Source organism: Streptomyces profundus (assembly GCF_020740535.1).
GTDB lineage: Bacteria > Actinomycetota > Actinomycetes > Streptomycetales > Streptomycetaceae > Streptomyces > Streptomyces profundus.
This window is the reverse complement of the sequence record NZ_CP082362.1, coordinates 2,862,247-2,907,500: the sequence shown is the minus strand read 5'-3', so window position 1 is coordinate 2,907,500 and position 45,254 is coordinate 2,862,247. Positions and strand designations below refer to the sequence as shown.

The 45,254-nt window shown below is 71.2% G+C and carries 43 protein-coding genes and 2 rRNA genes (2 of these 45 only partly in view); 32 read left to right on the top strand and 13 right to left on the bottom strand.

Annotated features, from left to right (window positions below; genetic code table 11):
• The 7 genes from K4G22_RS12765 to K4G22_RS12735 form a co-directional block, all read left to right on the top strand.
• Positions 1-1,045 (top strand): 23S ribosomal RNA (locus K4G22_RS12765) (it extends 2,068 nt beyond the left edge of the window).
• A gap of 55 nt (positions 1,046-1,100) precedes the next feature.
• Positions 1,101-1,217, top strand: a 5S ribosomal RNA gene (gene rrf / locus K4G22_RS12760).
• An 86-nt stretch (positions 1,218-1,303) separates the two neighbouring features.
• Positions 1,304-2,473: an acetoin utilization protein AcuC gene (locus K4G22_RS12755; RefSeq protein WP_228080258.1), complete on the top strand. Its 1,170-nt coding sequence runs from the start codon at positions 1,304-1,306 to the stop codon at positions 2,471-2,473.
• A gap of 599 nt (positions 2,474-3,072) precedes the next feature.
• Complete coding sequence (locus tag K4G22_RS12750) at positions 3,073-3,282, top strand: helix-turn-helix domain-containing protein (RefSeq protein ID WP_019431885.1); 210 nt, start codon at positions 3,073-3,075, stop codon at positions 3,280-3,282.
• A gap of 127 nt (positions 3,283-3,409) precedes the next feature.
• Positions 3,410-3,508 carry a 30S ribosomal protein bS22 gene (locus K4G22_RS12745; protein ID WP_003948845.1) on the top strand — a complete coding sequence of 33 codons (99 nt, stop codon included), beginning with the start codon at positions 3,410-3,412 and terminating at the stop codon, positions 3,506-3,508.
• 68 nt (positions 3,509-3,576) lie between these two features.
• Entirely contained in the window at positions 3,577-4,608 is a 1,032-nt protein-coding gene (locus K4G22_RS12740) for an NAD-dependent epimerase/dehydratase family protein (RefSeq protein ID WP_228080256.1), read from the top strand.
• A complete protein-coding gene (locus K4G22_RS12735; RefSeq protein ID WP_228080253.1) occupies positions 4,601-5,575 on the top strand; it encodes a lysophospholipid acyltransferase family protein in 975 nt (324 codons plus the stop codon). Before K4G22_RS12740 ends, K4G22_RS12735 begins: the two co-directional genes overlap by 8 nt.
• A 41-nt stretch (positions 5,576-5,616) precedes the next feature.
• Here K4G22_RS12735 and K4G22_RS12730 read toward each other — a convergent pair whose 3' ends face one another.
• From K4G22_RS12730 to K4G22_RS12720, 3 genes are all read right to left on the bottom strand, one after another.
• Positions 5,617-6,909 (bottom strand): DUF5667 domain-containing protein, encoded by a 1,293-nt coding sequence (locus K4G22_RS12730; RefSeq protein WP_228080251.1) that lies wholly within the window; start codon positions 6,907-6,909, stop codon positions 5,617-5,619.
• A gap of 305 nt (positions 6,910-7,214) precedes the next feature.
• Positions 7,215-8,003, bottom strand: a complete 789-nt coding sequence (locus K4G22_RS12725; protein WP_228080249.1) for an ECF subfamily RNA polymerase sigma factor, BldN family — start codon at positions 8,001-8,003, stop codon at positions 7,215-7,217.
• Positions 8,004-8,448: 445 nt separating this feature from the next.
• The gene (locus K4G22_RS12720; RefSeq protein ID WP_228080247.1) at positions 8,449-9,417 is read right to left on the bottom strand and encodes an HAD family hydrolase; all 969 of its coding nucleotides are present in this window, start codon (positions 9,415-9,417) and stop codon (positions 8,449-8,451) included.
• Positions 9,418-9,566: 149 nt separating this feature from the next.
• On the opposite strand from K4G22_RS12720, the gene K4G22_RS12715 reads away from it, so the two are divergent.
• The 8 genes from K4G22_RS12715 (at position 9,567) to K4G22_RS12680 (ending at position 18,055) form a co-directional block, all read left to right on the top strand.
• Entirely contained in the window at positions 9,567-9,845 is a 279-nt protein-coding gene (locus K4G22_RS12715; RefSeq protein ID WP_228080245.1) for a glutaredoxin family protein, read from the top strand.
• A 230-nt stretch (positions 9,846-10,075) separates the two neighbouring features.
• Entirely contained in the window at positions 10,076-10,846 is a 771-nt protein-coding gene (locus K4G22_RS12710) for a redox-sensing transcriptional repressor Rex (RefSeq protein ID WP_228080243.1), read from the top strand.
• Positions 10,843-12,168, top strand: a complete 1,326-nt coding sequence (locus tag K4G22_RS12705) for a glutamyl-tRNA reductase (RefSeq protein WP_228080241.1) — start codon at positions 10,843-10,845, stop codon at positions 12,166-12,168. Before K4G22_RS12710 ends, K4G22_RS12705 begins: the two co-directional genes overlap by 4 nt.
• Positions 12,165-13,136 carry a hydroxymethylbilane synthase gene (gene hemC, locus K4G22_RS12700; protein WP_228080239.1) on the top strand — a complete coding sequence of 324 codons (972 nt, stop codon included), beginning with the start codon at positions 12,165-12,167 and terminating at the stop codon, positions 13,134-13,136. The genes K4G22_RS12705 and hemC overlap by 4 nt, the downstream gene beginning before the upstream one ends.
• Positions 13,133-14,794 carry a bifunctional uroporphyrinogen-III C-methyltransferase/uroporphyrinogen-III synthase gene (locus tag K4G22_RS12695; protein WP_228080236.1) on the top strand — a complete coding sequence of 554 codons (1,662 nt, stop codon included), beginning with the start codon at positions 13,133-13,135 and terminating at the stop codon, positions 14,792-14,794. Before hemC ends, K4G22_RS12695 begins: the two co-directional genes overlap by 4 nt.
• A gap of 141 nt (positions 14,795-14,935) precedes the next feature.
• Entirely contained in the window at positions 14,936-15,940 is a 1,005-nt protein-coding gene (gene hemB, locus K4G22_RS12690) for a porphobilinogen synthase (protein WP_228080234.1), read from the top strand.
• A 175-nt stretch (positions 15,941-16,115) separates the two neighbouring features.
• On the top strand, positions 16,116-16,889 hold the full coding sequence (locus K4G22_RS12685; RefSeq protein ID WP_228080233.1) for an SDR family NAD(P)-dependent oxidoreductase: 774 nt from the start codon (positions 16,116-16,118) through the stop codon (positions 16,887-16,889).
• Positions 16,886-18,055, top strand: a complete 1,170-nt coding sequence (locus K4G22_RS12680; protein ID WP_228080232.1) for a serine hydrolase domain-containing protein — start codon at positions 16,886-16,888, stop codon at positions 18,053-18,055. The genes K4G22_RS12685 and K4G22_RS12680 overlap by 4 nt, the downstream gene beginning before the upstream one ends.
• Before the next feature lie 46 nt (positions 18,056-18,101).
• Here the strand turns inward: K4G22_RS12680 and K4G22_RS12675 are convergent, their stop codons facing one another.
• The gene (locus tag K4G22_RS12675) at positions 18,102-19,310 is read right to left on the bottom strand and encodes a S8 family peptidase (RefSeq protein ID WP_322785089.1); all 1,209 of its coding nucleotides are present in this window, start codon (positions 19,308-19,310) and stop codon (positions 18,102-18,104) included.
• A gap of 429 nt (positions 19,311-19,739) precedes the next feature.
• Between K4G22_RS12675 and lysS the strand changes: the two genes are divergently transcribed.
• On the top strand, positions 19,740-21,452 hold the full coding sequence (lysS, locus tag K4G22_RS12670; RefSeq protein ID WP_228084067.1) for a lysine--tRNA ligase: 1,713 nt from the start codon (positions 19,740-19,742) through the stop codon (positions 21,450-21,452).
• A gap of 386 nt (positions 21,453-21,838) precedes the next feature.
• Here lysS and K4G22_RS12665 read toward each other — a convergent pair whose 3' ends face one another.
• The 4 genes from K4G22_RS12665 to K4G22_RS12650 all read right to left on the bottom strand — a co-directional run bounded on the left by K4G22_RS12665 (position 21,839) and on the right by K4G22_RS12650 (position 25,767).
• Positions 21,839-23,188 carry a DUF2637 domain-containing protein gene (locus tag K4G22_RS12665; protein ID WP_228080231.1) on the bottom strand — a complete coding sequence of 450 codons (1,350 nt, stop codon included), beginning with the start codon at positions 23,186-23,188 and terminating at the stop codon, positions 21,839-21,841.
• Positions 23,189-23,309: 121 nt separating this feature from the next.
• Positions 23,310-24,104 (bottom strand): DUF3558 domain-containing protein, encoded by a 795-nt coding sequence (locus K4G22_RS12660; protein ID WP_228080230.1) that lies wholly within the window; start codon positions 24,102-24,104, stop codon positions 23,310-23,312.
• 152 nt (positions 24,105-24,256) lie between these two features.
• Entirely contained in the window at positions 24,257-24,991 is a 735-nt protein-coding gene (locus K4G22_RS12655) for a DUF3558 domain-containing protein (protein ID WP_228080229.1), read from the bottom strand.
• Between the two features lie 203 nt (positions 24,992-25,194).
• Complete coding sequence (locus K4G22_RS12650; protein WP_228080228.1) at positions 25,195-25,767, bottom strand: hypothetical protein; 573 nt, start codon at positions 25,765-25,767, stop codon at positions 25,195-25,197.
• Between the two features lie 118 nt (positions 25,768-25,885).
• On the opposite strand from K4G22_RS12650, the gene hemL reads away from it, so the two are divergent.
• The 9 genes from hemL to K4G22_RS12605 all read left to right on the top strand — a co-directional run bounded on the left by hemL (position 25,886) and on the right by K4G22_RS12605 (position 35,335).
• On the top strand, positions 25,886-27,208 hold the full coding sequence (gene hemL / locus K4G22_RS12645) for a glutamate-1-semialdehyde 2,1-aminomutase (RefSeq protein WP_228080226.1): 1,323 nt from the start codon (positions 25,886-25,888) through the stop codon (positions 27,206-27,208).
• 79 nt (positions 27,209-27,287) lie between these two features.
• Positions 27,288-27,965, top strand: a complete 678-nt coding sequence (locus K4G22_RS12640; protein WP_228080224.1) for a histidine phosphatase family protein — start codon at positions 27,288-27,290, stop codon at positions 27,963-27,965.
• A gap of 113 nt (positions 27,966-28,078) precedes the next feature.
• Positions 28,079-28,663, top strand: a complete 585-nt coding sequence (locus tag K4G22_RS12635; RefSeq protein WP_228080223.1) for a TlpA family protein disulfide reductase — start codon at positions 28,079-28,081, stop codon at positions 28,661-28,663.
• A gap of 7 nt (positions 28,664-28,670) precedes the next feature.
• Positions 28,671-29,414, top strand: coding sequence for a cytochrome c biogenesis CcdA family protein (locus tag K4G22_RS12630; protein WP_228080221.1), 744 nt, complete (start codon positions 28,671-28,673; stop codon positions 29,412-29,414).
• Positions 29,415-29,418: 4 nt separating this feature from the next.
• Entirely contained in the window at positions 29,419-31,419 is a 2,001-nt protein-coding gene (resB, locus tag K4G22_RS12625; RefSeq protein ID WP_228080219.1) for a cytochrome c biogenesis protein ResB, read from the top strand.
• Complete coding sequence (ccsB, locus tag K4G22_RS12620; protein ID WP_228080217.1) at positions 31,416-32,501, top strand: c-type cytochrome biogenesis protein CcsB; 1,086 nt, start codon at positions 31,416-31,418, stop codon at positions 32,499-32,501. The genes resB and ccsB overlap by 4 nt, the downstream gene beginning before the upstream one ends.
• A gap of 457 nt (positions 32,502-32,958) precedes the next feature.
• Positions 32,959-33,654, top strand: a complete 696-nt coding sequence (locus K4G22_RS12615; RefSeq protein ID WP_228080216.1) for a M23 family metallopeptidase — start codon at positions 32,959-32,961, stop codon at positions 33,652-33,654.
• 180 nt (positions 33,655-33,834) lie between these two features.
• Positions 33,835-34,341 carry an ArsR/SmtB family transcription factor gene (locus K4G22_RS12610; RefSeq protein ID WP_228080215.1) on the top strand — a complete coding sequence of 169 codons (507 nt, stop codon included), beginning with the start codon at positions 33,835-33,837 and terminating at the stop codon, positions 34,339-34,341.
• A 145-nt stretch (positions 34,342-34,486) separates the two neighbouring features.
• A complete protein-coding gene (locus K4G22_RS12605) occupies positions 34,487-35,335 on the top strand; it encodes a M23 family metallopeptidase (RefSeq protein WP_228080213.1) in 849 nt (282 codons plus the stop codon).
• Between the two features lie 23 nt (positions 35,336-35,358).
• Here the strand turns inward: K4G22_RS12605 and K4G22_RS12600 are convergent, their stop codons facing one another.
• Entirely contained in the window at positions 35,359-35,778 is a 420-nt protein-coding gene (locus tag K4G22_RS12600) for a PLD nuclease N-terminal domain-containing protein (protein ID WP_228084066.1), read from the bottom strand.
• 85 nt (positions 35,779-35,863) lie between these two features.
• Here K4G22_RS12600 and K4G22_RS12595 point away from each other — a divergent pair, with 85 nt between their 5' ends.
• Together K4G22_RS12595 and mqnP are read left to right on the top strand one after the other, a co-directional pair.
• A complete protein-coding gene (locus tag K4G22_RS12595) occupies positions 35,864-37,315 on the top strand; it encodes a menaquinone biosynthesis decarboxylase (RefSeq protein WP_228080211.1) in 1,452 nt (483 codons plus the stop codon).
• Positions 37,312-38,217, top strand: coding sequence for a menaquinone biosynthesis prenyltransferase MqnP (gene mqnP / locus K4G22_RS12590; RefSeq protein WP_228080209.1), 906 nt, complete (start codon positions 37,312-37,314; stop codon positions 38,215-38,217). The genes K4G22_RS12595 and mqnP overlap by 4 nt, the downstream gene beginning before the upstream one ends.
• A gap of 76 nt (positions 38,218-38,293) precedes the next feature.
• On the opposite strand, the gene K4G22_RS12585 is transcribed toward mqnP, so the two are convergent.
• Both K4G22_RS12585 and K4G22_RS12580 read right to left on the bottom strand, forming a co-directional pair.
• Positions 38,294-39,490, bottom strand: coding sequence for a PQQ-dependent sugar dehydrogenase (locus K4G22_RS12585; protein ID WP_228080207.1), 1,197 nt, complete (start codon positions 39,488-39,490; stop codon positions 38,294-38,296).
• Positions 39,491-39,574: 84 nt separating this feature from the next.
• Entirely contained in the window at positions 39,575-39,883 is a 309-nt protein-coding gene (locus tag K4G22_RS12580) for a hypothetical protein (RefSeq protein ID WP_062208380.1), read from the bottom strand.
• A 339-nt stretch (positions 39,884-40,222) separates the two neighbouring features.
• Here K4G22_RS12580 and K4G22_RS12575 point away from each other — a divergent pair, with 339 nt between their 5' ends.
• The 3 genes from K4G22_RS12575 (at position 40,223) to K4G22_RS12565 (ending at position 42,921) form a co-directional block, all read left to right on the top strand.
• A complete protein-coding gene (locus K4G22_RS12575; RefSeq protein WP_228080205.1) occupies positions 40,223-41,212 on the top strand; it encodes a C40 family peptidase in 990 nt (329 codons plus the stop codon).
• Positions 41,213-41,319: 107 nt separating this feature from the next.
• Positions 41,320-41,790: a DIP1984 family protein gene (locus tag K4G22_RS12570; protein ID WP_228080203.1), complete on the top strand. Its 471-nt coding sequence runs from the start codon at positions 41,320-41,322 to the stop codon at positions 41,788-41,790.
• A gap of 471 nt (positions 41,791-42,261) precedes the next feature.
• On the top strand, positions 42,262-42,921 hold the full coding sequence (locus K4G22_RS12565) for a phosphatase PAP2 family protein (protein WP_265590224.1): 660 nt from the start codon (positions 42,262-42,264) through the stop codon (positions 42,919-42,921).
• A gap of 142 nt (positions 42,922-43,063) precedes the next feature.
• On the opposite strand, the gene K4G22_RS12555 is transcribed toward K4G22_RS12565, so the two are convergent.
• Positions 43,064-43,264 carry a hypothetical protein gene (locus K4G22_RS12555; protein ID WP_425336661.1) on the bottom strand — a complete coding sequence of 67 codons (201 nt, stop codon included), beginning with the start codon at positions 43,262-43,264 and terminating at the stop codon, positions 43,064-43,066.
• Between the two features lie 115 nt (positions 43,265-43,379).
• On the opposite strand from K4G22_RS12555, the gene K4G22_RS12550 reads away from it, so the two are divergent.
• Positions 43,380-44,201 carry an SCO4651 family lipoprotein gene (locus K4G22_RS12550; protein ID WP_483414796.1) on the top strand — a complete coding sequence of 274 codons (822 nt, stop codon included), beginning with the start codon at positions 43,380-43,382 and terminating at the stop codon, positions 44,199-44,201.
• A gap of 19 nt (positions 44,202-44,220) precedes the next feature.
• On the opposite strand, the gene K4G22_RS12545 is transcribed toward K4G22_RS12550, so the two are convergent.
• Positions 44,221-44,640 (bottom strand): metal-sensitive transcriptional regulator, encoded by a 420-nt coding sequence (locus tag K4G22_RS12545; protein ID WP_425336660.1) that lies wholly within the window; start codon positions 44,638-44,640, stop codon positions 44,221-44,223.
• A gap of 194 nt (positions 44,641-44,834) precedes the next feature.
• Here K4G22_RS12545 and pstS point away from each other — a divergent pair, with 194 nt between their 5' ends.
• Positions 44,835-45,254, top strand: the 5' portion of a protein-coding gene (gene pstS, locus K4G22_RS12540; protein ID WP_228080201.1) for a phosphate ABC transporter substrate-binding protein PstS. The gene runs 711 nt beyond the window's last position; only the first 420 of its 1,131 coding nucleotides appear in the window; the start codon lies at positions 44,835-44,837; its stop codon lies beyond the right edge, outside the window.

Genomic DNA, 45,254 nt, shown 5'->3' with positions numbered 1-45,254 from the left:
TAGTCACATTTCGGTGTGGCGAAGCTGGGAACTTAAGCGCCAGTAAACGGCGGTGGTAACTATAACCATCCTAAGGTAGCGAAATTCCTTGTCGGGTAAGTTCCGACCTGCACGAATGGCGTAACGACTTCTCGGCTGTCTCAACCATAGGCCCGGTGAAATTGCATTACGAGTAAAGATGCTCGTTTCGCGCAGCAGGACGGAAAGACCCCGGGACCTTTACTATAGCTTGATATTGGTGTTCGGTTCGGTTTGTGTAGGATAGGTGGGAGACTGTGAAGCTCAAGCGCCAGCTTGGGTGGAGTCATTGTTGAAATACCACTCTGATCGTGCTGGATGTCTAACCTGGGTCCGTGATCCGGATCGGGGACAGTGTCTGGTGGGTAGTTTAACTGGGGCGGTTGCCTCCTAAAGAGTAACGGAGGCGCCCAAAGGTTCCCTCAGCCTGGTTGGTTATCAGGTGGTGAGTGTAAGTGCACAAGGGAGCTTGACTGTGAGACTGGCGGGTCGAGCAGGTGCGAAAGCAGGGACTAGTGATCCGGCGGTGGCTTGTGGGAGCGCCGTCGCTCAACGGATAAAAGGTACCCCGGGGATAACAGGCTGATCTTCCCCAAGAGTCCGTATCGACGGGATGGTTTGGCACCTCGATGTCGGCTCGTCGCATCCTGGGGCTGGAGTTGGTCCCAAGGGTTGGGCTGTTCGCCCATTAAAGCGGTACGCGAGCTGGGTTTAGAACGTCGTGAGACAGTTCGGTCCCTATCCGCTGCGCGCGTTGGAGTCTTGAGAAGGGCTGTCCCTAGTACGAGAGGACCGGGACGGACGAACCTCTGGTGTGCCAGTTGTTCTGCCAAGGGCATGGCTGGTTGGCTACGTTCGGGAGGGATAACCGCTGAAAGCATCTAAGCGGGAAGCCTGCTTCGAGATGAGGACTCCCACCCACTTGATGGGGTAAGGCTCCCTGTAGACCACAGGGTTGATAGGCCGGAGATGGAAGCCTAGTGATAGGTGGAGTTGACCGGTACTAATAGGCCGAGGGCTTGTCCATAGATGCTCGCGTCCACTGTGAATTTTCGTTGTTTGGCCACGCCTTTTTATAGGGTTCCGGTGGTCATGGCGGAGAGGAAACGCCCGGTTACATTCCGAACCCGGAAGCTAAGCTCTTCAGCGCCGATGGTACTGCATGGGGGACCGTGTGGGAGAGTAGGTCGCCGCCGGACAATTTTTGAATAAAGCAGGAGGGTCTTGTCGGAATTATCGATTCCGGCGAGGCCCTCCTGCTTTTGCTTTCCGCTACGGTGTGCCCATGAGCGGAGAAGCGCGTCTGCTGTGGGACGAGAAGGTCACACACTACAACTTCGGCCCTGGCCACCCCATGGATCCGGTGCGGTTGACCCTGACCATGGCCCTGGTCGAGGCGCTCGGCCTCGACCGGCGGATCGCCGTCAGTGGCGCGTCCCCGGCGGACGAGGCCACGCTGCGCACGGTCCATCAACCGGACTACGTGTCCGCCGTGCAACGCGCATCCCGCCAACCCGAGGACGCCGACGAGAAGTTCGGGCTCGGCACGAGTGACAACTGGGCCTTCGCCGGGATGCACGAGGCATCAGCGCTGATCGCCGGCCAGTCCGTCGCCGGGGCCGAGACGGTGTGGCACGGCCAGGCCGCGCACGCCGTGAACTTCGCCGGCGGGCTCCACCACGCGATGCCAGGCTCCGCCTCCGGCTTCTGCGTCTACAACGACGCCGCCCTCGCCGTCGCGCGCCTGCTTGAGCTGGGCGCCGAACGCGTCGCCTACCTCGACCTGGACGTGCACCACGGGGACGGGGTGCAGAGCGTCTTCTGGTCCGACCCCAGGGTGCTCACCATCTCCGTGCACGAGCACCCCCGCACCCTCTTCCCGCACACCGGCCGCCCCGAGGAGACCGGAGCTGAGCAGGCCCCCGGTAGCGCGGTCAACGTCGCCCTGCCGGCGGGGAGTTCCGACGAGGAGTGGCTCCGGGCCCTGCACGCGGTCGTGCCCGAGCTGCTGGCCGAGTTCCGCCCCCAGGCGCTGGTCTCCCAACACGGGGCCGACACCCACTTCGAGGATCCACTCGCCCATCTCACGCTCAGCCTTGACGCTCAGCGGCTGGGCGCCGAGGCTGTTCACGCCTGGGCGCACAGCTATGCGGACGGTCGGTGGCTGGCCCTCGGCGGCGGTGGATACGCGGTGGTGGACGTGGTGCCGCGGATCTGGAGCCACCTGGTGGGCATCGCGGCACATGCCCCCGTGGCCCCTGAGACGCTGGTCCCCGAGGAGTGGCAACAGCGCGTCTACGCGCTGACCCGGGGGATCGGGCCGCAGCGGATGACGGACGGCCGGTCGCCTCGTTGGACGGAGTGGGGTGCGGGATACGACCCGGCGGATCGGGTGGACCAGGCGATCCTCGCCACCCGGCGCGCGGTCTTCCCCCTGCACGGTCTACTCGCCTGAGCGGACCCGCCCCTACGACGTCCGGTCCTCCCGGGGTAGTTGGGGCTGCCGAGGTTCCGCTGCGTTCACCGCAGGGGGATCTATCGACAAAACGACCTGATTGGTTCTACGTTCGTTGTGCCCGTCCCGGGTGGCCTCGGGGGTGGGATGTCCCGGTCGCCGGGCTCGTCACAGCTTGGTCATGTCTTCTCCTTCACTCGTTCAAGGGCTGTTCTCCGGCGCCGGATTGACGGTGTGGCGGTTCGGGTCCACGGGCCGGGGGAAGTGTCTTCCGCGCAGGTCAGGGCGGAGTCGGCGAAGGTGGGGCGGCGGGGGCCCTTGGTCCCGGAGTCATGGGTCGAGAGCCGGGTGGCAGCCGTTGCGGCGCGTTCCGTCCGTGGCCGGGGCGGGCTGCGAGCCGGTCGCTACGCACCGCGTACGTACTATGTGACAAAGGGTGTTCTCTGTCATGGTAAGGACCGGCTCGTTGGATAAGGCCGGTTGAGGCACCTCTTCCCCACTCGCATCACCCGCCCCTAATCTGGGGAGGAGCGCACATGCGAGAGGGAGTCACCGGAGGGGAAGCCGGTGTCCGACATGTGCGGAAGGTCAGGTGTGACATGGCTGCTGGTGAAAGGCTTCTTAGCGAGGCCAAGTTCCTGACCGTGGCGGAGGTCGCCGCGGTGATGCGAGTCTCCAAGATGACCGTGTACCGCTTGGTGCACGCCGGTCATCTGCCTGCGATTCGAGTGGGAAGGTCCTTCCGAGTTCCCGAGCAAGCCGTTCATGAGTACCTCCGAGAGTCCTTTGTGGGCGTGGAAAGCGCCTGACAACGGACGGAGCCCCCCGATGCCCCTCGATTAACCCGCATCACCCGGTGACCGGTAGGCTGAGCCCATGTAGGTCGTGTGGGCTCGGACGCCCCGCACCGAGTAATCGAAGTGAGCGAGGGTAGTCGTGGGCTCTGTTATCAAAAAGCGGCGTAAGCGGATGGCGAAGAAGAAGCACCGCAAGTTGCTGAAGCGCACTCGTGTGCAGCGTCGCAACAAGAAGTGAGCGAACGCTGCTGACCGGCCCTCCCGCCCCTGTGGCGGGAGGGCCGACGTGCGTCCTGAGGGGGTTCGATGGGGAGGAACGTGCTGGTCACCGGGGCCGCTGGCCAGCTGGGCGGCCGGCTGCTCCGCTTTCTGCGGCGGGACGCGGGGGTGGCGCGGCTGATCGGTGTGGACAGCCGGGCCCCGGTGAGCCCCGTGCCGGACACGGAGTTCGTGCGGATCGACCTCAACGGGCCGACGGTCGTCTCGGTGCTGGTGGAGCGCGCCGTGGACACGGTGGTGCACCTCGACCTCCGGGAGGAGGCGGGAGCGCCAGGGGGGCGGACGTCGGCGCGGGAGGCGAACGTCCTGGGCACGATGCGGCTCCTCGGCGCCTGCCAGCGGGTCCCCGGGGTGCGACGGCTGGTCGTCCGCTCCAGCACGCGGATCTATGGCGGCTCGGCGCGCGAGCCGGCCGTGTTCGACGAGGACAGCCCGCCGAGGGCGCCGGGCGGCGAGGGCTTCGCGAGGGATGTGGCCGAGGTCGAGGAGTATGTGCGGGGCTTCGCCCGGCGGCGCCCCGATGTGTCCGTCACGGTGCTGCGGTTCGCGCATCTGTTGGGCCCGGGGTCGGACGCCCCGCTGGCGGCCTACTTCCGGCTGCCGGTGCTGCCCACGGTGTGGGGCTATGACCCGCGCCTCCAACTGCTGCACGAGGACGACGCGCTGGAGGTGTTGGGCCGTGCGTCGGGCGAACCGGGTCTGGACGAGGGGGCGTTCACGGTGTTCAACGTGGCCGGTGACGGGGTGGTGACGCTCTCCCAGGCCGCGCGCCGGCTGGGGCGGCCCACGGTGCCCCTGATGTCGCCGCTCGCCCCCTGGTTCGGTTCGACGCTGCGGGCGATGGGGGTCGCCGGCGTCTCGGCGGAGCGGTTCCGTTCCCTGCTGGCCGGCCGGGTGGTGCGGACCGCGCGGCTGCGGGCGGCGATGGGGGGCCCGCTGCCGCACAGCACGGCGTTGACCATCGCGGACTTCGGGGCCGTCCACGGGCCCGGGCTGCTGCCGCCCGACACCCTCTCGCAGGCGTTCGACCGGTTCCAGGAGGCGTTGCGTCGTGGCTGATGCCAAGGTGATCCCGTTCGACGAGGGCGAGCGACGCTCCCTGCGGGCCACGGATCCCGGTGAACGGCCCGACGGGCCGGGCGAGTCCACGGGGGCCGGGGAGTCCGCGGCGCCTCCGGAGACGGGCCCGGGCTGGGACGCGGCGCTGGCCCGTGGACTTGCCTTTGTCCGCCGGAGGTTGGCCGGGGACTACGAGGTGGACGACTTCGGCTACGACGAGGACCTCACCGACGAGGTTCTGATGACGCTGCTGCGGCCGGTGTTCGAGCGGTACTTCCGGGTCGAGGTGCGCGGGATCGAGAACGTGCCGGACGAGGGGGGCGCGCTGATCGTCGCCAACCACTCGGGCACGCTGCCATGGGACGGGCTGATGGCCCAGGTGGCGGTGCGCGACCGGCATCCGGCGGGGCGCCGCCTTCGGTTGCTGGCCGCTGACCTGGTGTTCCAGCTGCCGGTGGTCAACGAGCTGGCGCGCAAGGCGGGACACACGTTGGCCTGTGCGGAGGACGCCCAGGAGCTGCTGGAGCGCGGCGAGTTGGTCGGCGTGATGCCCGAGGGCTTCAAAGGCATAGGCAAGCCCTTCGCCGAGCGGTACAAGCTCCAGCGGTTCGGCCGGGGCGGGTTCGTGAGTACGGCGCTGCGGGCGCGGGCGCCGATCGTGCCGTGCTCGATCGTGGGGGCCGAGGAGATCTACCCGATGGTGGGCAACGCGCGGACGGTCGCTCGGCTGTTGGGCCTGCCGTACTTCCCCGTGACGCCGACGTTCCCCTGGCTGGGCCCGTTGGGCGCGATACCCCTGCCGACCAAGTGGACCATCGAGTTCGGCGAGCCGATCGAGACGGGGGATCTGCCGCCGGAGGCGGCGGACGACCCGATGCTGATGTTCCAACTGACCGACCAGGTCAGGGAGACCATCCAGCACACCCTCTACAAGCTGCTGGTGGCTCGCCGTTCGGTGTTCTTCTGAGCCCCTTCCCGCCGCCCTGCCGCCGTGGCCCGCGCGGGTGCTCAGTCTCCGGTGTCGTCGGGTCTGACCTCCAGGCCGAGATCGGGCAGCAGATCGTCCAACAGGGGCGGGATGGTGATGTCGTCGCCCTCCTGCGGCTTGGTGGACTCCGGGGTGTTGGACGGGCCCTGTGTTCTGGGCTGCTCCTCGGGGACGATGGTGTCGAGCAGGCCGGTGCCGCCGAGCAGGCCGCCGCTCTCGGCCGGCGGCTCGGGGCTGGCCGAACCCGCCTCGGCATCGGGGGCGGCCTCGTCGGCCGCGCTGCCAGGGCCGGACAGGGCGCGGCTGGGCGAGGCCATGGGCTCGGCGTCGGCCGTCGCCGAAGGGCGCAGCGAGCCGTTGCTCCGCTCGTCGGCCAGGGCGGTGCCCTCCGGCTCGGGCGGAAGCAGCGAGCGGAGCGGCGCGATGTCCTCCTGCATGGCGTCCAGGACGTCGGTGACCTCGGCCTTCACATCGCCCAGTTGGGGCGGGAGGAGCCGGCGGACCTCGTCCCAGGTGGTGCTCTGGCCCTCGAAGAAGCTGGAGAGGGACTGGATGGAGCCGATGGTGCCGTCGGTCTCGTAGGCGCGGGTGAGCAGCCGGTGGCCCTCGGCGGCGTCGTCGCGCATGTTGGAGAGCGCGCGGCGGACCTCGCCGAGCCGCTCGTGGTCCGGTGTGCCGTCGGGTGGCTCCTGGGTGAGCAGCTGTTGGGCCTCGTGGAGTCGGGTGGCGGCGTGGTCGAGGTAGAGCTGGCCGCGGTCGGCGTCGCCGCTGGCGAAGTCCAGGCGGAGATCCTCCATGCCGCGTTTCAGGCCGTACAGGGTGTCGCCCGGCAGGGCGTCGCCCGAGGCGGCGGCGACGCCGCCGAAGGCGCCGGCCGCCACGCCGGCGGCGAGCCCGCCGGCGGCCAGCCCCTTGGAGAGCCGGGAGCGCGGGCGCAGCCGGCCGAACGGCCCGACGGCGAGGCCACCGGCATGCTCCCTGCGCTGTTGCTGGGGGACCAGGGCCGGCCTCTGGGCGGCTTCGGCGCCGCCCTCGGCTCGGGTGTCGTTCATCGCGGTGAGCAGCGCGGCGCGCTGGTCCGCGCGTGTCTCGGCGGACAGCTCGGGCCTGGGCAGGGCGGTCAGCCGGTCCACCACGGACAACAGGGCGGACTGCTCGACCCCTTGGGCGGAGCCGGCATGGGGCCTGGCCGCCGGGGTCACTTCGTTATGCCGGGGCTCTTCGCCGCAACGGGGCTCCTCTGGTGGGTGGGCCTCTTCGAGCAGCTGGGCGAAGGCAAGGGCGCGGCGGTTTGCCGACACGGAACCGATCACGGACGGCACCTCCTCTCGTCACACGAAGGACTCCCTAACGGGTATGGAAGTTTCGGGCTTCTGCCAGGAGCATCCGGATGAGTGAAACCCCTGGCGGAATGTGGCCGTAGGGAGTCCGCGAACCCGACAACGAGTGGACCGGCAGTCGGGTTACGGCTGACAGATTATGTGACTGATTGACTGCCCATGCCTACACCCTGTCATGCTCCGGAGGAGGGTGTGTGTGCGGGGAGTGCGGCGCCGCGCGCCGTGGTTCACCGGGTGTGGTGCCGCACCGTGCGCGGCGGTTCAGCGGGCGTGGCGGTTCAGCGTGCGTCGTCGGGGAGGAGCCGGGCGAGGGTGCGTACGGCGCGGTACTGGAGTGTCTTGATCGCGCCCTCGTTCTTGCCCATGACCCGGGCCGTCTCGGCGACCGAGAGCCCTTGCAGGAACCGCAGCGTGACGCACTCCTGCTGTTGGGGGTTGAGCTTGTGCACCGCGTCCAACAGGGCGGAGTTGGCCAGCGACTCCAGCACCGACTCCTCGGGGCTGCGCTCCACCTCGTTGGCGTCCAGCATTTCGCCCGTGGTCACTTCGAGGCGGAATCGGCTCGACTTGAAGTGGTCGGCGACCAGGTTGCGCGCGATGGTGACCAGCCAGGCGCCGAAGTCGCGCCCCTGCCAGGTGAAGGTGCCGATGCGGCGCAGGGCGCGCAGGAAGGTCTCACTGGTGAGGTCCTCGGCGGTGGCCCGGCCGCCGACGCGGTAGTAGATATAGCGGTAGACCGTGTCCGAGTAGTGGTCGTAGAGGCTGCCGAACGCCTCCGACTCGCCGTTCTGGGCGCGCTCGACCAGATCCATCATGCGGCGGCTGTCGCTGTCGGCGGCGGGCCGCCTGGCGGTGGAGGCGCCGGCGGAGCCGGCGCGGGCGCGTCTGCCGACGGTGGTGGGGCCGGCGGTGCTTTCGGCCAGGGCGTAGGCGAACGGGCCCGCGGGGACGGGTGTGGCGAAGGCAGGGGTGGCGAACGCGGGGGGGACAAGGTCGCGCAGCCGGTCGAGGACCGTCGTGCGCAGCGTAGCCAGGCCCGAGGCGACAACCCCGACGTGTGGGTACACGGGACTCCCAGAGGCAGAGCTTCCAAGACGAGCGGTACTTGGTCCGGTGCCGTCACCTGGCTGGGGACGGGTGGGGACCGGAACGCGTCTGAGGAGAATAACGCTTCGTGAAGACAGCGCTACGCCCAGTTGCGGAAATCGCCGATTCGGTTTGAAGAGTTACGCGTTGTGTTCGCCGCGCCACGGTAACGCCAGGGGGAAGTTGACCGTAAAGGCCGTGTTCTTGATAAGGCGGTGACCGATATTGATCGATGTGGGTGCGGCCCCCCTGTTCCGCCTGTGCCTGCGGCGAATATGGGGACGGCGCCGGATGAGCGCCGCGATGAGCGCCGCATGTCAGTGGCGGACCGGCCGGAGCTCGGGAGCACGGGTCAGCCAACCCAACGACCTGACCAGGGGATAGTCACACCCGACGCGTCATTCGCCCCGGGATGCCCGAGTCGCCTCAGCGGCGGCGGCGATGGACCGCGACCGCGGCGGCGGCCCCGCCGACCACCGCGCCCGCGCCGGCCGCGGCCGGCACCCCGATGCGGACGGCCTTGCGGCCCCTGCGGTAGTCCCGCAGCCGCCAGCCCATCTCCTTCGCGTGGGCGCGCAGTTGGCTGTCCGGGTTGATCGCGTAGGGGTGGCCGACCAGTGACAGCAACGGGATGTCGTTGGCCGAGTCGCTGTAGGCGGCGCAGCGGGCCAGGTCCAGGCCCTCGGCCTCGGCCAGCGCCCTGACCGCCACGGCCTTGGCCGGGCCGTGCAGGGGCTCGCCCACCAGGCGGCCCGTGTAGACGCCGCCGACGGACTCGGCGACCGTGCCGAGCGCGCCGGTCAGGCCGAGCCTGCGGGCGATGATCGCCGCCGTCTCGACGGGGGCCGCCGTCACCAGCCACACGCGCTGGCCGGCGTCCAGGTGCGCCTGGGCGAGGGCCCTGGTGCCCGGCCAGATGCGGCCGGCCATGTACTCGTCGTAGATCTCCTCGCCGATGGCCATCAGATCGGCGACCCGGTGGCCCTGGACGATGGAGAGGGCGCTGTCCTTGGCGTCCGCCATGTGCCCCGAGTGCTCGGAGCCGGCCAGCCGGAAGTACGCCTGCTGCCAGGCGAAGCGGACCAGTTCGCGCTTGGTGAAGAACTTCCGCTTGTAGAGGCCGCGTCCGAGGTGGAAGATCGCCGCGCCCTGCATGACCGTGTTGTCCAGGTCGAAGAAGGCGGCGGCCCTGGGGTCGCCAGGGGTGGGGAAGGCGGGCGCGTCCTCGTCTTCTCGCGCGGGGGCGTGCGCTGCCTGGCGCGCGGCCTCGGCCGCCGCCTCACCCGCCAGCACGCTGCGCTCGGTCGCCGTGCGTCGGCGTGCGGCGAGCCAGCCCTTGGGACGGGCGGCCCACGAGGTCAGCGCGGGAAAGCCGGAATAGCGGGGCCTGGCCATATGTCGAGCATAGCCATCCCGTCCGGTCCACCGGATGGGGCCCGGGTGGCCCTTCGGTGGCCTGTCGGTGGCTCGTCGACGGCTTGTCGAGGGTGCCGGAAGGTGCCGGGTGGCGTCCGGGGCGTCCGTTCGGCGGCAGAATGGGCGGCATGAGTCTGCTGCGCCGTGCCTCCCGTAAGCGTCCGGTCGCCGAGCGTGTGGTGACGTTGATCGGCCGGTCCGGGTGTCATCTCTGCGATGACGCGCGGCAGGTGGTCAGCGAGGTGTGCGACGAGTTGGGAGCTCGTTGGGAGGAGCGGGACATCGACCAGGACGCCGAGTTGCGCCGCAGGTACTGGGAGCAGATCCCGGTGGTGTTGGTGGACGGGGAGCAGCACGATTTCTGGCGGGTCGACGAGCGGCGGCTGCGGCGGGCTTTGGGGGCTTGACCCGATTTGGATTAGCATTCGGGGTCGATTTTTCCCTTCAGGGGCGTATAGGTGAGGAGTGTGGCTCGGTGTCCGTGTTGGTCCGTGTGGCACCGGTCACTTTGCAGGGACAAAACGGACACAATCTTTGTGCACGCGTTCACAAAGGCATAGCCTGGGCACGGTTGAGCGGTTGTGGCGCACGTGCCGCAGGTATCCGCCTTCCGGATGGCCCGACCGGCAGGAGCACCGTGGCAACTGGCCGAAATCACCGACCGGCGACCCGAAGCCGAGGAATTCCCGAGGCGACCGTCGCGCGGCTCCCCCTGTATCTGCGGGCCTTGACGGCGCTGTCCGAGCGCTCGGTGCCCACGGTGTCGTCCGAGGAGCTGGCGAGCGCCGCCGGAGTCAACTCGGCGAAGCTCCGCAAGGACTTCTCCTACCTGGGCAGTTACGGCACCAGGGGCGTCGGCTACGACGTCGAGTACCTCGTCTACCAGATCTCGCGTGAGCTGGGTCTCACCCAGGACTGGCCCGTGGTGATCGTCGGTATCGGTAACCTCGGCGCCGCGCTCGCCAACTACGGCGGATTCGCCTCCCGGGGCTTCCGGGTCGCCGCGCTGATCGACGCCGACCCCACGCTGGCCGGGCGCCAGGTGGCCGGCATCCCGGTGCGTCATGTGGACGAGCTGGAGGAGATCATCGACGCCAACGGGGTTTCCATCGGTGTGATCACCACCCCGGGCGGCGCGGCCCAGCAGGTGTGCGACCGGCTGGTCGCCGCCGGGATCACGTCCATCCTCAACTTCGCCCCCACCGTGCTGACGGTGCCCGAGGGGGTCGACGTGCGCAAGGTCGACCTCTCCATCGAGTTGCAGATCCTCGCCTTCCACGAGCAGCGGAAGGCCGCCGAGGCGATGGCGGGCGAGGTGCCCGAGTCCGCGGCGCCGGGGCGCGCGGTGCGGGGGACGGGGCGCGAGCAAGGTCCGGAGGGGGACATTCCGGCGGTGATGCCGGCATGACCCTGTTGGTCGTGGGGCTGAGCCACCGCAGCGCGCCCGTCAGCGTGCTGGAGCGTGCCGCGCTGAACGCGGAGGCGGGCGGCAAGCTCCTCAGGGAGCTGACGGACGACACGGCGCTGGAGGCGGCGCTGCTCTCCACCTGCAACCGCATCGAGATCTACGCCGAGGTGGATCGCTACCACCCCGGCGTCTCCGCGCTGACCACGGTGTTGGCGCGGCATGCCGGGGTGTCCGTCGACGAACTCTCTCCCTACCTCTATGTCCACTACGAGGAGCGGGCGGTGCGGCATCTGCTCACCGTGGCCTCGGGTCTTGACTCGATGGTGGTCGGCGAGGGGCAGATTCTCGGCCAGATCAAGACGGCGCTCGCGCTGGCGCAGGACGAGCACACCGCGGGGCGGCTGCTGAACGACCTGTTCCAGCAGGCCCTTCGGGTCGGCAAGCGCGCGCACAGCGAGACGGGGATCGACCGGGCGGGTCAGTCCCTGGTCACCTTCGGGTTGCAGCAGTTGGCCGGTGCCGGCGAGGCGCCGTCCTCGGCGCCCTGGCGCCGGGTGCTGGTGATCGGCGCCGGCTCCATGTCCTCCCTGGCCGCGTCCACGCTGGCGCGGGCCGGTGTCGCCGAACTGGTGATCGCCAACCGGACCTTGGAGCGCGCCGAGCGGCTGGCCGAAGGGCTTGAGCAGAGCGGGGTCAAGGCCAGGGCGGTGCCGATCAACGCGATCTCGGTGGCGGCCGAGCTGGCCGTCGCCGATCTGGTGGTCTCCTGCACGGGGGCCACCGGTCTCGTGCTCACCACCGAGGCGGTGGCGCACGCGATGCGGGAGCGGGGACGGCCGCTGGCGGTGCTCGACCTGGCCATGCCCCGGGATGTGGACGCGGGGGTGCACCGCCTTGAGGGCGTGCGTCTGGTCGACATCGAGTCGCTGGCCGCGGCCTCGGCCGACGCCCCGATGGCGGCGGACGTGGACGCGGTGCGGGGCATCGTCGCCGACGAGGTGGCCGCGTTCTGCGCCGCCCGCCGCGCGGCGCACATCACGCCGACCGTGGTGGCGCTGCGGGAGATGGCCTCCGATGTGGTGGCCGCCGAACTGACCAGGCTGCACGGTCGCGTCCCCGATCTGGACGACAAGCAGCGAGCGGAGATCACCAGGACGGTGCGCAGGGTGGTGGACAAGCTGCTGCACGCGCCGACCGTACGCGTCAAGGAGTTGGCCGGTGAGCCGGGCGGCGACCACTACGCGACGGCGCTGCGTCAGCTTTTCGATCTCGACCCGCGGGCGGCCGTCGCCGTTCGCAACCCGGAACAGGAGCGGTCATGAATGCCCTGCGGCTCGGAACCCGGCGCAGCCAGTTGGCGATGGCGCAGTCACGCGGCGTCGCCGACCGGTTGACCCGGTTGACCGGGCAGCCCGTCGAGCTGGTGGAGATCACCACCTACGGGGACATCTCACGGGAGAGCCTGGTGAGCATCGGCGGCACCGGGGTCTTCGTCTCGGCGCTGCGCGACGCGCTGCTCGGTGGGGAGATCGATTTCGCGGTCCACTCCCTCAAGGACCTGCCGACCGCGCAGCCGGCGGACCTCACGCTGGCCGCGGTCCCCGAGCGGGCCGACCCGAGGGACGCGCTGATCGCCCGCGACGATCTCGACTTCGAGCGGCTCGCCATGGCGGGCCGCGCCGGCGGACCGGCCAGGATCGGCACCGGGTCTCCGCGCCGGATGGCGCAACTCAACTCCTGGGCACGGGCGTTGGGAAGGGAGATCGAGACGGTCCCGATTCGGGGGAATGTCGATACCAGGATCGGGTACGTGCACAGCGGCGAACTCGACGCGGTCGTGCTCGCCGCCGCCGGGCTGGGCCGGCTGGGCCGCAGCGCGGAGATCACGGAGTTCCTGGCTCCCGACATCGTGCTCCCGGCCCCGGGCCAGGGAGCGTTGGCGGTGGAGTGCGCCGCGTCCCGCGTGGAGCTAGCCGCCCAGCTCGCCGGGCTCGACGATCCGCACACCCGGATCGCCGTGGCCGCCGAGCGAACCCTGCTCGCCGACTTGGAGGCCGGTTGCAGCGCCCCCGTGGGGGCCTTCGCCGACCTGCTGGCCGACGGGCAGGCCGTCACCGAGCTGCGTCTGCGCGGCGTCGTCGGCACGACCGACGGCTCCCAGCTGGTGCAGCTGTCCACCACCGGTCCCCTACCGGCGTCCGTGGCGGAGGCGGTGGCCATGGGCCGCCAACTCGCCGACGAGATGCTCGCCAAGGGCGCGGCCGGTCTGATGGGGGAGCGAGCGTCTTGAGCCCCACCACCGCGCACGTCACGCGCGCCAAGCCGACTGTCAGCGCCCTGGGACACGTCACCTTCCTCGGTGCGGGACCCGGTGATCCGGGCCTGTTGACCCTGCGCGCCGTTGACGCGTTGGCGCAGGCCGATGTGCTGGTCGCCGACCCCGCCGCCTATGAGGTGGTCCGGGCACACGTCAAACCGGGCACGGACACCCCGTTGCAGAACGCGGCCGAGGGCGAGCCACCGACCGCCGTGGGTGACGATGTGGCAGATCTTGTCATGCGGGCCGCGAGCGCCGGCAAGCGGGTGGTCCGTGCCGTGGTCGGCGACCCGGGCATGGACACCGACGCCACCGGGGACATGCTGGCGCTGGCCGCCGCCGGCATCATCTTCGAGGTGGTGCCGGGCGTGGCCAGCGCGGTCGGCGTGGCCGCCTACGCCGGGGTGCCGCTGCGCGACCCCGAGGGCGGCGACGTGCGTTTCGTTGACGCGCGTTCCGTCGACGAACGCTGCTGGAACGAGATCGGCGGCAGCGACGCCACCGTGGTGATCAGCTGCGTGCTGGAGACGGTGGCCCAGTCGGCCGCCCGGCTGATCGCCTCGGGGCGCAAGCCCGACACCCCGTTGACCGTCACCCTGGCCGGCACCACGACGCGGCAACGCACCTGGACGGCCACCCTCGGCACGGTCGAGCGGACGTTGAAGGTCGCCAAGGTGCTGCCGTCCGTGGACGGAGAACGCCCGGTCATAGCCGTGGTCGGCGAGCGCAGCGCGCCCGCGCTGCGCGACCAGCTGGCCTGGTTCGAGTCCAAGCCGCTGTTCGGCTGGAACGTGTTGGTGCCGCGCACCAAGGAGCAGGCGGCGTCGCTCTCCGACCAACTCCGGTCCTATGGCGCGGTGCCGAGCGAGGTGCCCACCATCGCCGTCGAACCGCCGCGGACCCCGCAGCAGATGGACCGCGCGGTCAAGGGCCTGGTCACCGGGCGCTATGAGTGGATCGCCTTCACCTCGGTCAACGCGGTGCGCGCGATCAGGGAGAAGTTCGAGGAGTACGGCCTGGACGCCAGGGCGTTCGCCGGGATAAAGGTCGCGGCGGTGGGTGAGCAGACGGCCGCCGCGCTGGTCGAGTTCGGCGTGCGGCCCGATCTGGTGCCCAGCGGCGAGCAGTCGGCGGCCGGCCTGCTGGAGGACTGGCCGCCGTACGACCCGGTCTTCGACCCGATCGACCGGGTGTTCCTGCCCCGCGCCGATATCGCCACGGAGATGCTGGTGGCCGGCCTGGTCGAGATGGGCTGGGAGGTGGACGACGTCACCGCCTACCGCACGGTGCGGGCGTCGCCGCCGCCGGCGGAGACCAGGGAGGCGATCAAGGGCGGCGGTTTCGACGCGGTGCTCTTCACCTCGTCGAGCACGGTGCGCAACCTGGTCGGGATCGCGGGCAAGCCGCACAATGTGACGGTCATCGCGTGTATCGGCCCGGCGACGGCGGCGACCGCGCAGGAGCACGGGCTGCGGGTCGACGTGCTGGCGCCGGAGCCCTCGGTGCATCAACTGGCGGAGGCGCTGGCCGAGTTCGGTGCCGAGCGGCGGGCGGCGGCGCTGCGCGCCGGCGAGGTGCTGAAGCGGCCGAGCGAGAAGCGACCGCAGCGGCGGCGCGCGCGGACGTCCTGAGGGACGGCCCGCGCCTGTCGTGTGGGGACGGCGCGCGCCTGTCGTGTGGGACGGCGCGCGCCCGGGTGGCGCGCGCCGGCGCCGGGGGCGTACAACCGGGGGCACGGGGCGTGGAAGACGAGTGAGTACGGAGCGGTTTCGTTGAGTGCAGAGAACGGCGCGTTTCCCGATGTCCGGCCGAGGCGGCTGCGCACCACCCCGGCGATGCGCCGCATGGTGGCCGAGAGCCGGCCACATCCGGCTGATCTGATCCTGCCGGCCTTCGTCAGGGAGGGCGTGGACCGGCCCGTGCCGGTGTCCTCGATGCCGGGCGTGGTCCAGCACTCGCTGGACTCGCTGCGGGCCGCGGCCGTCGAGGCCGCCGAGGCCGGGGTCAGCGGGCTGATGCTCTTCGGGGTGCCGGAGGAGCACAAGAAGGACGCGATCGGCAGCCCTGGCACCGACCCCGACGGAATCCTCCAGGTGGCGCTGCGCGCGGTGCGCGCCGAGGTCGGCGAGGCGCTGGTGGTGATGGCCGACACCTGCCTGGACGAGGTCACCGACCACGGGCACTGCGGGGTGCTGGACGCCGAGGGCCGGGTGGACAACGACGGCACGTTGGCGCGGTACGCCGAGATGGCCGTGGTCCAGGCCGAGGCGGGCGCGCGGGTGCTGGGGCCCAGCGGCATGATGGACGGCCAGATCCGGGTGATCCGGCGGGCGTTGGACGCGGCCGGGCACCAGGACGTGGCGCTGCTCGCGTACACGGTCAAGTACAGCTCCGCTTTCTACGGCCCGTTCCGCGAGGCGGTCAACTCCTCGTTGCGGGGCGACCGCAGGAGCTACCAGCAGGATCCACCCAACGTCCGCGAGTCGCTGCGGGAGTTGGCGCTCGACCTGGCCGAGGGCGCGGACATGGTGATGGTCAAGCCGGGCCTGCCCTATCTGGACGTGCTGCGCCAGATCGCCGACCGGGCGACGGTGCCGGTCGCGGCCTACCAGATCTCGGGCGAGTACGCGATGGTCGAGGCCGCGGCCGAGAAGGGGTGGCTGGATCGGGAGCGGGCCATCGAGGAGACGCTGACCTCGTTCAAGCGGGCCGGCGCCGACCTCACGTTGACCTACTGGGCCACGGAGTTCGCCCAGTGGCTGCGCGCCCGATACTGACCGGCCTGGACTTTCCGATGACCGCCTGGTGATCATTGCCGCCCTTTCGGGTCCGGTCTGGCGATGATGGGAGGGCTGTACCTTTCGGAATTCTCGCGTTCTTCGGGATCTTCGGGATCTTCGAGTTCCGCCAGCGTCTGTCCAGTGGTTCGTCCAGCCTGACCCAGGAGGCCATGTGTCCACTCCAATCGCCGTCGTCACCGGGGCCAGCAGCGGTATCGGCGCCGCCACCGCGCGGCGGTTGGCCGCCGCCGGCTACCGGGTGCTGCTGACGGCGCGTCGCCGGGACCGGATCGAGGCGTTGGCCGACGAGCTGCGGACGGCCGGACGGCAGGCCGAGGCCCATCCGCTGGACGTGACCGACCGGGCGGCCGTCGACGCGTTCGCCGCCTCGCTCGACCGGTGCGATGTGCTGGTGAACAACGCCGGCGGCGCCATCGGCCTGGAGCCGGTGGCCGAAGGGGATCCGGCGGACTGGCGCGCCATGTACGAGGTCAACGTCCTGGGGGTGCTGAACCTCACGCAGGCGCTGCTGCCCGCGCTGATCGCCTCGGGCGCCGGCACGGTGCTGGTGGTCACCTCGACGGCGGGGCACGGCACCTACGAGGGCGGCGGTGGCTACGCGGCGGCCAAGTTCGGCGCCCACGCGCTGGTCAACACCCTGCGGCTGGAGATCGTGGACCAGCCGGTCAGGGTGATCGAGATCGCGCCGGGGATGGTTCACACCGAGGAGTTCTCGCTGACCAGGTTCCGCGGCGACGCCGACCGGGCGGCGGCGGTCTACGAGGGCGTCGCCGAGCCGCTGACCGCGGACGACGTGGCGGACACCATCGGCTGGGCGATCACCAGGCCCCCGCATGTCAACGTCGATCTGCTGGTGCTGCGGCCCCGCGCGCAGGCGTCCAACTCCAAGGTGCACCGGGCGCCGGTGGAGCGTCCGGGGTCATGAGCGGGGACCGGGTGCTGCGCGTCGGCGACGCCGGGGCGGCGGGCCTTGACGGGGCGGCGCTGGCGGGGCTGGTGCCCGGCGTCGAGGCGTTCCTGACCGGTCCTGAGCCGGCCTTCGCCGGGTATGTGCTGCTGGCCGCGCGGCACGGTGTGGTGGTGGCGCACGCTGTCGGGGGCCATGCCGTGCGCTACGCGGTCGCGCCGGGGCGGGAGGGCGCCGAAGGCGGCGCGGTGGTGGAGCTGCCGGCGGCGGACCGGGTGCCGATGGCCCCGGACACGGTGTTCGATGTGGCCTCGCTCTCCAAGCTGTTCACCACGCTGGTGGTGCTGCGGCTCGCGGAGCGGGGCGCGTTGGCGCTGGACGAGCCGATCTCCCGTTGGCTGCCCGAGTTTCCGCCGCTCGCCGTGCGCTCGCTGCTGACCCACACCGCCGGCTGGCCGGCCGAGATCGATCTGCGGCCCTATCCGGACCGGGCCGCCAGGCTGGCGGCGGTCGCGGCCCAACGCCCTGAGTACCCGCCGGGGACGGGCTACCGCTACTCGGATCTGGGGCCGATGGCGCTGGGCGCGCTGGTGGAACGGGTCGGCGGCGCGCCGTTGGACGAGTTGGTCCGCCAACTCGTCACCGAGCCACTGGGGTTGACGGACACCGGCTATCGGCCCTCGCCGGCGCTGCGCGAGCGCTGCGCGGCCACCGAGTACCAGCCGTGGACCGGGCGCGGCATGATCCGGGGCCAGGTGCACGACGAGAACGCGCACTATCTGGGCGGGGTGGCCGGCCATGCCGGGGTGTTCTCCACGGCCTGGGATCTGGCCGTGCTCGGCCAGACGCTGCTCAACGGGGGCTGCTACGGCGGGGTGCGGCTGCTGGGCGAACGCTGGGTGCGGGAGATGCTCACCCAGCAGAACGCGGGTCTTGGCCGCGACGCCGCGCGCGGACTTGGCTGGCAGCTCGACCAGCCTTCGATCATGGGCGAGTTGGCCTCCCCGACGGCCTTCGGGCACAGCGGCTACACCGGCACCAGCCTGGTGGCCGACCCGAGCAACGGGGTGCTGTGGGTGTTGTTGACCAACCGCGTCCACCCCAGCCGCGACCGGGGCACGGACGGCGCGTACCGCCGTGCCCCGGCCGGTGTGTTGGCTCGGGCGCTGCGCGCCGAGCGCTAGGGCGGATCAGCCCCGGCGCTCGGCGCGGTGGGGGACCCGGCGGGGGTCAGCCCACCTGGAGCAGGTCGCCGGTGGTGGCGGCGCCCGGGTTGGAGACCGCGTCAGCGGCGGCGGCGGCCTGGAGCGAGGCCAGCACGTCGTCCGGGGTGGCGGTGTTGTCGTCGGCCAGCACCAGCGCGGCCACGCCGGCCACGTGCGGGGCGGCCATGGAGGTGCCGGAGATGGTGTTCTCGGCGGTGTCGCCGGTGTTCCAGGCGGAGGTTATGCCCTCACCGGGAGCGTAGATGTCCACCACCGAACCGATGTTGGTGAAGAAGGCGGAGCTGTCGTCGTCGCTGCTGGCGGCGACGGTGATCGCCTCGGGGACGCGCGCGGGCGAGTAGTTGTCCGCGTCGGCGCCGTAGTCGTTGCCGGCCGCGATGGCGTAGGGGATGCCGGCGGCGATGGACTCGCTGACGGCCGCGTCGAGGACGCTGTCGGCGCCGCCGCCCAGGCTCATGTTGGCGACGGAGGGACCGCTGGCGTTCTCCGTGACCCACTCGATGCCGTCGACGACGCTCTGGGTGGTGCCGGAGCCGTTGTCGTCGAGGACCTTGACCGAGACCAGGGTGACGTTCTTGGCCACGCCGTACTGGGCGCCGCCCACCGTGCCGGCGACATGGGTGCCGTGGCCCTGACCGTCGCTGCCGTCCCCGCCGAAGGCGTCGAAGCCGAACTCGGCCCGGCCCTCGAAGTCCTCGTGGGTGTAGTGGATGCCGGTGTCGAGGATGTAGGCCGTCACCCCCTCGCCGCCGTGGTCGGGGTAGGTGTAGGAGTCGTCCAGCGGGAGTGCCGGCTGGTCCAGCCGGTCCAGGCCCCAGGAGGGGACGGGGGACTGGGTCTCGGAGATGGTGAACGTCTGGTTCTGGACGACCTCGGCGACCGCCGGGTCGGCGGCCAGCGCGACCGCCTGCTCCTCGGTCGCTGAGATCGCGAGGCCGTTGAACACCGTGTCGTAGGTGCTGGTGATCTCGGCGTCGTAGCGGTCGGCGAGCGCCTCGGCGCCGGCCGACTCGGCCCGGACGGAGCTCTCGTCGAGCACCACCAGGTAGCTGTTGTCGACGGTGCCTTCGGCGCCGGCGTTGGCGATGACGGCGGTGGCGTCGACCGCCGCCTCGTTGGCCGAGGCCATGGTGGGCAGCAGCACGCTGGCGCCGAGGCCAAGCGCGGCTGTCGCGGCGACGGCTGTGGTGCGGGTGATACGAATCCCTGCCATTGAGGGGTCCTCCAGAGTGAAGCGCGAACAGTGTGGGGGAAGTGCTCTGAGTAACGGGTGTGAGCATGACAGCTCGTTCTTCGCTCATCACCTGTCAGCTCGAAAGGTTCGTCCACCAAGAGGAATTGGGCAAGAGGGCCTCGCCGTAAGAAACTTTCTTGTCATGCGACTGTAAAAGGTAAGGAGTTGCTTCAGGCGGGAACGCTCAGAAAAGGGCGAAATGCGCGTAGACGGACGCGAGTCGGGGCGGGGAGGCGGGGAGGGGACGGTCCGTGGGCGGTGTCGGCGTTGGTGCGTGGTGGTGCCGGCGGTCGGCCCGTCCGTGGGGGGCGCCGCGCGACGGGGTGCGGGGGGATGGTTTTCGAGGTGGAACAATGGCCCGGTCACCAACCGCCAGAAGGAGAAGTGCCAGCCGTGGCCCAGACCCCCATGGAGACCGACTGGGTCTCCCGACTCGCTGACGAGGTCATCGCCGAGGCGGAGCGTCGTGCCCCCGGCAAACCCGTCGTCTGCGCGTCCGGGCTCAGCCCATCGGGCCCGATCCACCTGGGCAACCTCCGCGAGGTGATGGTGCCGCATCTGGTCGCCGACGAGATCAAGCGGCGTGGCGTGCCCTGCACGCACCTGGTCTCCTGGGACGACTACGACCGCTTCCGCCGGGTGCCCGCCGGGGTTCCGGGGGTCGACGAGAGCTGGCAGGAGCACATCGGCCGCCCGCTCACCTCCGTCCCCCCGCCAGCCGGCAGCCCCTACGCCAGCTGGGCCGAGCACTTCAAGGCGCCGCTGACGGCCGCGCTCGACGCGATGGGCATCGAGGTCAGGGGGATCAGCCAGACCGAGCAGTACAACTCGGGCGCCTATCGCGAGCAGATCCTCTTCGCGATGCGCGAGCGCCGGCGGATCGACGCGGTGTTGGAGCGCTACCGGACCAAGGGCAAGACCTCTCAGGAAGCCGCCGTCGACGCCAGCGAGGACGAGGCGGAGCGGGCGGCTGCCGAGGGCTCGGGAGCGGCGGCCGAGGACGACGGCGGAGCCGGCAGCGCCGGGTACTACCCGTACAAGCCGTACTGCGGCGTCTGCGGCCGGGACACCACCACCGTGACCGCCTACGACGACGAGACGACCGAGCTGCGCTTCGTCTGCGACTGCGGTCACGAGGAGAGCGTCAAGCTCTCCGAGTTCAACCGGGGGAAGCTGGTCTGGAAGGTCGACTGGCCGATGCGCTGGGCCTACGAGGGCGTGGTCTTCGAGCCCGCCGGCGTGGACCACCACTCTCCCGGCTCCTCCTGGGTGGTGGGCGGCCAGCTGGTCTCCGAGATCTTCGGCGGACTCCAGCCGATCGGGCCCATGTACGCCTTCGTCGGCATCAGCGGGATGGCGAAGATGTCCAGCTCCCAAGGCGGGGTGCCGATCCCGGCCGAGGCGTTGGAGATCATGGAGGCGCCGCTGCTGCGCTGGCTCTACGCCAGGCGCCGGCCCAACCAGGCGTTCAAGATCGCGTTCGACGGGGAGATCCAGCGCACCTACGACGAGTTCGACGCGCTGGCCCGCCGGGTGGCCGCCGGCACCGCGCAGCCGGCGGACGCCGCCGCCCACAGCCGGGCCGTGCGCACGGCCAGCGGCGAACTCCCGGCCACCGAGCGGCCGTTGCCGTATCGGATGCTGGCCTCGGTGCTGGACATCACCACCGGGGACGAGGAGCAGACGCTCCGCATCCTGAGCGAGGTCGACCCCGAGCACCCCGTGCTCTCGTTGGCGGAGGTGCGCCCCCGGCTCGACAAGGCCGCGCGGTGGGTGGAGACCCGGCTGCCCGCCGAACAGCGCACCTGGGTGCGGCGGGAGCCGGACGCGGATCTGCTCGCGTCGCTCGACGACGAGCAGCGGGCGTCGCTGCGGCTGCTGTTGGAGGGCCTGGACAGCCACTGGTCGCTGGACGGCCTCACCACCCTGCTCTATGGCGTGCCCAAGGTGCGCGCCGGGCTGCCGCCGGACGCGAAGCCGACTCCCGAACTCAAGGCGGCCCAGCGGGGGTTCTTCGCCCTGCTGTACCGGCTGCTGATCGGGACGGAGACGGGCCCCCGGCTGCCCACCCTGCTGCTGGCCGTCGGGGCGGAGCGCGTGCGCGGGCTGCTCGGCGGCTGACCGCGGAGCCGCGTCGCCGCGCTGGCGCGGCGGAGCGCGGTGTGGACCGAACCCTGGGCGGCGGCCGGCACAGCCGGCCGCCGCCCAGGGCCGTGCCCGGCTGGGGCTCGCGACAGGGCCCCGGACGGCGCGCGAGACGAGGGCCGGGGCCCGGCGTGGGCTCAGGGCCGGGAGGAACGCGAGGGGCGAAGCCGGGCTCAGGAGCGCGGCCAGGAGGAGGGCCAGGAACAGGGGCGTCGCGAGGCGCAGGGGCGGGGTTGGGAGTTGCCGAGGGGGCATGGTGGTCTCTTCGGGGCGGGGCGGCAGCCATGGATGATTACTGACAGTGCCAACCCTGCGCCATGTCGCTACCCTCTGTCATCACCCGTGCGAGGGAATCCGGTGGCTCAGACGCCCGTGCCCATCTCGGCGTTGTAGCGCTCTCGGAAGCCGCGGGTGAAGGGGCGGAGGTACTGCTCGCTCAACAGGGTCCCGTCGCTGTCGGTGATGGCGAATCGTTCGTGCAGAAAGCGGGACAGCTGACGGGCGTTGGGGAACTCGCCCTGTTCGAGTATGTACTGGCGATAGGCGCTGTAGAGGGGCTCGCTTCCGGGGGCGCCATCGGGGGCGCGGTCCGGTGAGGGTTCCGCCGGGGCGCTGGGGGCGTTGCCCAGCGCGCGTCGGCGGCCCGGGGCGACCGGCACGGTCACCGCGGCCTCCTGGGAAGCGAGCGGCCCGGCCGGCGCCGCCGCGCCCACCAGATCGTCCAGATCGCGGTATGCCGGTTCGGCGTACGCCGGTTCCTGTTCTGCCGCCTCGGGCGCGGTCCACGCCTCGCGCTCCGGCAGTCGCTCCGCCGCGGGCGGTTCGGCGGGCGTGGTGGGCGTGGTGGGCGCCGCCGGGGGCGCGTACTCAAGTGGCGTGCGCTGTTCTGTTTCCCGCACCACCCCGGGCCTCGGCGCGTGTTCGGGATTCGCGCTCTCCCCCCGCGCCCCCCGTTCGGCCGGCCGCCGGCCCGCCTCCTCGCCGGCTGCCTCGCCGGGGGCGTCCTCGCGGCGTTCCACCGCCAGGGGCAGGCGGGCCGCCGCAAGACCGGTGGCCGCGGTGTCCCGCAACGGGACGCCGTAGCGCGCGAGTTTGAGCGGCATCCGGGCCTCCACCGGCGCGCGGCGTCGCCACGCGCGCCCGTACTCGGCGCGCAACTGCGCCTGGTAGACCAGCCGGTCCCGCTCCATCCCGATGACCTCCTGGTAGGAGCGCAGTTCCCAGAGCTTCATCCGGCGCCAGAGCCGGAAGGTGGGTATGGGGGAGAGGACCCACCGCCACATCCGGACGCCCTCCATATGGCGGTCGGCCGTGATGTCGGCCACCCGCCCGATGGCGTGGCGCGCGGCCTCGACGGTGATCACGAAGAGCACCGGAATGATCGCGTGCATGCCGACGCCGAGCGGGTCGCCCCAGGCCGACGCCCCGTTGAAGGCGATGGTCGCCGCCGTCAGCAGCCAGGCGCTCTGGCGCAGCAGGGGGAAGGGGATGCGCAGCCAGGTCAGCAGCAGGTCGAGGGAGAGCAGGACGACAATGCCGGCGTCGACGCCGATCGGGAAGAAGGGGGCGAAATCGCCGAAACCCTTCCGTTCCGCCAGGTCGCGGACGGCGGCGTAGGAGCCGACGAAGCCGATGGTGGCGATGACGACGGCTCCGGCCAGCACGATGCTGACCAGGATGCGATGCGCGCGGGTCAGCTTGATCGCGGCCACTGGTGGTGCCTCCCCAGGGGTCGGCGGCGGGGTCGGTGTCGGCCCCAGCCTGGCATATGACCTAGGTCATGTACGCGCCGACCGCTCCCAACTCCCGGGCGACCCGGGTGGGATGAGGGGCTCAGGAGTCGCCCTTCGGATCCTCGTCCTCGCTGCCCGAGCCGTCCGAACCCTCCGAGCCGTCCGCACCGTCTTCGTCGTCCGCACCGTCCTCGCTCTGGTCCGCGCCGCTCGCTTCGAGGTTGGTGACGACCTCCTGGGCGGTCAGGTCGGCGGCTTCCTTGATGCCGCCGGCGCCGGGCAGGTCGTCGCCCTGGAAGCCGGCGCCCGAGTAGTCGACGGTGACCACGGCGTTGCCCGTGCGAACAACCACACGCTGCTGGCGGTAGTCGTGCTCGTCGCCGTCGGCCTCCTTGGTGACCGCGTAGGCGATGGACACCGCCTCGTCGCCGGTCTCCGGCAGTTCCTCGGCGGCCGGCTCGTGGTTGGCCTCGTCGCCCGTGACCTCCTCCACCATCTGCTGGAGGTAGGCGCCGGCGCGCTCGTCGCCGCTGCCGACGGCCGGGTCGGAGTCGAAGCGGCGCAGCGAGACGGTGAGCGAACGGAACTGGTACTCGTCCAGGCCGTTCCAGAGGCAGGCGGCCGAGGCCGATGTGTTGCTGGACTCCAGCGCTGCGCCGTCCTCGGGGTCGGCCTCGGGGACCACGTCGCCGATGGTGTCGCCGCCGACCAGGGAGCAGGGCTCCGGCAGCTCGGCGAACCTGACCGGCTCCGGGCTCGGCGCCTCGGACGCGGGCGCGTTGTCCTCCTCGGACGCCGAGTCGTCGGAAGAGGAGGAGCAGCCGACGGCGAGCAGCACGGGCACGGCGGCCAGTGCCGTCAGTCGGACAACGCGTCGCGAGGCTTTACGTACCATGGGTTCTTCGCTCCCGTTACCTGTCGCCAGTTTGCTGCGGCTCGCCAGTTGCCGGAGCCGTGGGCCAGCTGCCCCGCCACGGTACGCCCGGCGCGGGCTCCGACCCGGATGGCGCGGCTGTCGCAGCCGCGCCATCCGGGTCGGAGCCCGCGTCAGCCGTCCAGCCCCGCGGCGAGCTGCTCGGCCACCGTCTCGGCGTACTGCTGGGACCGCGCGCTGTCGGGCGCGGTGTCCGGCTGGATGGTCGAGACGGTGTACACAACGGTGACGATAACGTTCGCGTTGCGGAAGGCCAGCGTCACATCGCGTCGGGTTGTGGCATCACCGCTGGTCAAACGGTCATCGAGAAAAGCGGCGTGACCAATGCCATCAAGCTGCCTGGCGTTTGCCTGCGGACGTCCCTGGGTGGGGGAGAGGGTTCCCGGGCTCTCCCGCTCGGTGTCGTCGGCCTCCTCGCCGATGGTGAGCCCGAACTCCTCCGCCCGGGCCTCGAAGTCCAGTCCCGCCTGGTCGTCGTCGCTCCCATCGCTCTCGTAGGAGACCACGCGCAGGAAGTCGACGGTCAGCCGCTGGCTGTCCGCGCCGTCGGCGTTGCGCCATTCGCAGCCGACCCGGCGGCCGGTGTCGAAGGTGGCGAGCGGACTGCCGGCGTAGACCTCCGGGTCGGCGTCGGGCAGCAGCTGGGCGAGGGTCTCCTGGCTGACCGAGCCGCAGGGCTCGGGGAGGCCGGAGTAGCGGCCCTGCTGGTTCGTCGTCCTGGCGCCGCTCGACGGGGTGGAACCGTCGGTGTCCTCCGTGCCGCCGAGGTCGGCGGAACAGGCGCTGGCGCCAAGTATCAGCGCGGCGACCGACAGCGCCGCACCCGCGGCCCTCGCCCTGACCTGCACCCTGGCCTCCCTGTGACCCCTTGACCCCCGGCTCGCGGTCCCGTGGCCTCGGCCGCGCGGCTCCGTACGCCGCGCCGCCCGATCACCGGCCGACGTTCGCTGGGGTTCGTGTCGTGCGAGGGTCCATGTCTACCGCAGGCGACCGCCAAACGGGTAACGCACGGGCGAGCGAAGGGGAATGGCCGGCCGGCACGGGGCCAGTGTCAGGGCCAGACCAGGCAGTACGGCTGGTGGCCGGCCTCGTGGAGGCGGCGCGAGAAGTCCTGCCACTCGTTGAGCAGCCGGTAGACGCCGAAGGCGTCGTTTGGGCCGCTGCGGTCGGGGACCGTGGACCAGATGAACGCGGCGGCGCCCACCGTCTCGTCGCCGATGCCGCGCAGCGGATCCACCACCGTGGTGGGCAACTTCACCACCGCGTAGTCGGGGTGGAGCACCACCAGCTCCAGCGGGGGCACCCGGTGCAGCGGTATTCCCTCGATGCCGGTGAGCACCATGGCCGCCATGGTCTCCGGCTTGATCCGGGTGAACATGCCCTGGCCCAGCTCGTCGCCGCCCAGCTCCTCAGGGCGCATGGACAGCGGGACGCGGGCCGCGGTGGCGCCGTCGGGGGCGCCGAAGTACTTGTAGGTCACGGCCATCCGACCGCCTCGACCACGGAACTCCAGCTCGCCGTTGTCCGTCTTGCGGCGGTGTCTGCCACGGCGGGAACGGGCTCGTGGTGAGGGCTCGGGCCCGAGGTCCCCGGTTCCCTCGCCGATTTCGCCACCGCGTTGCATGTCACCACCTGACTACTCGCGACCCCCGCCGCACAAACCCGATCATCGTTTCAGACACCTCCCCCCTCAGGCGGCTGCGAAACGCCCTGACACCGAGCTGTGAGGGGCTGATGTCACCATGGACGGCGTGACCCGATCCATCGAAGCTCCAGTCTCGCAGACCCTCTATGACCGTGCGGCCAGTGTCACCCCGGGTGGCGTGAACTCTCCGGTGCGTGCCTTCGGCGCCGTGGGCGGTACGCCCCGGTTCATGGTGTCTGGCGAAGGTCCTTACCTCACCGACGCCGATGGGAGGGAGTATGTCGATCTGGTGTGCTCCTGGGGGCCGATGATCCTCGGCCATTCGCATCCCGCGGTGCTGGACGCGGTGCGCGCCGCCGTCGGGCGCGGCACCTCCTTCGGGACGCCGACGCCGGGCGAGGTCGAGTTGGCCGAGGAGATCGTGGCGCGCGTCGGCCCCGTCGAGCGCGTGCGGCTGGTCTCCTCGGGCACGGAGGCGACGATGTCCGCTCTCCGGCTGGCCCGCGGCTTCACCGGCCGGGCCAAGGTGATCAAGTTCGCCGGCTGCTATCACGGCCATGTGGACGCGCTGTTGGCGTCCGCCGGCTCGGGCGTCGCGACGTTCGGGCTCCCCGACACCCCGGGCGTGACCGGGGCCCAGGCCGGCGAGACGGTGGTGCTCCCCTACAACGACCTGGCCGCGGTGCGCGCCGCCTTCGAGGCGCACCCGGCGGAGATCGCCTGTGTGATCACCGAGGCGGTGCCGGGCAACATGGGCGTGGTGGAGCCGGCGCCCGGCTTCAACGCGGGCCTGAGGGAGCTGTGCCGGAGCCATGGCGCGCTGCTGATCTCCGACGAGGTGATGACGGGCTTCCGGATCAGCCGGCAGGGCTGGTACGGGGTCGAGGGCGTCGAGGCCGACCTGTTGACCTTCGGCAAGGTGATGGGCGGCGGGTTCCCGGCGGCGGCGTTCGGCGGCCGGGCGGACGTGATGGACAAGCTGGCGCCTTCTGGGCCCGTCTACCAGGCCGGCACGCTGTCGGGGAACCCGGTGGCCACGGCCGCGGGGCTGGCCCAACTCCGGCTGCTGGACGACGCGGCCTACGCCACGTTGGACGCGACGGCGGCGCGGCTGCGCGACGCGGCGGGCGCCGCGCTCGCCGAGGCGGGCGTGGCGCACCGGGTGAGCGCGGCGGGCAACATGTTCTCGGTGTTCTTCACCGACGCCGAGGTCACCGACTTCGCCTCGGCCAAGGCGCAGGAGACCCACCGCTACACCGCCTTCTTCCACGCGATGCTGGAGCGCGGTGTCTATCTGCCGCCGTCCGCCTTCGAGGCGTGGTTCGTCTCCACCGCGCACGACGAGCGGGCGCTGGAGCGGATCTTCGAGGCGCTGCCGGCGGCGGCGCGGGCCGCGGCGGCGGCCGAGGCGCCCGCGTGAGGCGTGGCCAACTCCCTCAGGGGGCGCGGCGCGTACGGATATCGACCCCGCCGGACACGGCGAGACAGTGAGCGGAGCGATGAGCAGCAGCGAGCGGACGACCGTGCATGTGATGCGGCACGGCGAGGTGGAGAACCCGGAGGGCGTGCTCTACGGGCGGCTGCCCGGCTACCACCTCTCGGATCTTGGCCGGCGGATGGCCGAACGGGTCGCGGAGCGGGTCGTCGAGCGGGACATCGTCCATGTGGTGGCGTCCCCGCTGGAGCGGGCGCGGGAGACGGCCACGCCGATCGCGAAGGCGGTGGGCGCTGAGATCGCCACGGACGAGCGGCTGATCGAGGCGGCCAACGTCTTCGAGGGCAAGACCTTCGGCATCGGGGACGGCGCGCTGCGCCGGCCGGCCAACTGGCGCCATCTGCGCAACCCGTTCCGCCCGTCCTGGGGCGAGCCCTATGTCGACCAGGCGGTGCGGATGAAGGGCGCGGTGGACGCGGCGCGGGACGCGGCGCGCGGGCGCGAGGCGCTCTGCGTCAGCCACCAGCTGCCCATCTGGACGCTGCGCGGCTGGGTGGAGCGCCGCCGGCTGTGGCACGACCCGCGCAACCGGCAGTGCACGTTGGCCTCGTTGACCAGCTTCACCTTCGAGGGGGACGACATCGTCTCCGTCACCTACACCGAGCCGGCGCTCGATCTGGTGCCGGCGCATCTGCGGTCGGGCGCGAAGCCGGTGAAGGGGGCCAAGGGGTTCGGGGCCTGAAACGGGCGGGCCAGGGGGGCGCGCGCCGGGGCGGGGAACCCGGGGGACGCCGGGACGGTTGGGGAGGAGGGGGGCGCCAAAGATCGTTCAGGGACGCATGGGAAACTTTTCACATGATCCAGCTCCGGGTTGTCAAGGGGGCCGTGGCCGTCGTCGGCCTGCTGGCCCTGACCGCGTGTTCCGGCGAGTCCGCGGGCCCGTCAGGCGGCGACAGCAACATCGTGCAGGGCACGGGACAGGTCACGACCGTACCGGTCGAGGATCGAGAGCCGCTGCCCGAGCTGTCCGGGGAGACGCTGGACGGCGACGAGTTGAGCGTCTCCGACTACCGGGGCCAGGTGCTGGTCCTCAACGTCTGGGGCGCCTGGTGCGCGCCCTGCATCGCCGAGGCGAAGAACCTGGTGGCCGTCGCCGAGGACACCGCCGACCAGGGCGTGCAGTTCGTCGGGATCAACACCAGGGACCCCTCGGCGGAGAACGCCCGCGCCTTCGAGGACACCCACGAGGTGCCCTACCCGAGCCTCTACGACCCCGACGGCCGGATGCTGTTGCAGTTCCCGACGGGCAGCCTCAACCCGCAGGCGGTTCCCTCGACGTTGATCGTGGACCGGGAGGGGCGGATCGCCGTCCGGCTGCTCAAGGCGGTCACCGAACAGGAACTGCGCGAGGCGCTCGACCCGGTGATCGCGGAGAGCTGACCGCGCCATGGGCTACAACGAGACGGTACTGAGCGGGGCGCTGCTGTTGGCGCTGCCGGTCGCGGTGTTCGGCGGGCTGGTGTCGTTCTTCTCGCCCTGTGTGCTGCCGTTGGTGCCCGGCTATCTGTCCTATGTCACGGGGGCCGGTGGCGCCGATCTGGCACAGCAGAAGCGGGGCCGGATGTTTCTGGGCGCCTCGCTCTTCGTGCTCGGCTTCACGGCCGTCTACGTCTCGGGAGGGGCGCTCTTCGGCAGCTTCGGGTCCACGCTGCTGGAACACCGGGAGACGATCAGCCGGGTCGCCGGCGTGATGACCATACTTCTGGGTCTGTTCTTCGCCGGTGCGCTGCCCTGGCTGACCAAGCGGGACTTCCGGCTCTCCCTGCGCCCCGGGATAGGGCTGGCCGGCGCGCCCATGCTGGGCGTGGTCTTCGGCGTCGGCTGGATGCCGTGCGTGGGCCCGACGCTGGCGGCCGTCAACCTGCTGGCGATCAACGAGGCGACGGCCGGCCGTGGTGCCCTGCTCGCCTTCGCCTACTGTCTTGGACTGGGGCTGCCGTTCATCGTGGCGGCCCTCGCCTTCCGCCGGATGCTGGGGGCGTTCGGCTGGGTCAAGCGCCACTACCACTGGGTGATGCGGCTCGGCGGCGCGATGCTGATGGTCACCGGGGTGCTGCTGCTCACGGGCGCCTGGGACCGGATGGTTTACGAAATGCAGATCTGGAGCGTCCAGTTCACCCCGGGAGTCTGACCCTATGACCGACGAAGGCGCTTCCCGCACGGGCGTCGCGGCCGAGCGCGGCGAGGGCGGCGAGCCGACGGAGCCCGACGCGTCGGGCGGGCGCGAGGTGCCCGGCCAGCGCGCCGACGACCGTGGCGACGAGGCTTCGACCGTCGGCCTCTCCACCGCGCCCCTTGAGGAGGCGGAGCCGGAGGCCACGGCCATGCCCGGCTCGTTCGGCGGCGCGCGCGCCCCCGGCGTGGGCGGCGCGCTGCGGTGGACGGCGCGCGAGCTGGTCGGCTGGGGGCGTTGGTTCTGGCGCCAGCTGACGTCGATGCGGGTGGCGCTGCTGCTGCTCTTCCTGCTGGCGCTGGCCTCCGTCCCCGGCTCGCTGATCCCACAGGAGCGGATCGACGCGACGGCGGTGCAGGAGTTCCGCGCGAACAACCCGGGCCTTGGGGACTTCTACGACCGGCTTCAGCTCTTCGAGGTCTACTCCTCGATCTGGTTCTCCGCGATCTATCTGCTGCTGTTCGTCTCGCTGATCGGCTGCATCCTGCCGCGCAGCTGGCAGTTCGTAGGGCAGTTGCGCGGGCGTCCGCCGCGCGCCCCCAGGCGCCTGGACCGGATGCCGGCCTACACCACCTGGCGTACCGACACCCCGCCGCAGGAGGTGCTGGACGCGGCCCGCGCGCAGCTCAGGAAGAAGCGGTTCCGCACCGACCTGGGGGACCAGCCGGGGCACGAGGGGCAGGTGGCCGCCGAGAAGGGCTATCTGCGCGAGGCGGGGAACCTGCTCTTCCATGTGGCGCTGATCGTGATGCTGATGGCCTTCGCGATGGGCCAGCTGTACCACTCCGAGGGCGGCAAGCTGGTCGTCGAGGGCAGCGGGTTCTCCAACGCGCTGCCGCAGTACGACGACTTCTCCTCCGGCCAGCTCTTCGACGTGGACGAACTGGAACGGTTCGGCTTCACCCTGGACGAGTTCGACTACCGGTACAGCAGGGACAGCGTCGATATCGGCACCCCGACCGACTTCAGGGCCGATGTCACCTACTGGACAGCGGAGGGCGTCGAGGAGGCCGGCGTCATCACCGTCAACAACCCGCTGAAGGTCGGCGACTCCCGGGTGCGGCTGCTGGGGCACGGCTACGCGCCGGTGATCACCGTGACCGACGGCCAGGGCAACACGGCGTTCAGCGCCCCCGTGCCGTTCCTGCCGCAGGACGCCGGGTTCACCTCGGTCGGCGTGATCAAGGTCAGCGACTATGTCGGCCCCGACGGCGAGCGCAGCCAGCTGGGGTTCCAGGGCTTCTTCAACCCGACCTACAACATCGACGACGTCCGCGGCCCGCACTCGACGTTCCCCGAGCCCGACTACCCGGTGCTCACGCTCAACGCGTTCGAGGGCGATCTCGGCGTCTCCTCCGGCATCCCGCAGAACGTCTACCAGCTGAACACCGACAACATGGAGCAGCTGGAGGACGGCGAGGGGGACCTGTTCCGCTTCGACCTGCTGCCGGGCGACTCCATCGAGCTCCCCGACGGCCGGGGCACGCTCACCTTCGAACACTTCGAGAACTGGGCCACCTTCTCGATCACCACCCGGGAGGGCAACAGCTGGGCGCTGTTCGGCTCGCTGGCCGCGATCCTCGGCCTGACCGGCTCGCTCTTCCTCCAGCGCCGCCGGGTGTGGGTGCGGGCCAGGACCGGTGCCGACGGGGTGACCGTCGTGGAGATGGCCTCGCTCGGCCGCACCGAGTCCGCCAGAATCCCCGAGGAGCTGGGCGACCTCGCCGTCGAGCTCCAGCCGAAGGCGCCCCCGGCGCCGGACCACGAGGGCGACGGGGACGACGGAGGCGACGGGGGCGACGAGGGGGCCGCGACGCCTGACGACGGCCCGGACGGTCCGGACGGCGACGGCCAGGACAGCGAACCCGACGACCGGCAGCACGACGAACCCGACGAACCCGAAGCCCGGGACGACGAACCCGACCCCGCATCGCCCGAAGCCGCTGAAGGAGCGCGCCCATGATGCTCGCCGCAGACGAGGGTCTAGCCGATGTCAGCAATCTGCTGATCTACACGGCGATGGCCATCTACGCCCTGGCCTTTCTGGCCTATGTCACCGAGTGGATCTTCGGCGGGCGGAGCAAGGTAGCCCGCGACTCGGCGGCGCTGGTCTCCGAACGGGACGCCGGGGAGACGTCCGGCCGCCCCGACGTGGTGGTGCGGACCAAGGGCGGCACCGAGGTGCTGGAGCGGCCCAGGGTCGTCACCCGCTCCTCGACCCCGGCGCGGGACGAGGTGCCGGACGGCCCCGGTGCCTCGGGTGACAGCGAGCAGGGGGACGCCTACGGCCGGATCGCCGTCTCGCTGACCGCGTTGGCCTTCCTGCTGCACCTCGGCGCCGTGGTCACCAGGGCACTCTCCGTGGAACGCGGGCCCTGGGGCAACATGTACGAGTTCTCCACGGCCTTCTCCATGGTGCTGGTGGCCGCTTTCCTCAGCTTCCTGCTGGCGCGCCGGCGGGTGCGGTGGATGGGGCTGCCCCTGGTCGGCACGGTGCTGCTCGACCTCGGGCTGGCCACCACCGTCCTCTACACCGAGACCCAGCAGCTGGTCCCGGCGCTGGACTCGATCTGGATGTGGATCCATGTCCCGCTGGCGATCGTCTGCGGCGGGCTGCTCTATGTCGGGGCGCTGACCAGCGTGCTCTTCCTGTTCCGCGACCGCTACGAGGCCAAGCTGGTGGCCGGGGCCCCGGTGCGGAAGCTGACCGGTTCGGTGCTGGGGCGGCTGCCGTCCTCCATCACCCTGGACAAGTTCGCCTACCGGGTGAACGCGGCGGTCTTCCCCATCTGGACGTTCACCATCGTGGCCGGCGCGATCTGGGCCGAGAGCGCCTGGGGCCGCTACTGGGACTGGGACCCCAAGGAGACCTGGGCCTTCATCACCTGGATCGCCTATGCCTGCTATCTGCACGCCCGGGCCACGGTCGGCTGGAAGGGCAGAAAGGCGGCCTATCTGGCGATCGTCGGCTTCATCTGCTTCCTGGTGAACTACTACGGAGTGAACATCTTCTTCAACAGCCTGCACTCGTACGGCGGGGTGTAGCCCCCGCTCCGGGAGCCCGAGCGCCCGGGGGACCACCGCTTTCGGTGGCCCCCCGGGCGCTTTTCGTGCGGCGGATCGTGACGCCCACCACAGGCCGATTCAGGCCTACGAGCGGCGATAGGAGCGGGAAAGGACGAAGAGCCCGGGACTTTCGTCCCGGGCGGCCGGGACATGCGCCCCGGTGCCCGTCGACCTCTGGCACGCGCGATGCCTCGCCGCGCCGCCCGGGCCCTGTGCCGGTGGGCCGGGGCGGCCCTCGGCCGGGTGCCGGAAAACGGTCGCGTCCGCCGTCCGGAACGGTTTCCCCGACGGGCTGTAAAGGGCCCTTGGACCGCTTTTCCGGCTACGAGGGCGCTTCGTGGAAGGGGGGGTTGTCAGGGCTTGGACCGCCGGGTATCAATGAAGCTTGTTCGGTCGATTTGTCCGGATATCCCCGATTTACCGAGGTGGACTACTCATGCCGAAGATCACCACGCACCGCATTCGTGAGAACCTCCGTCCGCGCACCCGTGTCGCCACTGTCGCGGCTGCCGGTCTCGCCGCGTCGGTCGTGTTCACGGGCGCGGCGGTGGCGGCCGATGGCAACCCCGCCGAGGTCTATGCCGCGCACACCGTCTCCGAGCTGGCCTCGGCCGGCCACGACGCCCTCAGCGCGGGCGAGCCGACCGCTGCCGCCCAGGGCGCCGAGAAGGCCGACAAGGCTGAGAAGGTCGACGTCAGCGACGACCCGGACGCCTGGGTCTCCCCGATCTCGGACGACTACGAGCTGTCGGCCACCTATGGCAACGCCGGTGACCGCTGGGCCGCCAAGCACAGCGGCCAGGACTTCGCCGTCCCGACCGGTACCGAGGTCAACTCGGTGCACGAGGGCACCGTGGTGAAGGCCGGCGGCAACGGCGCCGGCGACGGCCCGGCCTACGGTAACGCCGTGGTGATCGAGCACACCGACGGCACCTTCACCCAGTACGCGCACCTCTCCGAGGTGGATGTGGCCGTGGGTGACGAGGTGGAGACCGGCGAGAAGATCGCCCTCTCCGGCAACACCGGTAACAGCAGCGGCCCGCACCTGCACTTCGAGGTCCGGACCAGCGCCGACTACGGCACCGCCGTCGACCCGATGGAGTTCCTGCGCGGCGAGGACGCCCAGGTGTGACCCGCGACACCCGAAGGCCCCGGACGCCCAGCGTCCGGGGCCTTCCCCGTGCTCGGCGCACGGGATCTCCGGGTGGGGTTCCCGGCGGCCGACCTCGACGGTCGGGTGATCCGTTTCGGTTCGGCTTCTCCGTCGAACGGGCGGTTGCCAAGGATTACGTAATTACGTAATCTCTCGGTCATGGATCTGGAGGAACGGGTCAACGAGCTGGAGCGCCGGCTCGCCGAGCTGGAGCGGCGGGCCGCCGCGCCAGCCGGTCAGGCCGAGCCGGCGGCTGGCGACTTCTGGGCGCTTGAGGCGCTCAAGGCCAGGCTGGCGGAGGTGGCGCCCGAGGGAGGCGTCCTCTTCACCGGCTCGGTCACGCTGCCGACCGAGGAGCACTACGAGTGGCAGTACGGGCAGCCGCTTGAGGCGCTGCTCGACCGGGACTGGTCGCTGGCGGCGGACGCGCTGGCCGCGCTGGGGCATCCGGTGCGGATGCGGCTGCTGCGGGAGATCCTCGCCGGTCACCGCACCGCGGGGGAGCTGGCGGAGCTGCCCGACCTCGGCACCACGGGGCAGATCTACCACCATCTCCGCCAGCTCTCGGCGGCCGGCTGGCTGACCTCGGCCGGGCGGGGGCGCTGGGTGGTGCCCCCGGTGCGGGTGGTGCCCCTGCTGGTGGTGCTCACCGCGGCCTGCCCCTGACCGCTCACCCGGGCCTGTCCAGGCTCATCCGCGATCATCCGGGCCCATCCGGGCTCATCCGACGAGGGAGAAGGCAGCGATGCCGAACGACGAAAGAACCGAAGCGATCGGGACACGGTCACCCCGTAGGGCGCGGAAGGGCCTGATGGTGCTCTACCGCACCTGCTGGGCGGCCTTCGTCGCCTATCTCCTGATGGATCTGCTGGCCGGGCTGCCGATGCTCGGCGGCTGGCTGCTGATCGCCACCGCCCTGACCGGCCAGCTGGGTGCGGCGCTGCTGGCGCGGCGGGACGAACGGGGTGACATCCCGCCGCTGGCGGTCGCGCCGCCCGTGGCCGGGCGCTGGTCGGCGCTCAACAGCCCGGCGGACCGGGTGCCCAGCCATGGCACCAGGGTCTACGGGCAGAGCCACGCGATCGACGTGGTCGCCGAGCCCGCCCCCGGGGCCGCGACCGCGCGCCCCACCGTCGGCTGGTGGCCGCTGGCGCGGCGCAACGCGGACTTCCCCGCGTTCGGCGCGCCGGTGCTCGCGGTCGCCGACGGGACCGTGGTGCACGCCGTCGACGGGCAGCGGGACCACCTCAGCCGCAACTCCTACCCGGCCTTCGTCTACCTGCTCGCGGAGGGGCTGCTGCGGGACATACGCGGACCTGGGCGGGTGATCGGCAACCACCTGATCCTGGATCTCGGCGGCGGAACGTACGCCCTCTACGCGCATCTGCGGCGCGGAACGCTCGCCGTGCGCCCCGGTGAGCGCGTGCGCGCCGGTCAGGAGGTGGCCCGCTGCGGCAACTCCGGCAACTCCTCGGAGCCGCATCTGCACTTCCAGCTGATGGACCACCCCGACCCCGACATCGCCGGGGGCCTGCCGTTCCACTGGCGCGGTGTGGGCGTGCCGGCGGCGCGGGAGACGTTCACCGCTCCGGCGGCGGGCCGGCCGCCCGAGGGGGACGGGCGCCCGGCGGAAACGGAAGCGGGCCGCTCAGCGGCGTGAGCGGCCCGTCGGAGAGGGCTTGATCAGTTCTTGCCGCCGCCGGCCGGGGGCTCGGGGGGCGCGCCTGGGCCGTCGTCGCCGTCGCCGCGCTGGCGCAGCTCCTCCTCGCGCCGACGGAGATCCTCTTCCCAGTTCTCCAGCAGCTCCTTGTCCTTCTCGTCCTTCGCCTCCCGCTGCTCGTCGTTCAGCGAGCGCAGGAACTCGGGGTTGTCGTCGGGGGCGACCCAGCCGGCGTTGCCGCGTCGGCCGCCGACGCCCGCGGGGCCCCGCTTGCGGCCCACCAGGATCCACGCCAGTGGGCCGATCACCCAGGCCAGCACGATCAGCGCGAGCCAGACCAGCTTGGGCAGATGGCGCACTTCGTCGTCCTTGGCACTGATGCAGTCCACCAAGGCGTAGATGGCCAGTGCCAGCGGTACCAGAAACATCAGCACCCGCAGCATGGTAGTCCCCCTGGACACGATGGCTTGGGCCTCGGTGTGGCCCCTGACTAAGGCCCAGGGTAATGCGTCCGGAATACTGAGGCCCATGGCATACGACGACCTTCGTGCTCTGCTCAAGGCCCTGGAGAAGGATGGCGACCTCAAGCGGGTCAAAGCCGAGGTCGATCCCCATCTCGAAGTGGGCGAGATCACTGACCGGGTGAACAAGGCCGGCGGTCCCGCGCTCCTCTTCGAGAACGTCAAAGGCTCGGACCTGCCGCTGGCGATGAACGTCTACGGCACCGACCGCAGGTTGCTCAAGGCGCTCGGCCTGAAGTCCTACGAGGACATCAGCGAGTCGATCGGCGGTCTCCTCAAGCCCGAGCTGCCGCAGGGCTTCGTCGGGTTCCGCGAGGCGTTCGGCAAGCTCTCGTCGATGACCCATGTGCCGCCGAAGAAGGTCAAGAACGGCCCGGTGCGGGAAGTCGTGCTCCGTGGCGACCAGGTCGATCTCGACCGGCTGCCCGCCCTGTTCACCTGGCCGAAGGACGGCGGCTCGTTCTTCAACCTGGGCCTGACCCACACCAAGGATCCGGAATCCGGGGTGCGCAATCTCGGCCTCTATCGGCTCCAGCGTCACGACCGGCGCACCATCGGAATGCACTGGCAGATCCACAAGGACAGCCGGAATCACTACCAGGTCGCGGCGCGGCGCGGCGAGCGCCTTCCGGTGGCCATCGCCTTCGGCTGCCCGCCCGCCGTCACCTATGCGGCCACCGCGCCCCTTCCCGGGGATATCGACGAGTACCTCTTCGCCGGTTTCGTCGGCGGCAGGCGGGTCGATCTGGTGGACTGCGAGACGGTGCCGCTCCAGGTGCCGGCCCAGGCCGAGGTGGTGCTTGAGGGCTGGCTGACGCCCGGCGAGACGCTGCCCGAGGGCCCCTACGGCGACCACACCGGGTTCTACACGCCGCAGGAGCCCTTTCCCGCGCTCACCATCGACTGCGTCACCATGCGCAGGAAGCCGATCTTCCAGTCGATCGTGGTGGGCCGCCCGCCGACGGAGGACGGGCCGCTCGGCCGGGCCACGGAACGCTTCTTCCTGCCGCTGCTGAAGGTGATCATCCCGGATGTGGTCGACTACCACCTGCCGGAGAGCGGCGCCTTCCACAACTGCGCGATCATCTCGATCGACAAGAAGTACCCCAAGCACGCGCAGAAGGTGATGTCCGCGGTCTGGGGGGCGCACATGATGTCGCTGACCAAGCTGGTCATCGTGGTGGACGCCGACTGCGACGTGCACAACCTCCAGGAGGTCGCCTGGCGCGCGCTGGGCAACGTCGACTACGCGCGCGACGTGCTGGTGACCGAGGGGCCGGTCGACCATCTGGACCACGCCTCCTACCAGCAGTTCTGGGGCGGCAAGGCGGGGATCGACGCCACGGCCAAGTGGCCGGAGGAGGGTTACACCAGGGACGGCGGCTGGCCGGAGATGATCGTCTCCGACCCGGATGTCGCCGAGCGGGTCACCCGGCGTTGGAAGGAATACGGACTGTGACGGTCGCGGCGAGAGCGGAACGGCCCGATTCCGGTCGGGTACGGGCCTTTCTCCGGCTGGTGATGATCGAGCACTCGGTCTTCGCGCTGCCCTTCGGCTATATGGCCGCTCTGACCGCGATGTTCCTCGACGACGGCACCGTGCACTGGCTGACGCTGCTGTGGGTGACCGTCGCCATGGTGGGCCTGCGCACCTTCGCCATGGCGGCCAATCGGATCATCGACCGGGAGATTGACGCGCGTAACCCGCGCACCTCCGGGCGTGAGCTGGTCACCGGGGCGGTGTCGGTGCGGACCGCCTGGGTGGGGGCGCTGGTCGCGCTGGCCGCCTTCCTCGGCGCCGCGGCCCTGCTCAACCCGCTCTGCCTGGCGCTGGCGCCGCTCGCCGTGGTGCCGATGGTGGTCTACCCCTACGGCAAACGGTTCACGGACTATCCGCACGCCATCCTGGGCCTGGCCCAGGCCATGGGCCCCGTCGGCGGCTGGCTCGCGGTGACCGGCGCCTGGTCCTGGGACGCGGTGCTGCTCGGGGCGGCCGTCGGCCTGTGGATCGGCGGCTTCGACCTGATCTACGCCTGTCAGGATGTCGCGGCCGACCGGGCGGGCGGCGTGCGCTCGGTGCCGGCCCGCTTCGGCATCGGCGGCGCGCTGCTCGGCTCCCGCGTCTGCCATCTGGTGACCACGCTGCTCTTCGCCTGGTACGCCCTGGCCACCGACGGCGGACCGCTGCTGTGGGTGGGGCTCGCGGTGGTCGCCGCGGCCTTCGTCTACGAGCACTCCATCGTCAGGGCCGACGATCTCAGCCGCGTCAACCGCGCGTTCTTCACCGTCAACGGCTTCGTGGGCATCGCGCTCTTCAGCTTCGCCCTGCTCGACCTGATCGTCCGCGGCCTCGGCGTCTGAGCCCGGGGCCCCTGCGTCTGGGCCCGGGCCGGGCGTTGACGGGGCTCCGCCCCGCCGCGCTCAGCCGGCGCCGCGTTCAGTCGACCGCGTACTCCTCGACGGCGCCGCCCCCGGCGCCGGTGACCAGGACGCGGAGGCGGCCCTCCGCCGCGCCGGGGAGCACGGCGCTCGGGCCGGTCAGCTCCTCGCCGAGCGGCTGCGGCTCGGCGCTGCGGCTGGCATGGGCCAGATCCAGCGGCAGCCGCCACAGGCCCTCGCCCACCCGGGATGGCACCCAGAGCGAGACGGCGTCATAGGCCAGGCCCACCGGATCGACCTCGCCCGACTCCCAGCTGTGCTCCGGCGGCTGCTGGTCATAACGCTCGCCCGGGATCACGGCGTTGACCTCCACCACGCCCTCGGGGTCGATCTCGACCGACCAGAGCCTGTCCTGCTCGTCCCAGGCCAGGCCGCGGATGTCGCCATGGCCAAGGGTGTGCACCAGGGAGCCGATCGCGACGTTCGCGCCGTCGTCCGGAGGGCCGCCGTTCGGTTCCATCCGCAGGATCTTGCCGGCCTCGGACTCCGGATCGGCGGCGAGCGTGGCGCTGCCGGTGTCGCCCAGGCCCAGATAGAGGAGACCGTCGGGGCCGAAGGCCAACGCCCCGCCGTTGCGGCTCTCGGCGCGGGGGAGATCCCGCACGACCTGCCGGTTCGCGCTGTTGACCTGGGAGCCCTCGGCCCCGGCCGGATCGTGGCCATAGGCGGCCACGGCGCTGCTTCCGGCGCCCGCGTAGAAGGCGTACAGCTCGTCCGAGGGGCGCCCGTCGCCCACGAAGCCGGGGGAGATCGCCAGGGCGAGCAACTCGCCGGTGCCCGCCTCCAGGGCTCCGGAGAGCTGGCCCACCTCGGTGACCTCGCCCTCCGGCGTGACCCGGCTGAGGGCGCCGGCCGAGGTGCCGACCAGCAGATCGCCGTCGGGGAACTCGGCCAGGCAGCAGGCGTCGGCCCAGCCGGGCACGGCCTGCTCGGGCAGGGACGCGATCCGCTGGGCCGAGCCGGTGGGCTCGGCCGTCGGCAGGGGCTCCTGCGGGGGCGGGGACGCGCCGGGCCGCTCGTCGTCGGCCTCGCCCTCGCCGCCGTTCGACGCCTCGTCGTCCGCCGGGGTGGCGGGCTCCCGCGCCGCGCGGTCGGCCGCCGGGCCGCCGACGCAGCCGGCCAGCAGCGCGCCGCCCGCCGCCACGGCGACCAGCGCACGCCTCAACAGCCGCTGACGGGCGCCCCGTTCACGCATCGACTGGCGTTCCTTCCCCGGCTCGCTCCGGTGCCTCGGCTCTTCGACGGACGACGGGGGCCGGGCGGTGGGACATCGGGGCCGTCAGATCGCCATGCCGTAGATGATGGTGAACAGCGTGCCCAGGGAACCGATGATGAAGATCCCCGTGAGCCCGGCGACGATCAGCCCCTTGCCCTGCTCGGCGCTGAAGCTGTCCCGCATCGCGGTGGACCCGATCCGCTGCTTCGCGGCGCCCCAGATGGCGATGCCCATGCAGATCAGGATGGCCAGCGCCATGATGACCTGGATCAGTGTTCTGGCCTCGGTGCCAACAGCGGAGAACGGGCCCCAATCGGGGGCGATTCCGCCGATGATGTTGGTGATGTCGTCTTCTTCGGCCGCTAGGAGCATTCGAACTCACCGCCTCACTCGCTCTCTTGTCCCCTCCTCATCGGATTGTGCCACGGCCCACCGACAGCGTGTCCCGTACGGTGACGAACGCTCACCGCGCCGAACGCCGGCTCTTTGGCCGGAACTCGTCGGCCGACGGGCCGGTCGCCCGCCGATTCCCGCGCGTTCCTGTCGGTCGTGTCCGGCGTCGTGTCCGAGGTCATGTCCAGAACCCGCCCCGGGACTGGACGCTGATCCCCGCTCACATGCCACCATCTTTCGAAGAGCCGGCGAGGAGCCGGTGAACCGGGGCCGTCGGTCGCTGGCGGTCGCTGACGGTTGCTGACAGAGGGGCGGGCGATGCGGCGGATCGTGCTGGTGGTGGGTGCCGGCTTCGGCATCATGCTCGCCTTCGTCGGCTTCCTGGTGATCGGCGTCTACGGCGCGGCGGCCGGCCTCTTCGGCGGCGCCGGCCGACCGGGCGGCGGGGACGGCCAGTTGGCGCGGAACACCGTCCCGCCGGAGTACGAGGCCCTGGTGCAGCAGTGGGGCAACACCTGCCCGGAGCTCTCCCCGGCGATCCTGGCCGCGCAGCTCGGCCAGGAGAGCGGCTGGCAGCCGAACGTGGAGAGCCACGCGGCGGCCCAGGGCATAGCCCAGTTCATCCCCGGCACCTGGGCCACCCACGGCCTGGACGCCAACGGGGACGGGGAGGCCAACGTCTGGGATCCGGAGGACGCCATCCCGTCCGCCGCCTCCTACAACTGCGCGCTCGCCGGCTATGTGCGGGACGTGCCGGGCGATCCGGTGGACAACATGCTGGCCGCCTACAACGCGGGGCCCTACGCGGTGATCCAGTACAACGGGATCCCGCCGTATGAGGAGACCCAGAACTACGTGCGGATCATCCGCAGCGCGGAGGCCAGTTACGCCGCGCCCCCCGAGGACGAGCGCCTGCCGCCGCTGGAGCAGGCCGCGGCGGCCGTGGGCTTCGCCCAGGAGCATCTGGGCACGCCCTACCTCTGGGGCGGGGACGGCACCCCGGAGGACGACGGCAGGTTCGACTGCTCGGGGCTGACCAAGGCCGCCTACGAGTCCGTGGGCATCGAGCTGCCCCGGGTCGCCAACGACCAGTGGATCGCGGGTCCGCATCCCACGCGGGACCAACTCCTCCCCGGCGACCTGGTCTTCTTCGCCACGGATCTGACCGACTCCCGGAGCATCCACCATGTCGGGATCTATGTCGGCGGCGGCTACATGATCAACGCGCCCTACACCGGCGCCACCATCCGCTTCGACCCCATCGACTCCCCCGACTACTTCGGCGCCACCCGCCCCACCGCCGGCTGAGGCCGACGCCCCGGCGGATCGAATTCCGGGTGCGGGGGGCCCGGTCGGTGTTCGTATACTCCTGCGAGTTCGTTCCTGCGAGTCCAAGGCGAACGGGAGGGGAGACCGTGAAGCTTGCCGAGGCCCTTGCGGAGCGTGCGGAGGCGACGCGTCGGGTGGAGCAGCTGCGGGCGCGCGTCGTCAGCAGCGCGCGGCACCAGGAGGGGGAGACGCCCGCCGAGGACGCGGCCCAACTGCTGGCCGAGGCCGGCGAGGTGTTGGACACCCTGGAGGCGTTGATCCGGCGGATCAACCGGACCAACGCCGCCGTGCGGATGGGTGCGGACGGCACCCTCACCGACGCCCTCGCCCGCCGGGACACCCTGCGGCTGCGGCACTCCGTGGTCACGGCGGCGGCGGACGCGGCGGCCGGCACCGGCGACCGTGGATACGGCCGGCAGCTCCGTTCCGAGCTGATGGTGCTCCCCGCGCTCCCGGTCGCGGAGCTGCGCGCCCAGGCGGACGCGCTGGCCCGGGAGATCCGGGAGGTCGACGTGCGGATCCAGCGGACGAACTGGGAGGCCGATCTGCTGGACTGACCGGTCCGGCAGGGCGAGAGAAGTGGCGAGAGAGATGTGGAGCGGGTAACCGCTTCGGAGGCGCGCATCCACCGGGGGCCGGCGGTTTCCGGCCCACCTATGGCGCGTGAGGAGCAACGCCGGGGTTCGACTCCCCACCGACAGCGCAGCTCAGCACGGCGCACAGGTAACGGTGCACATCGCACAGCACATCACCAGGTGCGGATCCGAGGCGGCGAGGGCGGGTTCGGGGCTCTCCACATCTCGTCACCGGGGCGAGGCCCCCGGTTGGTGACGGTCCGTTTGGCTCTGGCCAAGGCAACCGTGCTGAACTGCGGCAAGGCGTTGCTGTTCGATAACGCTGTCGCGCGCATTCGATGGACCTAGGCACTCCAGGGGACGTTAAGGGCGTTACCTGTACCGGAACAGGGGCTCCTCTTCCCTGCCAGCCTTGGCAGGGTCCCCCACAGCACGAAGGGGCCACAACGGCACATGGCTGGACTCGACCATCCGGACTTCGAGCTTGATGTCCTCTACGAGATCAACGGCCTCGCCGAGCGGTTGTCCGGCCGGACGCGGGACGTCGTCACCTTTGTCGGCGAGTACGGACTGCCGTTCGTGCTGGTGGCGTTGGTGGGCCTCGGTTGGCTGCTGGTGCGGCGGCGCGCCGACGCGCCGCAGGCGGTGGCCGGCTGCTTCTGGGCGCTGCTGGCCGCCGGGTTGACCTGGGCGGCGAACGTCCCGATCCGCGCGTTCGTCGCGCGACCGCGCCCGCATGAGAGTCATGCCGAGCTGATCCCGATGGTCGACGGCAGGGACGGCTACTCCTTTGTCAGCGACCACGCGGGTGCGGCGACGGCGATCGCGGTGGCGCTGTTTCTGGTGCACCGGGTGCTGGGTCTTGTGGCGCTGGGGCTCGCCCTGTTGCAGGGCGCGGCCCGGGTGCTGATGGGGGTGCACTACCCGACGGATGTGATCGGTGGCTTCGCCCTGGGCATGGCCGTCGCGCTGCTGCTCGCCCCGTTGGGCATGGCCCTGTTGACCCCGCTGGTGCGGGCCCTCGCCGGCGTCGGCTGGCTCGGCTGGCTGGCCAGACCGCCGGCGGACGATCCGGAGCGGGAACGCGACCCGGGGGAACGCCTGGCCGCCTAGCCGCCGGTGTCGTCGGGGGCGGTGCGGGAGTGGCCGGCGGCCTCGTCTCTGGCGAGGGGGCGGGAGCGGCGGGCCGGGCCGTACCATCCACAGCGGGTGGCTCCGCCGGTTCGCGGTGGGAGGCGGTGGCTTGTCCTGGACGTCACCGTTCGCCCGGGTTCGCGGTGCGGGAGTGGCCGGCGGCCTCGTCTCTGGCGAGGGGGCGGGAGCGGCGGGCCGGGCCGTACCATCCACAGCTGCAACGGGAGGCCAGGAAGGGGCCGCGTTCGTAGAGTTCCACCTGGTGTGGGTCGCCGGTGACGCCGGGTGACGCCTCCGGTATGTCCGCACCTTGCTCGTCCACCCCACCACCGTAACGGCCCTGCCGAGCCCTCGTTAGGTCGGTAGTCATCCGGCCGGCGGGACCGCGGCCGGCGGTGTTCGCAGAACGTGGCGGTTCCGGGAGGGCCAGGGGGCTCATGGTGGTGTGGCGGCGAGTCGCGGGGCTCGGCAGGGGTGGGCTGTTGGTCCTGATGCTCGCGGTCAGCGGCTGCTCCGGCACCGGCACGGCCGCGCCCGAGGGGCGGTCGTCGGACGATCCGCTGCGCGCCGTGCGGTCGGCGCCCGATCTGCTGGTGGAGTCAGGCTCCTCGCAGGCCCGCACGGCCATGCGGATGGCCTCGGGCGGCACCCGGCTCACCATCCATGGCGAGGGCGTCTTCGACTACGTGGACGGCATCGGCGAGCTGCTGGTGACGCTGCCGCCCGATCCGGCGGCCCCCGAGCGGGCGGAGCCGGTGACGGAGGTCTTCGCGCCGGGTGAGCTGTTCATGAAGAACCGGGGCGCCGGGGTGCCGGCGGACAAGTGGGTGCGGGTCGAGGTGGCCGGCGTCGCGGACGGGAACCTGGTGACGGGCGGCGCGACGGATCCGATCACCGCGGTCGAGCTGCTGCGCGGGGTGCGCAGCGCGGACGATCTGGGGGCGGCCAGCGTGGACGGGGTGCCGGTGCGGCACTACCGGGGGGTGACCGACATCGCCGTGGCCGCGGAGGCGGCGGCCACGGCACGGATCAGGGAGCAGCTGTCGGCCGCGGTGGGCGGCTTCACCAGCACCGAGGTGCCCTTCGACGCCTACCTCGACGATCAGGGCACGCCACGGAAGGTGCGGCACGAGTTCAGCCTGGCGCAGGGCCTGTGGGCGGTCGAGGTGACGTCCACGGTGACGCTCTTCGGCTTCGGCGTCACGGTCGAGGTGGTGCTGCCGGCCGACGAGGACGTCTACTGGGGCGCCGTCGCCTGAGCCCGCCGGCCTGGCCGGCTCAGGTGCGGAGCATCCGGCCGATGGCGGCGGTGGCCTCCTTGACCTTGGCGTCGATCTCGGGGCCGCCCTCCTGGGCGGCGTGCGCGACGCAGTGCCGCAGATGCTCTTCGAGCAGCTGGAGGGCGAAGGACTGGAGCGCCTTGGTCGAGGCGGAGACCTGCGTCAGTATGTCGATGCAGTAGACGTCCTCGTCGACCATGCGCTGGAGGCCACGGATCTGCCCCTCGATCCGGCGGAGCCGTTTGAGGTGGGCGTCCTTGTCCTTGCTGTAGCCGTGCTGGCCCTGGTCTGACTGGTCTGACTGGCCTGACTGGGCTGGCTGGCCGGGTTGGTCCGCCTCGGCCGCCGGCTCGGCATGGCAGGTGGGGTCCGGCTCGCCTGGTGCGCCAGGGCCGCCGATCGTCCCTACTGTGGTCATAGTGCCGCCTTCTGCTCATATACCCCTGATGGGTATAGCGTAACGAACCGTCGGCCAACCGGGCAGTATCGTGCACCCAGCCGGCAACCTGACCGCCCTGCGTGATTCATTTGCTATTCACTTTTGACCGTAAGTCGATTCACCTGATCAACCTACTTTCAGGTGAGAACGGTTACGGGAAGGATCGAACGACAGTGAAGCTTTCGCGCACGAGCGGGCGGCAGCGGCGGGCGCTCAGCCTCGGTGCCGCGCTGGCGGCGGGCGCCCTGGCCCTCACTGCCTGTGGCACGGATGACAACTCCGGCCTTCCCGGGGCGGTGGACTTCTCGGTCGAGGGCCTCACCTGCGGCCCGGACGGCACCCTGCTGGCCTCGGGCTCCAGCGCCCAGGCCAACGCGATGGAGGTCTGGGTGAACACCTACCAGGCCAATTGTGAAGGCAGCCAGATCAACTACAAGGCCACCGGTTCTGGCGCCGGCGTCCAGGAGTTCCTCCAGGGCACCACCGCGTTCGCCGGCTCCGACTCGCTGCTCTCACCGGGCGAGGTGGAGGAGTCGCGGAGCGTCTGCCGCGACGGGGGCCGCGCCATCCATCTGCCGATGGCGGCCGGCCCC

What these genes read in the sequence shown, in the direction of transcription:
- K4G22_RS12755 (WP_228080258.1), top strand. Translation starts at nt 1,304, where the DNA reads ATGAGCGGAGAAGCGCGTCTGCTGTGGGACGAGAAGGTCACACACTAC.
- K4G22_RS12750 (WP_019431885.1), top strand. Translation starts at nt 3,073, where the DNA reads ATGGCTGCTGGTGAAAGGCTTCTTAGCGAGGCCAAGTTCCTGACCGTG.
- K4G22_RS12740 (WP_228080256.1), top strand. Translation starts at nt 3,577, where the DNA reads ATGGGGAGGAACGTGCTGGTCACCGGGGCCGCTGGCCAGCTGGGCGGC.
- K4G22_RS12720 (WP_228080247.1), bottom strand. Translation starts at nt 9,417, where the DNA reads ATGGCCAGGCCCCGCTATTCCGGCTTTCCCGCGCTGACCTCGTGGGCC.
- K4G22_RS12715 (WP_228080245.1), top strand. Translation starts at nt 9,567, where the DNA reads ATGAGTCTGCTGCGCCGTGCCTCCCGTAAGCGTCCGGTCGCCGAGCGT.
- K4G22_RS12705 (WP_228080241.1), top strand. Translation starts at nt 10,843, where the DNA reads ATGACCCTGTTGGTCGTGGGGCTGAGCCACCGCAGCGCGCCCGTCAGC.
- hemC (WP_228080239.1), top strand. Translation starts at nt 12,165, where the DNA reads ATGAATGCCCTGCGGCTCGGAACCCGGCGCAGCCAGTTGGCGATGGCG.
- K4G22_RS12680 (WP_228080232.1), top strand. Translation starts at nt 16,886, where the DNA reads ATGAGCGGGGACCGGGTGCTGCGCGTCGGCGACGCCGGGGCGGCGGGC.
- K4G22_RS12675 (WP_322785089.1), bottom strand. Translation starts at nt 19,310, where the DNA reads ATGGCAGGGATTCGTATCACCCGCACCACAGCCGTCGCCGCGACAGCC.
- lysS (WP_228084067.1), top strand. Translation starts at nt 19,740, where the DNA reads ATGGAGACCGACTGGGTCTCCCGACTCGCTGACGAGGTCATCGCCGAG.
- K4G22_RS12660 (WP_228080230.1), bottom strand. Translation starts at nt 24,104, where the DNA reads ATGGTACGTAAAGCCTCGCGACGCGTTGTCCGACTGACGGCACTGGCC.
- K4G22_RS12650 (WP_228080228.1), bottom strand. Translation starts at nt 25,767, where the DNA reads ATGCAACGCGGTGGCGAAATCGGCGAGGGAACCGGGGACCTCGGGCCC.
- hemL (WP_228080226.1), top strand. Translation starts at nt 25,886, where the DNA reads ATGGACGGCGTGACCCGATCCATCGAAGCTCCAGTCTCGCAGACCCTC.
- K4G22_RS12640 (WP_228080224.1), top strand. Translation starts at nt 27,288, where the DNA reads ATGAGCAGCAGCGAGCGGACGACCGTGCATGTGATGCGGCACGGCGAG.
- K4G22_RS12635 (WP_228080223.1), top strand. Translation starts at nt 28,079, where the DNA reads ATGATCCAGCTCCGGGTTGTCAAGGGGGCCGTGGCCGTCGTCGGCCTG.
- K4G22_RS12630 (WP_228080221.1), top strand. Translation starts at nt 28,671, where the DNA reads ATGGGCTACAACGAGACGGTACTGAGCGGGGCGCTGCTGTTGGCGCTG.
- resB (WP_228080219.1), top strand. Translation starts at nt 29,419, where the DNA reads ATGACCGACGAAGGCGCTTCCCGCACGGGCGTCGCGGCCGAGCGCGGC.
- ccsB (WP_228080217.1), top strand. Translation starts at nt 31,416, where the DNA reads ATGATGCTCGCCGCAGACGAGGGTCTAGCCGATGTCAGCAATCTGCTG.
- K4G22_RS12615 (WP_228080216.1), top strand. Translation starts at nt 32,959, where the DNA reads ATGCCGAAGATCACCACGCACCGCATTCGTGAGAACCTCCGTCCGCGC.
- K4G22_RS12610 (WP_228080215.1), top strand. Translation starts at nt 33,835, where the DNA reads ATGGATCTGGAGGAACGGGTCAACGAGCTGGAGCGCCGGCTCGCCGAG.
- K4G22_RS12605 (WP_228080213.1), top strand. Translation starts at nt 34,487, where the DNA reads ATGGTGCTCTACCGCACCTGCTGGGCGGCCTTCGTCGCCTATCTCCTG.
- K4G22_RS12600 (WP_228084066.1), bottom strand. Translation starts at nt 35,778, where the DNA reads ATGCTGCGGGTGCTGATGTTTCTGGTACCGCTGGCACTGGCCATCTAC.
- K4G22_RS12595 (WP_228080211.1), top strand. Translation starts at nt 35,864, where the DNA reads ATGGCATACGACGACCTTCGTGCTCTGCTCAAGGCCCTGGAGAAGGAT.
- K4G22_RS12585 (WP_228080207.1), bottom strand. Translation starts at nt 39,490, where the DNA reads ATGCGTGAACGGGGCGCCCGTCAGCGGCTGTTGAGGCGTGCGCTGGTC.
- K4G22_RS12580 (WP_062208380.1), bottom strand. Translation starts at nt 39,883, where the DNA reads ATGCTCCTAGCGGCCGAAGAAGACGACATCACCAACATCATCGGCGGA.
- K4G22_RS12575 (WP_228080205.1), top strand. Translation starts at nt 40,223, where the DNA reads ATGCGGCGGATCGTGCTGGTGGTGGGTGCCGGCTTCGGCATCATGCTC.
- K4G22_RS12565 (WP_265590224.1), top strand. Translation starts at nt 42,262, where the DNA reads ATGGCTGGACTCGACCATCCGGACTTCGAGCTTGATGTCCTCTACGAG.
- K4G22_RS12550 (WP_483414796.1), top strand. Translation starts at nt 43,380, where the DNA reads ATGGTGGTGTGGCGGCGAGTCGCGGGGCTCGGCAGGGGTGGGCTGTTG.
- K4G22_RS12545 (WP_425336660.1), bottom strand. Translation starts at nt 44,640, where the DNA reads ATGACCACAGTAGGGACGATCGGCGGCCCTGGCGCACCAGGCGAGCCG.